Here is a 57276-nt window from a genome sequence, read left to right on the forward strand (position 1 = left end):
GGTGCCCGAAGGGGGTCGGGGCCGACCACCTACGATCAGGGGGTGACCGCCACGTCCTCCCCGTCCTCCTACACCGCCCGGCACCTGTCGGTGCTGGAGGGGCTGGAGGCGGTGCGCAAGCGCCCCGGCATGTACATCGGCACCACCGACAGCCGCGGCCTCATGCACTGCCTCTGGGAGATCATCGACAACTCCGTCGACGAGGCGCTCGGCGGGCACGGTGACCGCATCGAGGTCGTGCTGCACGCCGACCAGTCCGTCGAGGTGCGCGACAACGGCCGCGGCGTCCCGGTCGACACCGAACCGAAGACGGGCCTGACGGGGGTCGAGGTCGTCTTCACCAAGCTCCACGCGGGCGGCAAGTTCGGCGGCGGCTCGTACGCGGCCTCGGGCGGCCTGCACGGCGTCGGTGCCTCCGTGGTGAACGCGCTGTCGGCGCGGCTCGACGTCGAGGTCGAGCGGCACGGCCGCACGCACCGCATGACGTTCCACCGTGGCGAGCCCGGGACGTTCGACGACTCCGCGGGCCGCGGCCCCGACTCCCCGTTCGAGCCGTTCGTGTCCGGGTCCGAGCTCGCGGTGGTCGGCAAGGTCGCCCGCGCGAGGACCGGGACGCGCGTGCGCTACTGGGCCGACCGGCAGGTCTTCCCCGCGACCGCGGTCTTCGGGTACGACGAGCTCGTCACCCGCGCGCGGCAGACGGCGTTCCTCGTGCCGGGCCTGACGATCGTCGTGCGCGACGAGCGCGGTCTCGCCGGCACGCCCGGTGCGGACGGCCCGCACGAGGAGACGTTCCGGTTCGACGGCGGCGTCGTCGACTTCGTCGAGCACCTGGCACCCGACGCGGCCGAGACGCCGACGTGGCACCTGACCGGCGCGGGCGACTTCACCGAGACCGTCCCCGTGCTCGACGAGCGGGGCCACATGACGCCGCAGGAGGTGCGGCGCACCTGCGAGGTGGACGTGGCGCTGCGCTGGGGCACCGGCTACGACACGGAGCTGCGCAGCTTCGTCAACATCATCGCCACCCCCAAGGGTGGCACCCACCAGGCGGGCTTCGAGCAGGGCCTGCTGCGCACGGTGCGCAAGGCGGTCGAGGCCAACGCGCGGCGGCTGAAGGTGTCGGGCAAGGACGCCGAGGAGCGCATCGAGAAGGAGGACGTTCTCGCCGGCCTCACGGCCGTCGTGACGGTCCGCCTCGCCGAACCGCAGTTCGAGGGCCAGACGAAGGAGGTCCTCGGCACGGCACCGGTCCGCGCGATCGTCGCCCGGGTGCTCGACACCCAGCTCGGTGCGGTGCTCGGGGCGACCGACCGGGCGGGCAAGGAGCACGCCACCCGCCTGCTGGAGAAGGTCGTCGGGGAGATGCGCGCGCGGCTGTCGGCGCGCAAGCAGAAGGAGATCTCCCGCCGCAAGAACGCGCTGGAGAGCTCGTCGCTGCCCCCGAAGCTGGCCGACTGCCGCAGCGACGACGTCTCGCGCAGCGAGCTGTTCATCGTCGAGGGGGACAGCGCGCTCGGCACCGCGAAGCTGGCGCGCAGCTCGGAGTTCCAGGCCCTGCTGCCCATCCGCGGCAAGATCCTCAACGTCCAGAAGGCGTCCGTCACGGACATGCTGAAGAACGCCGAGTGCGCGGCGATCATCCAGGTCGTCGGCGCCGGCTCCGGCCGCACCTTCGACCTCGAGGCCGCGCGCTACGGGAAGATCGTGCTCATGACGGACGCCGACGTGGACGGCGCCCACATCCGCACGCTCCTGCTCACGCTGTTCTTCCGGTACATGCGGCCCCTCGTCGAGGCGGGACGGGTGTTCGCCGCCGTCCCCCCGCTGCACCGGATCGAGGTGGTCGGCTCGGGCGGCCGCAAGGGCGAGTACCTCTACACGTACTCGGAGGCCGAGCTGGCCGCGACGCTGAAGAAGCTCGACCGGGCCGGTCGGCGCTACAAGGACGACATCCAGCGCTACAAGGGGCTGGGGGAGATGGACGCGGACCAGCTCGCGGAGACGACGATGGACCCGCGGCACCGGACCCTGCGGCGCGTGACGGCCGAGGCCGCGCAGCGCGCGGAGGAGGTCTTCGAGCTGCTCATGGGCTCCGACGTGGCACCCCGCAAGGACTTCATCGTCGCGGGGGCGACGGCGCTGGACCGCAGCCGCATCGACGTCTGAGCGCAAAGGGCTGGCCCCCCGCGCGTGCCGCGCGCCAGGGTGGGGGCATGGCCGGCACGACGACCTCGACGACAACAACCGACCCGACGACCGCGACGACCCTGGCGCCCATCGCCGAGCGGGCCGCGCCGCCCGCCGCCCTGCCCGTGCCGGACGCCGCGCTGGGTCTCGCATGGCGCCCGCTGGCCCGGGCGGACGCGCCCGCGCTGCACGGCCTCGTCGAGGCGGTGGAGGTCGCCGACGGCGCGCCGGCGCGCACCGCTCCGGAGGAGGTCGAGGAGTACTTCGACGGGGAGTGGCGCGACCTGGACCGCGACACGCTCGGCGGGTTCGACCCCGACGGCGTGCTGCGGGCGTTCGCCGACGTCTCGACGGCACCCGGCGACCGCACGGTCGTGCGGGCGTTCCTGCGCGGCGGCGTGCACCCGGACGTGCGCGGGCGCGGGATCGGCCGCGCGGTGCTCGACTGGTCGGTCGGCCGGGGGCGCCAGCTCCTCGCGGCGTCCGGCAAGGAGCTGCCGGGCCGGATCGCCGCCTACGTCGACGACGACGCCCACGCCACGGTTGCGCTGCTGCGCCGGTCCGCCCTCGCGCCCGTGCGCTACTACACCGAGATGCGCCGGTCGCTCGCCGACCCCCTGCCGCCCGTGCGCCAGGTGCCCGGGGTGCGGCTCGAGCCGTTCTCGGCCGACCGGGACGAGCAGACGCGTCTGGCGCACAACGAGGCCTTCGCCGACCACTGGGGCAGCGAGCCGCGCACCGCGGAGCAGTGGTCGCAGGGCCGCAGCATGTTCGCGCCGGCCTGGAGCGTCCTGGCGGTGGACGAGGCGACCGACGAGGTCGTCGGCTACGCCCTGTCCGGCCGGTACGAGCAGGACTGGCCCGTGGCCGGCTACTCCTCGGGCTACACCGAGCTGCTGGGCGTGCGGCGCGCGTGGCGCGGGCGCGGTGTCGCCGTCGCGCTGCTCGGCGCCGTCATGGCCGCCTACCGCGCCGACGGCGTCGAGTACGCCGAGCTGGGCGTCGACACCGCCAACCCCTCGGGCGCGCACGGCCTGTACGCCTCCCTCGGGTACGAGGCGTTCCACAGCTCGACGATGTGGAGCATCGAGCTGTAGGCCGCCGCGGACCGGTCGTCAGCCGACGGCGTGCACCGGGGCCGCGAGCGGCGTGCCGGACCCGTCCCGGCGCACGTCGACGCCGGGCAGGTCGACGGCCTGCCCGCCCGCCGCGACGGCCAGCGCCGGCGCCGGCCCGACCCAGGCCAGCAGCAGCGCGTCCTCGCCGCGCAGGAACCGGTGCGAGCGCACGCCGCCCGTCGCCCGCCCCTTGGCGGGGAAGACCGCGAACGGCGTCACCTTCGCGCTGCCCGCCTGCGTCCCCGGCAGCGCGGACGACGAGCCCGCCACCGTCACGACCTGCGCCTCCGTGCCGGGCGGCACCGCGGCGAGCGCGACGACCCGCGCGCCGGCGGCCAGCGCGATGCCGGCCATCCCGCCGGCGGGACGCCCCTGCGGCCGCACCGCCGACGCCGCGAACCGCAGCAGCGACGCGTCCGAGGAGACGAGGACGAGCTCGTCGTCGTCGCGCGCCTCCACCGCGCCGACGACCTCGTCGCCGGGCTTGAGGCCGATGACCTCCCAGGCGTCGCGGTTGGCCGGCACGTCCGCGCTGGCGACGCGCTTGACCACGCCGCCGGCGGTCGCCAGCGTCAGCGTCGGCGCGTCCGCCCCGAGGGCGCACAGCCCGACGACGCGCTCGCCGCGCTCGAGGGGCACGACCTCGGCCAGCGGCACCCCGCCGGACAGGCTCGGTGCGCCGGCGGCCGGCGCCAGGGCCGGCAGGTCGAGCACCGGCACCCGGACCACGCGGCCCGCCGACGTCACGGCGCCGACGTGCCCGCGCGCGGTGGCGAGCACCCCGCCGGCGAGCACGTCGTGGCGGGCGCGGTGCGCCGGGTCGGGGCGCGGCGGTGCCTCGGCGTCCGGGGTGCGCGCGAGCAGCCCCGTGGCCGACAGCAGCGCCCAGCACGGCGTGTCGGCGATCTCCAGCGGCGCGGCCGGGGCCCGTCCGCGCCCCCGCGCGGCGGCTGCCGCCGTGGCGCCCACGGCCGACCCGCCGGCGTGCTCCAGCAGCACCGTGCGCCGCGGCGTCCCGTACGTCTGCGCGACCTCGGCCATCTCGTCGCTGACCAGCTCGCGCAGGAGCTGGTCGTCGCCCAGCACCTCCTCGAGCTCGGCGATCTCCGCCGCGAGGCGGTCCCGCTCGGCCTCGAGCTCGAGCACCGAGAAGCGCGTGAGGCGCCGCAGCCGCAGCTCGAGGATGTACTCCGCCTGCGGCTCGGACAGGTCGAAGACCTGGCGCAGCCGGGTGCGTGCCGTCTCCGCGTCCTCCGCGGAACGGATGACCTGGATGACCTCGTCGATGTCGAGGATGGCGACGAGCAGGCCCGCCACGAGGTGGGCCCGGTCCTTGCGCTGCGCGAGCCGGTGCTCCGAGCGCCGCCGCACCACGTCGATGCGGTGGTCCACCCACACCTGCAGCAGCTCGCGCAGGCCCAGCGTCCGCGGCTGCCCCTCGACGAGCACGACGCTGTTGACGCTGAACGCGTCCTCCAGCGGCGTGTACCGGTAGAGCTGCTCGAGGACGGCCTCGGGGTGGAACCCGGACTTCACCTCGATGACGAGGCGCACGCCGTGGGTGCGGTCCGTGTGGTCGTCGAAGGAGGCGATGCCCTGCAGCCGCTTGGACTGCACGCCCTCCTTGATCTTCTCGCGGACCTTCTCCGGCCCGACGAGGTACGGCAGCTCCGTGACGACGATGCCCTGCCGCCGCGCCGTGACGTTCTCGATGCGGGCCGTGGCGCGCGTGCGGAACTGCCCGCGGCCCGTGCGGTACGCCTCGCGCACCCCGTCGAGCCCGACGATCTTGCCGCCCGTCGGCAGGTCCGGCCCCGGCACGAAGCGCAGGAGGTCCTCGAGGGTGGCGGCCGGGTGCGCGATGAGGTGGCGGGCGGCGGCCACGACCTCGACGAGGTTGTGCGGGACCATGTTCGTCGCCATGCCGACCGCGATCCCGCTCGCGCCGTTGACCAGCAGGTTCGGGATCGCCGAGGGCAGCACCGCCGGCTGCTGCAGCCGGTTGTCGTAGTTCGGGACGAAGTCGACGGTGTCCTCGTCGAGGTCCCGCGTCATCGCCGTGGCCGCCGGGGCCATCCGGGCCTCGGTGTACCGCGGGGCGGCGGGCCCGTCGTCGAGCGAGCCGAAGTTGCCGTGCCCGTCGATGAGCGGCAGGCGCAGCGAGAACGGCTGGGCGAGGCGGACCATCGCGTCGTAGATCGCCGCGTCGCCGTGGGGGTGGAGCTTGCCCATGACGTCGCCGACGACGCGCGCGCTCTTGACGTAGGGCCGGTCCGGGCGCAGGCCCATCTCGGACATCTGGAACAGGATGCGCCGCTGCACGGGCTTGAGGCCGTCGCGGGCGTCGGGCAGGGCGCGGGTGTAGATGACCGAGTAGGCGTACTCGAGGAACGACGCCTCCATCTCGGCGGCGACGTCGATGTCGACGATCCGCTCGGCGACGTCCGGTGGGGGGACGTCGGGGGAGGACGGGCGTCGCGCCATGGGCGGTGCCTCTCGGGACGGGGACGGGACTGCCGACCATTGTCGCCGCCCGCGCACCCGGGGACGGCACGACGCGCTGCGGGGGCCGCCGGGCTGGGTGGGGCGCGAGGTGCTCGCTAGGGTGGCGCGCATGGCAGACGTCGCGGCGGACGGGGCCGGCGCCGCCGTGCCGCCCGCGGGTGCGCGCGCTCCCGGGCCCGGGGCGTACCCCGCCGCGTGGGAGGCGGACGTCGTGCTCTACGACGGCTCGACGACCCACGTGCGGCCGATCCGGCCCGACGACGCCGAGGCCCTGCAGGCCTTCCACCTCGGGCAGTCCGAGCGCTCGACGTACATGCGCTGGTTCGCGCCGATGGAGCGGCTCTCGGAGCGAGACCTCACCCACCTGGTGACCGTCGACCACGACGACCGCGTCGCGCTGGTCGCGGTCACGGGTGGCGACGGGCCGGGCGACGACGAGCGCATCACCGCGGTGGCCCGCTACGACCGCATCGACCCCGACGTGGCCGAGGTGGCCTTCAACGTCTCCGACGCCCACCAGGGCAAGGGCCTGGGCTCGGCGCTGCTCGAGCACCTGGCCGCGGCGGCCCGCGAGCGCGGCGTGCGGCGGTTCGTCGCCGAGGTGCTGCCGCAGAACGGGCGCATGATCGCGACCTTCCGCGAGGCCGGGTACGCCGTGCGGCAGCACACGGAGGACGGCGTCGTCTCCGTGGAGTTCGACATCGACCCCACCGAGCGCTCGCTCGAGGTCATGGCGGACCGCGAGCACCGCGCGGAGGCGCGGTCGGTCCGCGGCATGCTCGGCGCGCGGTCGGTCGTCGTCGTCGGGCCGGGCAGCGGTGCGACGGGCGTCACCGTCCGGCTGGCGCAGACCGTCACGGGCGCCCTGCGCGCGGGCGACCCGACGCTGCCGGTGCACACCGTCGGCGTGCCCGGCCGTCCGGGGGAGGCGGACCGTTGGGCCGCCCTGGCGGAGCTGCCGACGCCCGTGGACCTCGCGGTGCTGGCGGTGGAGGCGGCCGACGCCGAGGGGTTCGTCCGGGCGCTCGCGCGGCACGGCGTGCGGGCGTGCGTCCTGCTCTCGGCGGGCTTCGGCGAGACCGGCGCGCAGGGGCTCGACCTGCAGCGCCGGCTGCTGCGCGCCGCCCGGGGGACGGGCCTGCGCATCGTGGGGCCGGCGTCCTTCGGGCTCGTCGCGGTGCGGCCGGACGGCTCCGTCCTCGACGCCTCGCTCGTGCGCGAGACGCTGCCGCGGGGGCGCGTGGGCCTGTTCTGCCAGTCGGCGCAGGTGGCGGTCGGGCTGGCGGGCGCGGTGCGGCGGCGCGGCCTCGGCGTCGCGCAGTTCGTCTCGGCCGGGCACCGCGCCGACGTGTCCGGCAACGACCTCATGCAGTTCTGGACCGACGACGAGAGCACCGACGTCGTGGCGCTCGCGCTGGAGAGCATCGGCAACCCTCGCAAGTTCCAGCGCATCGCGCGGCGGCTGTCCGCGACGAAGCCCGTCGTCGTCGTCACGGCCGGGCGGTCGGGACAGGTGGTGCCGCCCGGGCACCAGGTGCGCTCGACGTACGCGCCGGCGCGCACGCTCGACGAGATGATGCGCCATGCCGGCGTCATCCGCGTCGAGAGCACCGGAGCGATGCTCGACCTCGTGCAGCTCCTCGCGCACCAGCGGCTGCCCGCCGGTCGGCGCTGTGCGGTCCTGGCGGGGTCCGCGACGGTCGCCGCCGTGGTCGTGGAGGCCGCCGCGGGCGCGGGTCTCGTCGTCCGCCAGGACCCCGTCGTCGTCCCGGAGGACGCCGGGCCGGACGCCGTGGCCGCCGCGGTCGAGCAGGTCTACGCGCAGGACGCCGACGTCGTCGTGGCGGTGCGCGTGCCGACGGTGTACGGCCCCGACCCGGTGCTGCACCGGGCCGTGGCCGAGGCGGCGGCGCGCACGGGCCGCCCCACCGCGGCGTGCTTCACCGGGCTGAGCGGCATCACCGCCGACCTCACGGCGCCCGGACCCGACGGGCGGCCCTGCACGGTCCCGGCGTTCGGCACCGCCGAGGACGCGGCGCTCGCGCTCGGGCGGGCGGCGCGCTACGCCCGCCGGCGGGCGGAGGACCGCGGCCGGCCCGTCGCGCCGCCCGGCGTCGACGTGCGCGCCGCCCGGCGGCTCGTGCGCGCGTGGTCCGCGTCGGACGGCGCCCCCGTGGCCCTCGACGCCGCGCGCACGGCCACCCTGCTGTCGGCGGTCGGGATCGGCGTCGTGCCCGCCGTCCCGGCGCGCGACGCGGAGGAGGCCGTGCGCGCGGCCCGTGCCATGGGCTACCCGGTCGCGCTGAAGACGACCGTGCCCGCGCTGCGCCACCGCGCCGACCTCGGCGGCGTGCGCCTCGACCTCGAGGACGACGACGAGGTGCGCGCCGCGGCGGCCGCGCTCGCCGCCGTGACCCAGGGGCAGCGGCCCGCGGTCGACGAGGCGCCGCTGGAGGTGCAGGCGATGGTGGAGCAGGGCGTCTCGTGCGTCCTGCGCTCGACGGAGGACCCGCTCTTCGGGCCCGTGCTGAGCTTCGGGGTGGCGGGGGACGCCACGGACCTGCTGGGGGACGTGGCGCTCGCGATGCCGCCCCTCACGGACGCCGACGTCGCCGCCTTCGTGCGCTCCCCGCGCGCCGCCGCGCGGCTCTACGGGTACCGCGGCAGCCCCGCCCTGGACGCCGCCGCGCTGGAGGACCTCGTCGCGCGCGTGAGCCTGCTCGCCGACGGGCTGCCGGAGCTGCGCTCGCTCGAGCTCAACCCCGTCGTCGTCACGCTGGACGGCGTCCGGGTGCTCGGCGCCCGCGCCGGCATCGGCCCCGCGGACCGCTCCGACGCCCCCGCGAGGGCGCTCGGCCGCTGACCCGGCCGTGCGATCATGAGCCGTGCCTGCCGTTCCCGCCCACCTGCGCCACGACCTGCACCGGGCGGGGTACTACCCCGACCTCGTCGCCGACGTCCTCGACGTCGCGCTGGCCGAGGAGCCCGTGCTCGCCCACCTCGTGCACCCCGAGACGACGTTCGACGCCGACGAGGTGCGCCGGCACGTCACCGTGCTGGCGCTGACGCCGACGCGGCTGGTCGTCGCCCACGTCGACGACCACCCGGCGGACTCCGAGCACCCGTCCGCAAGCGCCTCGGCGACGACGGAGGCCGTCCCCGTCACGAGCCTGCGGTCGGTCGCCGTCACGCACGTCGTCGACGCCCCGGCGGAGCACCGGCCCGGGCGCACGGCCACCGAGGTGACGCTCGCGGTGGGGTGGGGCGGCGTCTCCCGGGTCGACCTCGAGCCGGCCACGTGCGGCGACCCGGCGTGCGACGCGGACCACGGCCTCACCGGCACGCTCAGCCCCGACGACGTCGTCGTGCGCGTCAGCTCCGCGGCGGAGGGCGAGCACGCCGTGCGCGCCGCGCTCGACTTCGCCCGGCGCCTCTCGGCCGCCAGCGCCCGCGGCTGATGCCGGCGCGGCACGTCGCGACGTCACCCGTGGAGGAGGCCGCCGCCGCGGCCGGCTTCCTTCACCCCGGCGGCCCGCGCCGCCTGGGCCGCGTCCTGCCGGCGCTCGCCGACGTCCTGGGGGTCGCCGTGCACCCCGACGGCCCGGACGCGCGTGCGGCGCTCGGCCTGCCGACGGCCGAGCGCGTGTGCGTCGTCCTCGTCGACGGGCTCGGGCACCTCAACCTCGCCGAGCGGGCCGGGCACGCGCCGTTCCTCCGCTCGCTCCTGGCCGGCAGCGAGCCGCTGACGAGCCCCGTGCCGTCGACCACCGCCACCGCGATGGGCACGTTCGGCACGGGGGAGGGGCCGGGCCGGACCGCGATGCTCGGCTACACCGTGCGGGACCCCGCCACGGGGGCGCTCGGCAACCTCGTGTCCTGGACGGACCTGCCCGCGCCGCGCGCGTGGCAGCGCGTCCCCGGCCTCCTGGCCGCGCTGGCGGGGGCGGGCGTGGCGACGACGAGCATCGGTCCCGCGCGGTTCGCCGGCAGCGGCCTGACCGAGGCGGCGCTGGCCGGTGCCGCGTTCGTCGCCGCCGAGCCGCTGGGCGCCCGGGTGGACGCCGCCGTGCGCACGCTGCGCCGGCCGGGCCTGACCTACCTCTACTGGGGCGACGTCGACAAGGCCGGCCACCACCACGGCTTCGGGTCGGCCGCGTGGGGGGCCGCGCTCGAGGACGTCGACGCCGAGCTGCGGCGGCTGGCGCGCTCGCTGCCGGCGAGCACGCTGCTCGTCGTCACCGCCGACCACGGCATGGTCGACGTCGACCGCGCGCGGCGGTGGGACGTGGCGGCCGACCCCGTGCTCGGCCGGGACGTGGCGCTGGTGGCGGGGGAGCCGCGCGCCCTGCACCTGCACCTGGCACCGGGCGCGGACGCCCCGGCCGTGGCCGGCCGGTGGCGCGACGTGCTGGGGGAGCACGCGGTCGTCGGCACGCGGGAGGAGGTCGTGGCGGCCGGGTGGTTCGGCCCCGTCGACCCGCACGTCCTGCCCGTCGTGGGGGACGTCGTCGTGGCGATGACGGGGCGGGCGACCGTCGTGGACTCCGCGACGCAGAGCGCGGCGTCGCTCGAGCTGGTCGGGGTGCACGGGTCGCGCACGCCCGCGGAGATGCTCGTGCCGCTGCTCGTCGCCGGGGGTGCGTGAGGCGTGGCCGAGCTCGTCTTCTTCTCCGGCACGATGGACTGCGGCAAGTCGACGCTGGCGCTGCAGATGCACCACAACCACGCGGCGCGCGGCCGCCACGGCCTGCTGTTCACGCAGCACGACCGGGCCGGGACGGCCGTCATCTCCTCGCGGCTGGGCCTGGCCCGCCGCGCCGACGAGGTGACGGCGGCGACCGACTTCTGGGAGCTCGTGCTCGCCCGGCGCGGGGCGGGGCACGCGGTGGACTACCTCGTGTGCGACGAGGCGCAGTTCTACGCGCCCGAGCAGGTGGAGGCGCTCGCGCGGGTCGTGGACGAGCTCGAGGTGGACGTCTTCGCCTTCGGCATCACGACCGACTTCCGCGCCCGGCTCTTCCCGGGGTCGGCACGGTTCGTCGAGCTGGCCGACCGGGTCGAGGTGCTGCAGGTCCGGGCGCTGTGCTGGTGCGGCGCCCGCGCCACGCACAACGCACGCACCGTCGGCGGTCGCATGGTCGTCGAGGGGGCGCAGGTCGTCGTCGGCGACGTCGACCCCTCCGCGGAGGACGTCGCCTACGAGGTGCTGTGCCGACGCCACCACGTGCGCCGCATGACGGCCGCGACGGCCCGCGCGCACGCGCCGGCCCCCGCCGGCGGCTGATGGTCGCGCGGCCCGGGCCGCGCGATCCGGGGCGACTCCGGGCTACTCGGGACGCGCCCCGAAGACGATCTCGTCCCAGCTCGGCACCTTCGCGCGGCCGCGGCGCGCCGCCCGCGGCCGGTCCGCGGGCGACGAGCCTGCCGACCCCGTCGCCGCGAGCGGCTGCTCGGCGGACGCGGTCTGACCGCTCGTGGCCGGTGCCGCCGTGCCCGTCTCCGTGCCCGTCCCCGTGCCCGTCCCCGTGCCCGTCCCCGGCTCGGGCGAGCCCGGGGCCGGCGGGCGGGGCGCCTCGGCGTCCGTCGTGCTCGCGGTCTCGCGGACGACGGGCCCGACGGGAGTGCGCTGCCGACCGGTGAGGGCCAGGACGCGCGCCTCGGTCCGCGGGTCGGCGTCCACCGGGTGCGCCCCGGGGACCTGGGCCTCGAGGTGCCCGAAGTCGAAGGTCCGCTGCGGCCCGAAGCCCTCGAACTCCTCGTCGTCGTCGCCGGGCGGCTCGTCGTCGAGGGGCTGGCGCACGCCGCGCCGGGCGCGCAGGTCGTCGAGCAGCGCGGCCGTCGGGTCGTCGACCGGGCCCGCCGCGTCCGGCCCGCCGTCGCCGGCGGGGACCTCGTCGTGCGGCGTGCCGTCACCGGCGGGGATTCCCCCGGCGGGCAGGTCGAACACGACGTCGCGCACGGCGGCGAGGTGCCGGCGGCCCAGGAGGTCGGCGGGGATCTCGGTCTCCGACAGCCAGCGGGCCTCGTCCTCCTCGGCGGCCACCGTGCGGGCTGCGCCGTCGAAGGTCCAGCGGGCCTCCCGCCGGTCCTCCCCGACGACGAAGCGCGCCGCGACGGTCCACGGCCGCCCCACCTCGCGGAAGGCGTCCCACGACAGCGTGTCGGGGTCGACGCCGCGCGCGGCGAGCCGGTCGGTGACGAGGTCCCCGAGCACCGGGGCGTCGGCCTCGCGGCCGATGCGGGTGGCGCGCGCCTGGTCGGCGACGTACTCGCGCTCCGCCATGACGGGGCCCTCGTAGCGGCGGACGTGGTCCACGGAGGTGCCGGCAGCGGTCGCGACCTCCTGGGCCGTCGCCCCCGCCCGGATGCGGGCCTGGATCTCGCGCGGGCTCAGGCTCGCAGCACCGCCGGAGCGCAGCTGCTCCAGCTGCGGCCGGTCGCGCCGCACCGCGGCCCGCAGGGCGTCGTCGATGCGGAGCCGGTAGCGCGGGGCGCCCGGTCCGGCGCCGGGTCCGGCCAGGACGACGTGCTCGCCGTCCTCGTGCAGCCCGACGAGCTCGAGCTCAGCCATGGGTCCTCCCGTTCGTCTCCCCGCAGGGTGCCATCCCCAGGGGCGGGTGTCGGGGACCCGCGCCGGTGTGCCGTCGCCCGCCGGGCAGGACGGGGCAGAGGACGGAGGCAAGGACGGAGCAGAGGACGGGGCAGAGGACGGGGCGGAGGACGGGGCGGAGGACCCGGCAGGGGATAGTGGCGGGTGTGAGCACCCCGACGCCCCCTCCGACCGCCCCGGACCGCCTCCCCCAGCAGCACGACCTCGACGCCCTCCTGGCGGTCGCGGAGACCGTGGCGCGGGAGGCCGGCGCGCTCGTCCACGAGGGCCGCCCCGAGCGGGTCACGGTCGCGGCGACGAAGTCGTCCCCGCAGGACGTGGTGACCGCGATGGACGTCGCCTCGGAGACGCTGCTGCGCCGGCGGCTGGCCGAGCTGCGGCCGGACGACGGCGTTCTCGGGGAGGAGGGCACCGACCACGCCGGCACCAGCGGGGTCACGTGGGTCGTCGACCCCATCGACGGCACGGTGAACTACCTGTACGGCATCGACGACTACGCGGTGTCGGTCGCGGCGGTCGTCGGCGACCCGGACCCCGCGACGTGGACGGTCCTCGTCGGGTGCGTGCACGCGCCCGCCGTCGGCACCACGTACACCGCCGCCCGCGGCCGGGGCGCGTGGCGCGACGGCGTGCCCCTGCAGGTAAACGCGGACGTGCCGCTCGCCCTGTCGCTCGTCGGCACGGGGTTCGGCTACGAGGCGGAGCGACGGCGGGCGCAGGGGGCCGTGGTCGCGGCGCTGCTGCCGCAGGTGCGCGACGTGCGCCGCATCGGGTCGGCCGCGCTCGACCTGTGCCGGCTCGGCGCCGGAGGTCTCGACCTGTACTACGAGCGCGGCCTCAACCCCTGGGACCTGGCGGCTGGGCAGCTCGTCGCCCAGGAGGCGGGCGCCGTCGTCACGGGGCTGCACGGTCGCCCGCCGGGCCGCGACATGACCGTCGCGGGGCCGCCCGCGGGGCAGGCGGAGCTCGTCCGGCTGCTGGAGGGGCTGCGCGCCGACGAGGGCGCGTAGCCGGTCGCGGACGCCTGCGGGATAGGGCACAATCCCTGCCGCCGTCGCGGGAACAAACCCCGGCGGCCGGGCATTGGAGGGTCGCCGGCCGAGCGGGGACGCGCGGGGGGACCGGCGGGAGCGGGGCGCACGGCGCCGCCGCACCCGCGGGCGCCCGCCGCGTCACGCGTGGCCGGTGCACCGGCGCCCGGCGGCGGTGCGTGGACGAGAGGCCGACCCGCAGGGGCCGGCGGGAGACGGAGAACATCATGGCGACCGACTACGACGCACCGCGCAAGACCGAGGAGGACCTGTCCGAGGACTCCCTCCAGGAGCTCCAGGCGCGGCGCTCCGACAAGAGCTCGGGCCAGGTGGACGAGGACGAGACGGAGGCCGCCGAGGGCTTCGAGCTCCCCGGCGCGGACCTGTCCGGCGAGGAGCTGAGCGTCCGGGTGCTGCCGCGCCAGGCCGACGAGTTCACGTGCTCGTCCTGCTTCCTGGTGCACCACCGCAGCCAGCTGGCGGGGGAGAAGAACGGGCAGCCCATCTGCTCGGAGTGCGCGGCCTGACGCCGCTGCCGGCGCCGGTGGGCCCGCTCGGCGCCTAGCGGCGCGAGCCACCCGCGGCGCCGGCCCGCACCAGGGCGGCGGCGAGCGCCTCCGGCGAGCGCGTCGACACGAGCCAGTACGGGGTCGGGTCGGCGGGGTCGTCCAGGTCGGCGCGGACCACCGTGGGGATCCACCCGCGGAGGCAGACGTGGGCGCGGGCGTCGAGACCCGGACCGAGCGCGGTCCGGGTCTCCTGCACGTCCAGGGGCTGCACGGCGCCGAGCAGGTGGACGGGCACGGCCGCCCCGCCCGCGCGCAGGGTGCTCGTCGTGACCTCGACGACGGGGGCCGAGCGCACGAGGGCCACGCCCACGACCACGGCCGCGACGAGGCCCCCGGCGACCGCCAGCAGGGGGTCGACGGGGATGAGCACCGCGCCGAAGGTGACGACGAGGAGCAGCGCGAACAGCCAGCCGCCCCGCCCCACGGTCAGGCGCTCGCGGTGCAGCACGACCTCCGCCCCCTCGTCCCCACCGGGCCGTCGGGGCGGCTGCGCGGGACCTGGTCCGGGGGTGTCGTCGTGCACCGCCCCAGCATCTCAGACCGGCGCCGGTGCGGCGTGGGGGTGCGGGTCGACGCGATGCCCGCACGTCCCGGCGCGGCGGGTAGGGTCGCGGCCCGTGACCGAGCCCGTGACCGAGCGCGCCGACCAGCACCCGTCGTCGCCGGCCGGTGCCGCGCCGCTGGTGGTGGCGCTGCGTCGGCTGGACCCGGACCTGCCGGTCCCCGTGCACGCCCACCCGGGCGACGCCGGGGTCGACCTGCTGGCCCGCGAGGCCGTGGTCGTGCCGCCCCTCGGCCGGGCCACCGTGCCGACGGGCATCGCGATCGCGCTGCCCGAGGGGTGGGCGGCGTTCGTGCACCCGCGCTCCGGGCTCGCCGCCCGGCACGGCCTGACCGTGCTCAACGCCCCCGGGACGGTCGACGCGGGCTACCGCGGCGAGGTGGCGGTGGTCCTGCACAACACGGACGCGACGGAGCCCGTGCGGCTCGCGCGCGGCGACCGGGTCGCCCAGCTCGTCGTGCAGCGCGTCGAGCAGGTGCGGTTCGCCGAGGTCGACGAGCTGCCCGGCTCCGTGCGGGGCGCCGGCGGCTTCGGGTCGAGCGGCGGCTGGACGCCGCCGCCTGGGCCGGTCGGGGGAGCGTCCTGAGGTCCGCTCCCGGCGCGCCGCGCCGCGGGGTCACTGTCGGGGGAGCCGAGACGGCGGTGCGACGCACGGCCGGAGGGAGTGAGCGACGTGGGTCTGTTCCGACGTGCCAGGACCGCACCCGGGCCGGAGGCGGCCCCGGGTGAGGCGGGTCCGGCCCCGGACGACGTGACGGGTGACTGACCGACGACCGGACGGGCGACGACGCCGCGGGCGACGGTTCGACGGCGGGGACGTCCGCACCCGCGCGCGGGCCGTGGGACGTCGCGGAGGCGCCCGCGGGCGAGCGCGTCGACCTCGGTGCGCTGCGCGTGCCGGCCGTGCAGGGCATGGAGCTGCGCATGGAGGTCGACCAGCGCACGAAGACGGTGCAGGGCGTGCAGGTCGTCCTCGACGGCTCGTCGCTGCAGATGCAGGCCTTCGCCGCGCCGCGCACCGACGGCATCTGGGACGAGGTGCGCGCGGAGATCCGGACGCAGGTGACCGGCCAGGGCGGGTCCGTCGAGGAGCTGGACGGCCCCTTCGGCACGGAGCTGCTCGCCCGCCTGCCCGTCCGCACGCCGGACGGCCGCACGGCGCACCGACCCTTCCGCTTCCTCGGCACCGACGGCTCGCGCTGGTTCCTGCGCGGCCTGCTGTCCGGGCGCGCGGCGGTCGACCCCGAGGCGGCGCGGCGGCTCGAGGCGGTGTTCGCCGGCGTCGTCGTCGTGCGCGGCACCGAGGCGCGCCCGCCGCGGGAGCTCCTGCCGCTGCACCTGCCGGGCCGCCAGCCCGTCCCCCCGCCGCCGCCCGTCCCGGACGGCCGCCCCGACCTCGACCCGCTGACCCGCGGGCCCGAGATGACGGAGACCCGATGACCCTCAAGGAGAAGCTCGCGAAGGCCCTCGCCTCGCGGGCCGAGATCGAGGCCGACGAGGAGCGGGCCGAGTCCGTCGTCACCGGCGCCTGCACGCCGGTCCACGACCTGCCGGACCGCTGCCGCGCCACCGTCTCGGGCGTGGTGCGGGCCGTGACGCTGCGCCCGCGGGAGGGGGTGCCCGCCGTCGAGGCGGAGCTGTACGACGGCTCGGGCACGCTCGTGCTCGTCTGGCTCGGTCGTCGGGAGATCGCGGGCATCGAGCCCGGCCGCCGGCTGCGCGTCGAGGGCATGGCGTGCGAGAAGGGCGGCCGGCGCGTCATGTACAACCCCGGCTACGAGCTGCGCGCGCGGCCGGGCGAGTGAGCACGTCCGAGCCGCCGTCGCCCGTCGCGCCGGGGTCGGCGTCGTCGGACGGACCCGCGTCGGGACCTGCAGGGGCACCCGCGCGGCGCGGCCTGGGCGCCGTGGAGGCCGAGCACTTCGACGCCCTCGCCGCCGTCGGCGGGGTGCGCGGGGCGGTGGAGTCCGTCGCCCCGGGGTTGCTGTTCGTCGTCGTCTTCGTCGCCTCGGGGCAGCGGCTGGTGCCCGCCCTCGTCGCCTCCGCGGCCGCCGCGGTCGTCGCCGTGGTGGCGCGGCTCGTGCAGCGCACGCCGGTCACGCAGGCGCTCTCGGGCGTGCTGGGGGTCGCGGTGGGCGTCGTCTGGGCCTGGCGGACCGGCGACGCCGCCGACTACTTCGCCTACGGCCTGTGGGTGAACGTCGCCTACCTCGTGGGCACCCTGCTGAGCGTGCTCGTCCGGCTGCCGTTCGTGGGGCTCGTCCTCGGGCTCTTCCGGCCCGAGGGGCCCCTGACGGCGCAGGGCTCGTGGGCGGGCGCGCTGGCCTGGCGTCGGGACCCCGCGCAGGTGCGCCGCTACACGTGGGCGTCCTGGCCGTGGGTGGGCCTGTTCGCGGCGCGCCTCGCGGTGCAGGTGCCGCTCTACCTGGCCGGCGAGGTGGCGTGGCTGGGCACCGCCAAGCTCGTCATGGGGCTGCCGCTCACGGCGGTCGCCCTCTGGCTCAGCTGGGTCGTGCTCCGCGGGTCAGGAGCGTCTCGAGCGCCGCGCGGTCCGCGTCCCGCCCCGTGACGATGAGCAGCTCGTCGCCGACCTCGAGCGTGTCGTCGGGGCTCGGGGCGAGCGGCCGGGCGTCCCGCACGACGCAGGCCAGCACGGTGTCCTCCGGCCAGGCCACCTGACCCACGAGCGACCCGACGAGGGGCGACGACGGCGGCAGCGTCAGCTCGAGGATGTCGGCCTTCGACTGGTGGAACGTGAAGATGCTGACGAGGTCGCCGACGGCGACGGCCTCCTCGACCATCGACGTCATGATGCGCGGCGTCGACACGGCGACGTCCACGCCCCACGCCTCGTCGAACATCCACTCGTTCTTCGGGTTGTTCACGCGCGCCACCGTGCGCGGCACGCCGAACTCGGTCTTGGCCAGCAGCGAGATGACGAGGTTGGCCTTGTCGTCACCGGTCGCCGCGACCATGACGTCGCACTCGTCGGCGCGCACCTGCCGCAGCGTCGGCAGCTCGCACGCGTCGGCCAGCAGCCAGTCGGCGTCCGCCACCTGCGCCACCCGCATCGCGGTGGGCTGCCGGTCGACGAGCGTCACCTCGTGCCCGTGCCCGAGGAGCTCCCGGGCGATGGACCGGCCGACGGACCCGGCCCCCGCGATGACGACCCTCACGCCGTCACCACCGGTGCGACGGTGAGCACGCGCTCGACGGCGTCCGCGTCCGCGGTGCGCATGAGCACGTGCACCTGGTCGTTCTCCTGCAGGACGGTCCCCGCCGTGGGCAGCACGCCGGCACCGTAGCGGGTGACGTAGGCGACGCGTGCGCCGCTGGCCTCCTCCAGCGCGCGCAGCGGCTTGCCGACCCACGCCGCGTGCACGTCCACCTCCGCCAGGCGGACCTGCCCGGACGGGTCGCGGAACTCGTCCGTGGAGCCCAGCGGCAGCAGCCGACGCAGCACCTGCAGGGACGTCCAGCGCACGGTCGCGACCGTGGGGATGCCCAGCCGCTGGTAGATCTCCGCGCGGTGGGGGTCGTAGATGCGGGCGACGACGTTGTCGACGCCGTAGGTCTCCCGCACGACGCGCGCCGCGAGGATGTTGGAGTTGTCGCCGTCGGACACCGCCGCGAAGGCGTAGGCGTCCTCGATGCCCGCCTGGTGCAGCGTGTCCCGGTCGAAGCCGAGCCCCGTGACCTTGCGGCCGGAGAAGGTCTCGTCCAGGCGCCGGAACGCGTCCGGGTTCTGGTCGATGACCGCCACGCCGTGGCCGCGGCTCTCGAGCTCGTGCGCGAGCGAGGCGCCCACGCGACCACATCCCATGATGACGAAGTGCACGGTGCCGACCCTAGCGCCGGACCGGCGCCGCGCCTGCGTAGCATGGGCGCTCGTGCCCGACCTGACCGACGCCGCCAAGCGGCTCCTGCTGGGCCGCCCGGTCCGCAGCGACCGGATGGGGCACACCCTGCTCCCCAAGCGCATCGCGCTGCCGGTCTTCGCCTCCGACGCGCTGTCGTCGGTCGCGTACGCCCCCGACGAGATCCTCCTCACCCTGTCGCTGGCGGGCCTGGCGGCGACGACGATCTCGCCCTGGGTCGGCCTCGTCGTCGTCGTCGTCCTGGTGACGGTCATCGCCTCGTACCGGCAGAACGTGCACGCCTACCCCTCCGGGGGCGGCGACTACGAGGTGGCCACCGTCAACCTCGGCCCCCGCGCCGGCCTCACCGTCGCCAGCGCGCTGCTGGTCGACTACGCGCTGACCGTCGCGGTGTCCGTGTCGGCCGCCTCCCAGTACGCCGCCGCGGCCATCCCCGCGCTGCGCGGGGAGGAGGTCACGGTGGCGCTGTCGCTCATCGTCGTCCTCACCCTGCTCAACCTGCGGGGGGTGAAGGAGGCCGGCACGGCCTTCGCGGTCCCCGTCTACCTCTACATGGTCGTCATCGGCATCACGGCCCTCACCGGGCTCGTCCGGTGGGCGACGGGCTCGCTGCCCCTGGCGGAGTCGGCGGCCCTCGACGTGGCGCCGGTGCCCGGGTACGAGACGGGGCTGGCCGGCGCGGCCGGGCTGTTCCTCGTCCTGCGGGCCTTCGCGTCGGGGTCGACGGCCCTCACCGGTGTCGAGGCGATCAGCAACGGCGTCCCCGCCTTCCGCAAGCCCAAGTCCCGCAACGCGGCCACGACGCTGGCCCTGCTCGGCACGATCAGCTCCTTCCTCGTCCTGTCGATCCTCTTCCTGGCGCGCGAGACGAAGGTCCACTACGTGGAGGACCCGGGCGAGCAGCTCCTGCGCGACGGGGTGCCGGTGGGCGACGGGTACGTGCAGGACCCCGTCATCACGCAGCTGTCCCAGGCCGTGTTCTCGGGCTTCCCCGTCGCGGCGGTCCTCGTCGCCGTCGTCACGGGCCTCATCCTCGTGCTGGCCGCCAACACCGCCTTCAACGGGTTCCCGGTGCTCGGCTCGATCCTCGCCAAGGACGGGTTCCTCCCGCGCCAGCTGCACACCCGCGGCGACCGGCTGGCGCTGTCGAACGGCATCGTCACGCTGGCCGTCGGCGCGGGCGTGCTGGTGTTCGCCTTCCACGCCGACGTCACGCTGCTCATCCCGCTGTACACGGTGGGCGTGTTCGTGTCCTTCACGCTGTCCCAGCTCGGCATGCTGCGGCACTGGAACCGGCACCTGCGCACGGAGCCGGACCCCGTGGCACGCGCCCGGATGCGCCGCTCGCGGCTCGTCAACGGCATCGGCTTCTCCATGACGGCCGTCGTGCTCGTCGTGGTGCTCCTCACGAAGTTCGCGCTCGGCGCGTGGATCGCCATCCTGGCGATGCTCGTCATCTTCACGCTCATGAACGGGATCCGCCGGCACTACGACCGGGTCCGCCGGGAGCTCGACCTCGACAGCGGCAGCCCCGACGCGCGCGCCCTGCCCAGCCGCGTGCACGCGATCGTCCTCGTCTCGCGCGTGCACCGGCCGACCCTGCGCGCGCTGGCCTACGCACGGGCCTCGCGCCCGCAGGTCCTCGAGGCCGTGACGGTGGCGGTCGACCCCGAGGACGTCGCGCCGCTGCGCGCCGCGTGGGACGCCCTCGACCTGCCCGTGCCGCTCAAGGTGCTCGACTCGCCGTTCCGGGAGATCACCCGGCCGGTCCTCATGTACGTGCGGTCCGTGCGGCGGGAGAGCCCGCGCGACCTCGTCGTCGTCTACATCCCGGAGTACGTCGTGGGCCACTGGTGGGAGCACCTCCTGCACAACCAGAGCGCGCTGCGCCTCAAGGGGCGGCTGCTGTTCACGCCGGGCGTCGTCGTGGCGTCCGTCCCGTGGCAGCTCTCGTCGTCGGCGGGGCAGACCGGGCTCGAGGACGCGGTGCGGCAGACGCGGACCCGGGGTGTCTGAGCGCGGCGCGCGGCCCGGCCGGCCGCCGCGGGGACGCCGGCCCCGGCCCCGGCCGGCGGCGGACCCCGGACGCGCCGGGGAGGTCGTCGAGCTCGACGTCGGCGCGCCGGCGCACGGCGGGCACTGCGTCGCGCGCTTCGAGGGCCGCGTCGTCTTCGTCCGGCACACGCTGCCCGGTGAGCGCGTGCGGGCCCGCCTGACGGACGCCGGCGAGGGCGCCTCGTTCTGGCGCGCGGACGCCGTCGAGGTCCTGACCGCGTCGCCCGACCGGGTGCCGTCCGCCTGGCCCGAGGCGGGGGCCGGCGGGGTCGGCGGCGCGGAGCTCGCGCACGTGGCCCTGCCCGCGCAGCGGGCCTGGAAGGCGGCCGTGCTGTCCGAGCAGCTGCGGCGGATCGCGCACCTGGACCGCGACGTCCCCGTGCACGCGCTGCCCGAGGACGACGAGCGGGGCGGGCTGCACTACCGCACCCGGGTGGAGCTCGTGGCCGACGACGAGGGCCGCGCGGGGATGCGCGGCCCGCGCTCGCACGCCGTGCACCCGGTGACGTCGCTGCCGCTGGCGGTGGAGGCGATCGAGGCCCTGGACCTGCCCGGGCGGCGGTGGCCCGCGGGGGCGCGCATCGAGGCGGTGGCGCCGGCGTCCGGGGACGCGCCGGTGGTGCTCGTCGACGGGGTGCCCTGGGACCTGGGCCGCGGCCGGCCGGACCCGCGCCCGAACGCGCGGCGCACGGTGCACGAGGAGGTCCGCGTGCGCGGGACGACCTACCGGTACCGGGTGCAGGCCGCGGGCTTCTGGCAGGTGCACCGGCGCGCGCCCGAGGTGCTGACGGCGGCCGTGCTCGACGGGCTGGGGGACGTGACCGGGGCGACCGTGCTGGACCTCTACGCCGGGGCGGGGCTGTTCACGGCCGTGCTCGCGGACGCCGTGGGGGCCGCCGGCCGCGTGGTCGGCGTCGAGGGCGACGAGCGGGCCGTGCGCGACGCCCGTCGGACGCTGCACGACCGTCCCCAGGTGCTGCTGCGCACGGGCGAGGTCGGGGACGTGCTCACGCGGGCGGGTGCCGACGCGGACGCGGGTGCGCCCGCGGACGGGGCGGCCGACGGCGGGGCCGGGGCGCTGCCGGACGCCGTGGACGCGGTCGTGCTGGACCCCTCGCGCGCCGGCGCCGGACGGCGCGTGCTCGACGCGGTCGCCGCGCTCGCGCCGCGACGGGTCGTCCACGTGGCCTGCGACCCCGCGGCGCTGGCGCGCGACGTCGGGCTGCTCGTCGGGCACGGGTACCGGCTCGACGACGTGCAGGGGTACGACCTGTTCCCCATGACCCACCACGTCGAGGCCGTGGCGGTGCTGACCCGGGCGTGAGCGTCTAGCGTGGACGCGAGCCGGACCGTCCCGGGCCCGGCCGGAGGGAGACCACCGTGACGCAGGCACAGGGTGGGCAGGCCGAGCAGGCCGCGCAGGAGCCCACGACGACGGGGCGGTACGCCGAGCGGCAGCGCGCCGCAGCCGCCGAGCTGCACAAGACCGGCACGCCGGACTATGACCCGCGCAGCCACGAGCGTGCCGTCGAGGCCACGCGCAAGGCGCAGGACGCGGCGCGCCGCGGCGAGGTCGAGCCGGGGGACTGACGGCAGGACCGACGGCACGACCGTGGTCCGGGTCCGGCCCGGGCGCCCCGACGACGGGGTCGCCCGGGCCGGACGGTCCCGGCGTGTCCGAGACGAGGGGCGACCCCGACGCCCGTCGTCATGTATCTTGACGTCGAGATAATTGGGTCCCGCCGGACCCCTAGGCTGAGCCGGGGGCGCCGGCGACCCGCTGGACCGGCACGGGGACGTCCGCGAGACGTCCCGTCGTAGCGAAGGAGCACCACGTGAGCAGTGTCGACAGCTTCGGCTCGAAGGGAACCCTGACGGTGGGGGACGCCTCCTACGAGGTGTACCGGCTGTCGGCCGTGCCGGGCGTGGAGCGCCTGCCCTACAGCCTCAAGGTCCTCGCCGAGAACCTGCTGCGGACCGAGGACGGCGCCAACATCACCGCCGAGCACGTGCGCGCGCTCGCCGCATGGGACCCGGCGGCCGAGCCGGACACGGAGATCCAGTTCACGCCGGCCCGCGTCGTCATGCAGGACTTCACGGGCGTGCCCTGCGTCGTCGACCTCGCCACGATGCGTGAGGCGGTCGCGGACCTGGGCGGTGACCCGGCGCGGATCAACCCGCTGGCCCCGGCCGAGCTCGTCATCGACCACTCCGTGCAGATCGACGTCGCCGGGCGCGCCGACGCCTTCGAGCGCAACGTCGAGCTCGAGTACGAGCGCAACGTCGAGCGCTACCAGTTCCTGCGCTGGGGCCAGACGGCGTTCGACGACTTCAAGGTCGTGCCGCCGGGCACCGGCATCGTCCACCAGGTCAACATCGAGTACCTGGCCCGCACGGTGATGACGCGTGAGGTCGACACGCAGGACGGCACCGTCGTGCGCGCGTACCCGGACACCTGCGTCGGCACCGACTCGCACACGACGATGGTCAACGGCCTCGGCGTGCTGGGCTGGGGCGTCGGCGGCATCGAGGCCGAGGCCGCCATGCTGGGCCAGCCCGTCTCGATGCTCATCCCGCGCGTCGTCGGGTTCAAGCTCTCGGGCCAGATCCCCTCGGGCGTGACGGCGACGGACGTGGTGCTGACCATCACGCAGATGCTGCGCAAGCACGGGGTCGTCGGGAAGTTCGTCGAGTTCTACGGCGACGGCGTCGCGGCGGTGCCGCTGGCCAACCGCGCCACCATCGGCAACATGAGCCCGGAGTTCGGCTCGACCTGCGCGATCTTCCCCATCGACGACGTCACGCTGGACTACCTGCGCCTCACGGGGCGCGACGACGAGCGGGTCGCCCTCGTGGAGGCCTACGCCAAGGAGCAGGGCCTCTGGCACGACCCGTCGGCGGCCGGCTACGTCGAGCCGGTGTTCTCGGAGTACCTCGAGCTGGACCTGTCGACGGTCGTGCCGTCGATCGCCGGCCCGAAGCGCCCCCAGGACCGCATCGAGCTGTCGGCGGCGCGCGAGGCGTTCGCGTCCGCGATCCTCGACTACGTCGGCGACGACGAGGCCGCGCCGTTCCGCGGGCTCGACGAGTCCGTCGAGGAGACCTTCCCGGCCTCCGACCCGATCGCCGCCGGCGCGCACGCCGACGCCTCCGCCGCCCCGGTCGAGGCCGGCCACGGCGACGTCGACCGCCGCCCGCACAAGCGCGTCCCGGTGACGCTGGCCGACGGCACGACGACCGAGCTGGACCACGGCGCCGTCGTCATCGCCTCCATCACCTCGTGCACCAACACGTCGAACCCCTCGGTCATGCTGGCCGCGGGCCTGCTGGCCAAGAACGCGGTCGACAAGGGCCTCGTCGCCCAGCCGTGGGTGAAGACGTCGATGGCGCCGGGCTCGAAGGTCGTCACGGACTACTACGAGCGGGCCGGGCTGTGGCCCTACCTCGAGAAGCTCGGCTTCCACCTCGTCGGCTACGGCTGCGCCACCTGCATCGGCAACTCGGGCCCGCTGCCCGAGGAGGTCTCGGCGGTCGTCAACGAGCAGGACCTCGCCGTGGTGTCCGTGCTGTCGGGCAACCGCAACTTCGAGGGGCGCATCAACCCCGACGTGAAGATGAACTACCTCGCCTCCCCGCCGCTGGTCATCGCCTACGCGCTGGCGGGGACGATGGACTTCGACTTCGAGGCCCAGCCCCTGGGCACGACGACGGACGGCGAGCCCGTCTTCCTGCGCGACATCTGGCCGTCCGCGGCGGAGGTGCAGGCGACGATCGACCAGGCCATCCGCCGCGACATGTTCACGAACGACTACGCGGACGTCTTCGCGGGTGACGAGCGCTGGCAGGGCCTGCCCACGCCCGAGGGCGCGACCTTCGCGTGGGACGCGGAGTCCACGTACGTCCGCAAGCCCCCGTACTTCGACGGCATGACCGCCACGCCGGCGCCCGTCACCGACATCACGGGCGCCCGCGTCCTGGCCAAGCTCGGGGACTCGGTGACCACCGACCACATCAGCCCGGCCGGCAGCATCAAGCCCGACAGCCCCGCGGGGCAGTACCTGTCCGAGCACGGCGTGCCGCGCAAGGACTTCAACTCCTACGGCTCGCGCCGCGGCAACCACGAGGTGATGATCCGCGGCACCTTCGCCAACATCCGGCTGCGCAACCAGCTCGTGCCGGGCGTGGAGGGCGGGTACACGAAGAACCTCCTCACGGGTGAGCAGACGTCGATCTACGACGCCTCGGTCGCCTACCAGGCGGCGGGCGTGCCCCTCGTCGTGCTCGGCGGCAAGGAGTACGGCTCGGGCTCCTCGCGGGACTGGGCGGCCAAGGGCACCAGCCTGCTGGGGGTCAAGGCCGTCGTCGCGGAGAGCTTCGAGCGCATCCACCGCTCCAACCTCATCGGGATGGGCGTGCTGCCGCTGCAGTTCCCCGCCGGGGAGTCGGCCGCCTCGCTCGGCCTGGACGGGACGGAGACGTTCGACATCGCCGGCGTCACCGCGCTCAACGAGGGCACGACGCCGCGCACGCTGCCCGTGACCGCGACGAAGGAGGACGGCTCGGTCGTCACCTTCGACGCCGTCCTGCGCATCGACACCCCCGGCGAGGCGGACTACTACCGCAACGGCGGCATCCTGCAGTACGTGCTCCGCTCGCTCGTGGCCGCCTGACGCCTGCGACGCCTGACGACGGCGGTCGGTCCCCGCGGGGCCGGCCGCCGTTGCCGTCCCGCCGCCGGAGCCGTCGCTCCGCCGCGCGCGCGAGGGCCGCGTGCGGCGCAGGATGGACGGATGCCCACCACCAGCGCCGGGATCCTGCTGCACCGCCGGCGCTCCGGCGTGCTCGAGGTGCTCGTCGCGCACATGGGCGGGCCGATGTGGCGCCGCCGGCAGGAGCGCGCCTGGACCGCGCCCAAGGGGGAGATCGAGCCGGGGGAGGACGCCGAGACGGCGGCGCGGCGGGAGTTCACCGAGGAGCTCGGCCTGCCCGTGCCGGACGTGCCCCTGCACGACCTCGGGGCGTTCCGCTACCGCTCGGGCAAGGTGGTCGTGCTCCTCACCGGCGAGGCCGACCTCGACGTCACGACGATCGTCCCGGGCAGGACGACCATCGAGTGGCCGCCGCGGTCCGGACGGCGTCTCGAGGTGCCGGAGGTCGACGAGGCGCGGTGGGTGGACGCGGGCACCGCGCGGCGGCTGCTCGTCGCCGGGCAGGCGCCCGCCGTCGACGCGCTGGAGGCGGCCGTCGGGGCCTGACTCCGCCCCGTGCCGGGCCCTGTGCGGGCTCGGCGTCGCCCGGCCCCCGCGTCAGTCCTCGCGCGCCAGCTCCCCGACGGCCGCGTCGCCGTCCCGCGCGAGGTCGGGGTGCTGGTCCGGATGGGCGGCGAGCACGGGGGCCAGCGCCGCCGCCCACGCCCGCGCGCGTCGCCACGTGGCGGCCGCGTCGGCCGGCGGGACCCCCGCCGTCGCGCCCACCGCGTCCGTGCGGGCGCGGAACGCCACCCGGCCGGGGGCGTCGAAGGTCAACCAGGCGGTGGCGAGGTCGGAGGCCGGGTCCCCGGCGGTGACGTCGCCGAAGTCGAGCAGCCCCGCCAGCCGCCCGCCGTCGACCAGCAGGTTCGCCGGGTGCAGGTCGCCGTGGAGCCACACCGGAGGACCGGTCCACGGGTCGGCGGCCAGGCCGTCGTCCCAGGCGGCGACGAGGACGCGGCGCCGGCGGGCCGGCAGCGCGTCGAGGCGCGCGCGCACGGACTCGTCCCGGTCGGCCAGAGGGACCCCGCGGTAGGGGTTGGGCGGCGCGTCGGCCGGGGCGGGGACGTGCAGCGCCGCCAGCGCGTCCGCCAGCGCCTCCGCCCAGGACGCGCGCCCGGCCCGCGGGGTCGCCGCCGCGGCGGTGCCGGGCAGCCACGGCACGACGCTCCAGGGCCAGGGGAAGCCGGCGCCCGGCGCGCCGACGCGGACGGGCACGGGAGCGGGGACGGGCAGCCGCGTCGCGAGCCGCGGCAGCCACCGCTGCTCGTGCACGACGAGGGGGGCGGACGCGGCCCGGACGGGCAGCCGGACGACGAGGTCGTCGCCCAGACGCCACAGCGCGTTGTCCCAGCCCGTGCCGAGGGGGCGCAGCGGGAGACCGGCGAGGTCGGGGTGCTGCTGCTCGAGCAGCCGCCGCACGAGCGGCGCGTCGACGACGACCTCGTGCAGCGGGTGCGGTGGAGGCGGGTAGGGCGCGGTCACGGGTGCACGACCCGGTCGGGCGACCAGGGCAGGGTCCAGCCCAGGGCGTCGAACATGCCGTCGAGGACCAGGGCGGTGAAGCCCCAGACGAGCACGTCGCCGACCGTGAAGGCGGGACCGGTCCACACGCCGCCCGGCGTCCGGTGGCGCGTCACCGCGCGGTGCGCCGGGTCGAGGAGGTCCGCCACGGGCACGCGGAAGACGTCGACGGTCTCCGCGTGGTCGACCGCGGCGACGTCCGAGGGCCGGGTCCACCAGGCGGGCACCGGCGTCACCACGTGCCGGCTGATCGGCACCGGCAGCGGCGCGAGCTCGCCGAGGACGTCCACCCCCGAAGGGTCCAGGCCCACCTCCTCGGCGGCCTCGCGCAGGGCGGCGGCGCCGGCGGAGGCGTCCCCGGGCTCGAGGCGGCCGCCGGGGAAGGCGACCTGGCCGGCGTGGTGGCCGAGGGTCGCGGCGCGGCGCTGCAGGAGCACGTCGAGGTCGCCTGCGACGGGCGCCGGGGCGTCGCGGTCCGCGGGCACGCCGTCCAGCACGCCGAACAGGACGAGGACGGCGGCCGGCCGCGCGTCGGGCCCGGCCCCGCCCCGGGCGGCGGCGGGCCGCCACTCCAGACCGTCGCGGCACAGCGCCTCGAGGTCGGCCCGTGCCCCGGCGGGGGTGCCGCCGCCGGACCCGGGGGACAGGCCCGCCGCACCCCCCGGCACGTTCAGCCCTGCGCCCGTGCGCGCGTCCGGACCGCGTCAGCCCAGGCGCCCAGCCCGGCGACGGCGGCCGGGACGAGGTCCGGCAGGTGCCGAGCGCCGTCACCCCGCACGCCGTCGCGGACCTCGTCGTCGAGCAGGCCACCCATGTCGGGGACGCCCAGCCAGAGGTCGAGCATCGACGGCTCGACCTCGAGGTGGAACTGCAGCCCCACGGCGCTGCCGGCGCGGAACGCCTGGACCGGGGTGGCCGGGGTGGACGCCAGCAGGGTCGCGCCCGGCGGCAGGTCGACCGCGTCGTCGTGCCAGTGCAGGACGATCGGGCGCGGGCCGAGCGGCGCGAGCACCGGGTCGTCGGCGACCACGTCCACGGGGGCGAAGCCGATCTCCGTCCCGTGCCGGCGGTGCAGGCGCGCGCCGAGGGCCAGCGCGAGGACCTGCATGCCGAGGCACACGCCGAGCACGGGCACGTCCGCCTCGACCGCCGCGGCGACGAGGCGCCGCTCGGCGGCCAGCCCCGGGTGGTTGCGCTCGTCGTCGGCGTCCACGGCCCCGCCCATCACGACGAGGCCGCCGAGGTCCGCCACGGACGGCAGGCGCGGCTCGGCGACGTCGAGCACGGTCCGCACGCCGTAGGGGATGCCGTCGAGGGCACGGCTGATCATGCCCGGGCCCTCGTGCGGGGCGTGCGTGAGGACGAGGACGGGTCGCACCACGGCCGTCACCACCCGTCGGGGAGGGGCCGGCCCTCGTCGTACCCGGCGGCGGACTGCACGCCCACGACCGCCCGCGCGTGGAGCTCCTCGAGCGAGCTCGCGCCGACGTAGGTGGCCGCCGAGCGCACGCCGGACGTGATGTGGTCGACGAGGTCCTCGACCCCGGGGCGCCGCGGGTCCAGGTACATGCGCGAGGAGGAGATGCCCTCCTCGTACAGCGCCTTGCGCGCCCGCTCGAACGCCGAGCCGCCGCGCGTGCGCGCCGCGACGGCCCGCGCGGAGGCCATCCCGAACGACTCCTTGTAGAGGCGGCCGGTGCCGTCCTCGTGCAGGTCGCCGGGGGACTCGTAGGTCCCCGCGAACCAGGAGCCCACCATGACCTGCGAGGCGCCGGCGGCCAGCGCGAGCGCGACGTCGCGCGGGTGGCGGACGCCGCCGTCGGCCCACACGTGGGCGCCGAGCTCGCGGGCGCGGGCGGCGCACTCCAGCACGGCGGAGAACTGCGGCCGGCCGACCGCGGTCATCATGCGCGTGGTGCACATGGCGCCGGGCCCGACGCCGACCTTGACGATGTCCGCCCCCGCGGCGACGAGGTCCTCCACGCCGGCGGCCGTGACGACGTTGCCGGCCACGACGGGCACGTGCGGGGACAGCGAGCGCACGGCCGCCAGCGCCTCGAGCGTCTTGCGCTGGTGCCCGTGGGCGGTGTCGACGACGAGCGTGTCGACGCCCGCCTCGAGCAGCCCGGCGGCCTTGGCGCGCACGTCGCCGTTGATGCCGACCGCCGCGGCCACGCGCAGGCGTCCGCGGTCGTCGACGGCCGGGGCGTAGATGGACGAGCGCAAGGCGCCCGTGCGCGTCAGGACCCCGACCAGCAGGCCGTCGCGCACGACGGGGGAGAACCGCCGGCGGGACGCGTGCAGCCGCTCGAACGCCGCCTCGAGGCCGTGCACGCCGCCCGTCTCGACGACGTCGAGGTCGACCGTCGTCGGGTCCGCGGTCATGACCTCCGCGACCTGGGTGAACCGGTCCACGTCGCCGCAGTCGGCCTCGGTGACGACGCCGACGGGCCGCCCGTCCGCCACCACGACCGCGGCGCCGTGCGCGCGCTTGCCGATGAGCGTCAGCGCGGTGTGCACGGTGTCGGTCGGGTGCACGACGACCGCGGTCTCGACGACGGTGTGCCGGCTCTTCACGGACGCGACCACCTCGGCGACGACGTCCGTCGGGACGTCCTGCGGCAGGACGGCCATGCCGCCGCGCCGCGCGACGGTCTCCGCCATGCGGCGGCCGGCGACGGCGGTCATGTTCGCGACGACCAGCGGGATCGTCGTCCCCGTGCCGTCTCCCGTGGCGAGGTCGACGTCGAAGCGGGAGGTGATGTCCGACCGCGACGGGACGAGGAAGACGTCGCCGTAGGTCAGGTCGGAGGTGGGCTCGTGCCCGGGCAGGAAGCGCATGAGGGGATCCCCTTTCCGAGGCATGGTACGGGAGCGTGCGCGGGGGCGGACGGGCGTCCCAGGGCGGTCCGGCGGGGCGGACGCTACGGTCCGAGCGTGCTCGCCGCGCTCACCGGGGTGGGGCTGTCCGCCGCCGCCGGTCTCAACGCCTGGATCCCCGTGCTCGTCGTCGCGCTGCTCGCGCGCTTCACGGACCTGCTCGTGCTGCCCGCCGGGTGGGCGTGGCTCGAGAGCGGGTGGGCCATCGGGGCGACGGCGGTCCTGCTGCTCGTCGACGTCGTCGTCGACAAGGTGCCGGCCGTCGACTCGGTCAACGACGTGCTGCAGACGTTCGTGCGTCCCGCGACCGCCGGCCTGACGGTGGCGGCGACGACCGCCGCGGCGGACCTCGAGCGCTCGACGTGGGTGACGCAGCGGCCGTGGGTGCCGGTGCTCGCCGGCGTGGTCCTCGCCGGGGTCGTGCACCTGGGCAAGGCGACCCTGCGCCCGGTGGCGAACGCCGGCACCGGCGGCCTCGCGGCGCCCGTGCTCTCCACGGCCGAGGACGGGCTGGCCTTCACGCTGAGCGTCGCGGCGGTCCTGCTGCCGGTGCTGGTCCTGCTGCTGCTCGTGCTGGGCGTGTGGGGCTTCGTCGTGCTGCGCCGCCGCCGGGGTCGACGCCCGGCGGCGGCGGGGCTCACTCCTTCACGGCCCCCGCGCTGGCGTTCATGATCCGGCGCTGGAAGACGAAGAAGAGCACGGCGACGGGGATCGTCATGATGGCGGCCGCCCCGAGCTTCAGCGGGTAGAGGTTCCCCTGCCCGAGGCCGCCGGACGCGAGCTGCGCGACGCCCTTTGTGAGGTTGACGAGCTGCGGGTCCTGCGAGGCCACGATGAAGTGCGACAGCTCGTTCCACGACCCCTGGAACGAGAGGATGACGATGGTGACCAGCGCCGGCGTCGCCATCGGCAGGACGACCGACCACCACAGCCGGAGGGTGGACGCGCCGTCGATGCGCGCGGCCTCCTCGACGCTCGGCGGGATCGACTCGAAGAAGTTCTTCATGATGAAGATCCCCGCCGCGTCCGCGACGAGCGGGACGATGAGGCCGGCGAACGAGTTGTAGATCCCGAGCTGGTTGATGACCAGGAACTTGGGGATGAGCAGCACGACGTTCGGCACGGCCATGACGGCGACGAGACCCGCGAAGACCAGCCCGCGCCCGCGGAACCGCAGCCGGGCCAGCGCGTACCCCGCCAGGGAGTCGACGAGCACCCGCCCGGCGGTGACGGCCACGGCGACGACGACGGAGTTGCGGAACCACAGCGGGAAGTCCGACCGGGTGAACAGCTGCTGGTAGGCGGCGGTCGTCCAGGTCTGCGGCACGAGGGACAGGCCGCTGCCCGAGGCGTCGGCGTCCGTCTTGAACGACGTCGCCACCTGGATGAGGAACGGGTACACGTACACCACGGCCAGCACGACGACCGCGACGTAGACGAGGACCGCGCCGGGCCGCACCGGTCGCCGGCGGCGGCTGCCGGTGTGCGCGGCGGTGGGGGCGGGGCCGGCGCCGGTCGCGCGGGGGGTGACGGCAGCCGTGCTCATCGTCCGACCTCCGGGTCCAGGGTGACGGCGGCCTCGCCGGCACGCGGCGGCACGACGCAGCGGGCGGTGGGACCGGTGCCGCGCCCGACGGCCCCACCCGGCGGCACGGGGCGGTCCGGGGGCCCGTCGGGGTAGAAGCGCCGGCGGCGCGGGACGTCCCGCTCCCGCAGGACGACGCGCTGCACGAGCGTGAGCAGGACGATGATGGCGAAGAGGATGAACGCGATCGCCGCGCCGCGGGGGAAGTCGTTGTTGGCGAAGGCGGCGTTGTAGGACAGGTACGCGGGGGTGAGCGTCGTCTTGGCGGGGCCGCCCTGCGTGCCGGTGTAGATCTGGTCGAACACCTGCCAGGTCCCGATGAGGCCGAGCGTCACGACGGTGAACACCGTCGGACGCAGCATCGGCAGGGTCACCAGCCGGAACCGCTGCCACGCCGTGGTGCCGTCCATCATCGCGGCCTCCTCCACGTCGCCGGAGATCTGCTGCAGCGCCGCGAGGAAGAGCAGCATGAACGTCCCCGACGTGGTGAAGATGGCCATGAGGATGAAGGCGCTCATCGCGATGCTCGGCCCGGACAGCCAGTCCCACCACGTCACGCCCAGCAGCGACGACCCGGTGAGGGCTGCCGGCCCGGAGTCCACGCCGAGCGCGCCGAGCACCACGTGCAGCACCCCGCGCGGGTCCTGGAACCAGTTCGGCCCGTTGACGCCGAACCAGGACAGCAGGCCGTTGACGGCCCCGGACGCGGAGAAGAGGAAGAGCCAGAGCACGGTGATGGCCACCGAGCTCGTCACGCTGGGGAAGTAGAAGGCGGTGCGGAACAGGCCGCGCCCGCGCAGGTACCTGCGGTTGACCAGCACCGCGAGCCCCAGCGACAGCGTCGTCTGCAGCGGCACGACGAGCAGCACGTAGTAGAGGTTGTTGCGCAGGGAGGTGCCGAAGTCCTTCGTCGCCAGGCCCGAGCCCGCCAGGAGCTCGGAGTAGTTCTGCCCGCCGACGAAGCCGACGCCCGACGCGAACGGGCTGCCGCGCCCGGTCCAGTCGGAGACGCTCACCCACGCCGCCATGAGCACGGGCACGACGAGGAACAGGCCGAGCAGGACGAGCATGGGGGAGATGAACAGCCAGCCGGCGGCGGCCTCCGCCCCGCGGGCGCCCGAGCCGCGGCGGCGGCGGGGTATGCGCTCTGCGGATCCGGGGCGCGGTGCGGTGCCGGCGGCCCGTGCCTGCGACGTCGTCGTCACGACGGCCCTCCTGGTCTGGGGGTCGGTGCGGGTGGGGGGTGGGACGGCGGGGGCGGGCGGCCCGGCGGTGGTGACCGCCGGGCCACCCGGGACGGCCCTGGGTCAGGACGCGTTCTCGTCGAGCACGGCCTGCAGGTTCTGCTGCACCGAGCCGAGGATCCCGGCCGGGTCGCCGTCCTCCAGGCCCTCGAGCTGGGCGTTGAAGTCCGTGATGACGTCCGAGGCGCCCTGGGCGTTGACGACGTTCTGCGCGAAGTCGGCGGAGTCGATGAACGCGGTGTAGTCCGGGTACAGCTCGCGCCAGCCGTCGGCGGCGGACTGCACGGCCGGCATGACGCCGAAGGCCTCGGAGAACGCGAGCTGCTGGTCGGCGGCCGTGAGGTGGTCGACGAGGTCGATCGCCGCCTCCTGGTTCGCCGAGTCCGCGGCGATGCCCCAGCAGTTGGTGAACTGCAGGGTGCCCTGGCCCCCGGGGCCGGCCGGGAGCGGCACGGCCGTCCACGCCACGTCGGGGTAGTCGTTGGCCATCGCGCCGCTGATCCAGTTGCCCTCGATCGTCATCGCGGCCTTGTCGGTGCCGAACGCCTCGCCACCCCAGCCCGTGCCGAGGTCGGCGGCGTAGGCGGCGCTCCCCGACTGCAGCAGCCCCTGCACGTAGGTCAGGCCCTCGACGTTCTCGGGGCTGTCGACCTCCGCCGTGGTGCCGTCGTCGGAGACCATCTGCCCGCCGGCCTGCGCGAGGAACGCGCCGACCCGGGCGTACTCGCCGGAGAAGCCGAGGCCGACCCGGCCGTCCGTCGTCAGCCTCTGGGCGACCGAGGTCAGGCCGTCCCAGTCCGTCGGGATGTCCGCGTCGGTGAGGCCGGCGGCCGCCCAGTCGTCGGTGTCGATGATGAGCGCGAGCGTCGAGAAGTCCTTCGGCGCGCAGTAGAGCTGGTCCTCGTACGTGAACTGCTCCACGAGCGAGGGGTAGAAGTCGTCCACCGCCGAGAGCTGGTCGCCGTAGGGGAGCAGGGAGCCGTTGGCGGCGTAGCCCTGGAAGGCGTCGGCGCTGACGTAGAAGACGTCGGCGGGGCTGCCGGAGGCGAAGCCCTGGCTGAGCTCCTGCGCGAGGTCGGAGGCGACGGTGACCTCGGCCTCGACACCGGACTCCTCCGACCAGGCGGCCACGGCGGCGTCGACCGCGTCGGTCTCGGCGTCGCCGGAGGAGCCGATGAGGACCTGCAGCGACCCGTCGCCGGAGGACGTGCCGCCCCCGGCGCCGGCGCTCGAGCCGCCGTCGGCGGTGTCCTCGAATCCGGAGCCGCCGGAGCACGCGGCGAGCAGCAGGGCCGCCCCGGCGCCGGCGGCGAGCAGGGGGAGGGCGCGACGGGCACGGGTACGGGGGGTGGGGGACATGGTGCGTCAGCTCCTTCGGTGAGCGCGGCGGGACGGGGGTCCCGGTGCTGTGCGGTCGGGGTGGGTGGTCGGTCAGGTGGTCGGGCCGCTCGTCGCGCGCACGACGAGGCGCGGGGTGAGCAGGACGTGCGGGTCCGGGACCGGCGGGTGGCCGCCGTCCAGCCGGTGCAGGAGCAGGTCGAGCGTCCGGCCGGCGGCCTCCTGCAGGGGCTGCGCGACGCTGGACAGGCCCAGCGCGGCGGCGACCGGCGTGTCGTCGAACCCGACGACCGCGCCGCGGCTCTCGTCGCCCAGGGCGGCGGCGACGCCGATGGCGAGGGAGTCGCTGGCGCAGACGAACGCGGTCGGAGCGCCGTCGGGGCGGGCGAGGAGCTCGGTCGCGGCGGCGCGGCCGGTCGCGATGCCGTCGTCCACGCCCGCCGTGAGCTCGGCGAGCGCGGCCTGCGGCACGCCGGCCGCCGCCAGCGCCTCCGCCCAGCCCCGCCGCCGGTCGGCGCCCGTGTCCGAGCCCTCGGGCCAGCCGACCCAGCCGATGCGCCGGTGCCCGAGCGCCAGCAGGTGCTCGACGGCCGCCCGCGTCCCCGCGGCGCCGTCGACGTCGACCCAGGGGTGGTCGGCCGGCGCGGACCCGTCCGGCGGGTCCCACGGCCGCCCGAACGTCACGAACGGCACGCCCCGGCGCGCGAGCCAGCCCGTGCGCGGGTCCCCGTGGTGCGTCGCGGTGAGGACGAAGGCGTCGATGTCGGCCGTGTCGAGCAGGTCGTCGTACTGGCCGATCTCCGCGGCGTCGTCGGGCGCGGTGAAGAGCATGACGCGGTACCCGCGCTCCTGCGCACCCTCGGTCAGCCCGTGCAGGAACCGGTCGGACACGGCGCCGTTGATGCCGTCGTGCTGCGGCTCCATGCGCAGGCCCAGCACGCGCGAGCGCCGGGTGCGCAGCGCGCGGCCGGCGGCCGACGGGCGGTAGCCGAGCTCGGCGATCGCCGCCTGCACCCGGGCGGCCGTCTCCGACCGGACGACGTGCGGCGCGTTGAGCACGTTGGACACCGTCTGCCGGGAGACGGCGGCACGGCGTGCCACGTCCTCCAGCGTCGGGCGCCCCTGGGTGTGCATCGCTGCTCCTGCCGATCTGTCTTTGATCGATCAAACCGATGCCCCTACCGTGTGCCGGGAGTCACGCTCTGTCAAGCCGGACGCCGCCCTCGCCCGCCGCACCCTCCTGAGAGGCCTCTCGATGACGACCCTGCAGCCCCTCCTGCACGACCTGCTCGCCGCCGTGGCCGCCCCGACCCAGGCGTGGTCCGCGCCCGATGGGCAGCTGCGCGCAGCCGGCGCCCAGGGCATCTACCAGGCCGACACCCGCCTCGTACGGTCGGCGCTCCTCACGGTGGGCGGCGCCGAGCCCGAGACGGTCGCCGCCGGTCCGGACGGCCCGGGGGCGGTGCGGGTCACGGCGCTGGTCCGGGCAGTCGACGGGCCGGGCGCCGACCCCACGACCCGGCTGGACCGCCGCCGCGTCGCCGCACCCGGTCGCGTGCAAGAGACCCTCGTGCTGACCTGCGCCACCGCGGAGCCCGTGACCGCGCGCGTCGCGCTCACGGTCCGCCCCGACGCCTCGCCGATGGAGGTGGTCAAGACCGGTCGGCCGCCGGTCGCCGCCCGCCTGCTGGCCGACGACGCGACCGACGGCACGCCTGACGCCGGGGACGGGCCCGCAGACGGTCCCGGCACCCGCTGGGAGGCCGACGGCGGCCGGACGGCGGCGCTGCTCGCCCCGGGTGCCGAGGTCACGACGACGCAGGACGCGGACGGCCCCGTGGTGGAGGTCGTCTGGGACGTCGTCGTCACGCCCGGCACCCCGACAACCCTCACCTGGTCCGTCGACGTCGACGACCCTGGCGCCGTCGTCGGGCCGCCCGTCCGGCCCGCGCCGGAGTGGTCCGTCCCGAGGGTCCAGGCCGACGACCGCCGCCTGCCCGCGCTGCTCGCGCAGTCCCTCGACGACCTCGCCACGCTGCGCATGACCGCCGCCCACGCGCCGGACGACGTGTTCCTCGCCGCCGGGGCGCCCTGGTTCTTCACGCTGTTCGGCCGCGACTCGCTGTGGGCCGCGCGCATGCTCCTCCCGCTGGGCACCGAGCTCGCCGCGGGCACCCTCCGGACGCTGGCCGCTCTGCAGGGCACCCGCACCGACCCGGCGACGGCCGAGCAGCCGGGCAAGATCCTCCACGAGGTCCGGGCCGGGGAGCTCGCGCTGCCCGACGAGGGCATGGTCCTGCCGCCCGTCTACTACGGGACCGTCGACGCGACACCGCTGTGGGTGTGCGTGCTGCACGACGCCTGGCGGTGGGGGATGCCCGCCGAGCAGGTCGAGGCGCTCCTGCCCGCCGCCGAGCGCGCGCTCGCGTGGATGTCCGACCACGGCGACGCCGACGGCGACGGCTTCCTCGAGTACGTCGACGAGACCGGCCACGGGCTGGCCAACCAGGGCTGGAAGGACTCCGGCGACTCCGTGCAGTGGCGCGACGGCACGCTGGCGACCGGTCCCATCGCGCTCGTCGAGGTGCAGGGGTACGCGCACGAGGCGGCGCTCGCGGGCGCCGCGCTGCTCGACGCCTTCGGCCGCCCCGGGGGCGACCGGTGGCGCGCCTGGGCGGCACGTCTGGCGGAGCGGTTCCGTGCGTCCTTCTGGACCTCCGACGACGAGGGCCCCTACCCGGGGATCGCGCTCGACGCCGACAAGCGCGTGGTCGACTCCGTCACCAGCAACCTCGGTCACCTCCTCGGCACGGGTCTGCTGTCCGCGGAGGAGGAGGCCGTCGTCGCCGCGCGCCTCGCGGGTGCGGACCTCGGCTCCGGCCGCGGCCTGCGGACCCTGTCCGCGCGGTCCGGCGGCTTCTGGCCGCTGCGGTACCACGGCGGGGCCGTGTGGCCGCACGACACGGCGATCGCGGTGGCGGGGCTCGCCCGGGCCGGGCACGGCGACGTGGCCGCCTCGCTGGCCGCCGGCCTGCTGGCCGTCGGGGAGGACGTGGGGTGGCGGCTGCCCGAGCTGTGGTCCGGCGACGCGCCCGACGAGTCGCCGCGGACCGTGCCCTACCCGGCGGCGTGCCGCCCGCAGGCCTGGTCGGCGGCGTCGGCGGTCGTCGTGCTGTCGAGCGCGCTCGGGCTGCGGCCCGACGTGCCGGGCGGGACCCTCACGGTGGCGCCCGTCCGGCCGTCGCCGTTCGGCGCCCTGGGGGTCGAGGGGCTGCGGCTGGCCGGGCACCCGCTCGACGTCCGGGTGACGGCGTCGGGTGAAGCCCGGGTCACCACGTCCGCGGCGGTGCAGGTCAGGGGCGCGGACAGCATCGAGGCGCCGCGTCGCTGAGAGCGTCGGGGGGCCCCGGCCACGGCCCGGGCGCTACCGTTGTCGCTTTCACGGGTGCCGACGCCCGACGAGGACGACGGGCGCCGGCCGGTCGAGGAGAGGGCCGACATGCGACTGCTGGACCGGATCACGTCCCCCGCGGACGTGCGACGCCTCTCGGGGCGGCAGGCCACCGCGCTGGCCGCCGAGATCCGCGACTTCCTCGTCGCCCAGGTGTCCCGGACCGGTGGCCACCTCGGCCCCAACCTCGGCGTCGTCGAGCTGACGATCGCCATCCACCGCGTCTTCCGGTCGCCGGAGGACACGGTCGTCTTCGACACGGGCCACCAGGCCTACGTGCACAAGCTGCTGACGGGCCGCACCGACTTCTCGGCGCTGCGCCGTCGCGGCGGGCTGTCGGGCTACCCCAGCCGTGCGGAGTCCGAGCACGACGTGGTGGAGAACTCGCACGCGTCGACCTCGCTGTCGTGGGCCGACGGGATCGCGAAGGCCAACGTGCTGCAGGGCCGCGCCGACCGCAGCGTCGTGGCGGTCATCGGCGACGGGGCGCTCACCGGCGGCATGGCCTGGGAGGCGCTCAACAACATCGCCGCCGGCCACGACCGCCGGCTCGTCATCGTCGTCAACGACAACGGGCGCTCCTACGCGCCGACGATCGGCGGCCTCGCCGAGCACCTGTCCCTCCTGCGCGCGACGCAGGGGTACGAGCACGTCCTCGACTGGGGCAAGCGGACGCTGCGCCGCTCGGGCCCGCCCGGCCGGTTCGCCTACGACGCGCTGCACGGGCTCAAGAAGGGCATCAAGGACGTCGTCGCGCCGCAGGGCCTGTTCGAGGACCTCGGGCTGAAGTACGTCGGGCCGGTCGACGGGCACGACGTGACCGCCGTGGAGCGCGCGCTGCGCCGCGCCCGCGACTTCGGCGGGCCGGTCATCGTGCACGTGCTGACGGAGAAGGGCCGCGGGTACAGCCCGGCCGAGCAGGACGTCGCCGACCGCTTCCACGCCGTCGGGCAGATCCACCCGGAGACCGGGCTGCCCGTCGCGCCGAGCCGGTTCGGCTGGACGAGCGTCTTCGCCGACGAGATCGTCCGGATCGGGCGCCGCCGGTCCGACGTCGTGGCCATCACCGCGGCGATGCTGCAGCCCGTGGGGCTGGCGCCGTTCGCGGAGGAGTTCCCGGACCGGGTGTTCGACGTCGGCATCGCCGAGCAGCACGCCGCCACCTCCGCGGCCGGCATGGCCTTCGCCGGGCTGCACCCCGTCGTGGCCGTCTACGCGACCTTCCTCAACCGCGCCTACGACCAGGTGCTCCTCGACGTGGCGCTGCACCGCGCGGGCGTCACCTTCGTGCTGGACCGCGCCGGCCTCACGGGCGACGACGGCGCCTCCCACAACGGCATGTGGGACATGGCGCTGCTCGCCTCGGTGCCGGGCCTGCGCCTGGCGGCGCCGCGCGACGAGGAGACGCTGCGCTCGGCGCTGCGCGAGGCCGTCGACGTCGACGACGCGCCGACCGTCGTGCGCTACCCGAAGGGTGCGCTGGGCGACCCGCTGCCGGCGCTCGAGTCCCTCGACGGCGTCGACGTGCTGGCCCGGCACGAGGGCCCGGACGACGCGCCGGCGGTGCTCGTCGTCGGCCTGGGGTCCATGGCCCGCACGGCGCTCGCCGCCGCCGAGGCGCTGGCCGCCCACGGCCTGCGCGTGACGGTCGCGGACCCCCGCTGGGTCCTGCCGGTGCCCGCCGCGCTGACGAAGCTCGTCGGGGAGCACGACCACGTCGTGACGATCGAGGACGGGCTCGTCGACGGGGGAGCGGGGTCGGTGGTCGCCCAGCGCGCCCGCGAGGCCGGCCTGCCGACGCCCGTGCAGAACCTCGGCGTGCCGCGCGCGTTCCTCGACCACGCCACGCGCGACCAGCTGCTCGACGAGCTGCGCCTGCGCCCCGAGGACGTCACCCGCGACGTCCTGGCCGCCCTCGGCCGCACCCGCTGACACGGAGGCGTGCCCTAGGCGTTCCCGTCGTCGAGCCCTTCGAACAGGTCGGCGAGCAGCGGCTCGCCCTCGTGTCGCGGGGGCCACACCACGGTGTGCCACTCGGGGCGCAAACCTCGGGTGAAGGTCGCCTGGTCGACCTCGGTCGGCACGAGGACCAGCCGCTGACTGCGGTGCTCGAGCAGGACGGCGACGACGACGTGTGCCACGGGGTCGATGCGCACGTGCACCCCGATGCACCGGTCGGGGACCGCCCGCAGGTGGTAGACGTTCTCCGGCTGCCAGGGCGGGAACCCGTGCGCGACCCGCCAGGCCTGCATCCGGTCGAACCAGCTCTGCGGGATCGCACCGTGCAGCAGGCGTCGCAGCCCACGGCCGCCATCACACCGCACCTGGAGAAAGGCGGCGTCCGCCGCGGCGCCGATGCGGACGTGGTCGGGGTGCCCCGTCGCGCCGTCAGGGCCGAACGTGACGACCACGTCCGGCCGCTCACCATGCCGTGATGCTGGCAGCCCTCCAGGTGCCGGCACGAGGTGATTTCCGCCGGTCGGCGTCGTTCGGCGGGACGGGGGGACCGAGGTCCCAGGACATCCCATGACCCGGTCCGTAGCGTCGGTCGTACCGACTCCCACGGAGGAACCGATGTCCACCACCGCAGCACCCGCCGGCGCACCCCTCGCCGCCGAGGCCGACCGGCTGCCCGACGCCTGGGCCGGGTTCGTCCCGGGCCCGTGGGCCGACCACGTCGACGTCCGCGACTTCATCCAGCGCAACTACACGCCCTACACGGGCGACGCCTCCTTCCTCGCCGGCCCGACGGAGCGCACGACGGGCATCTGGGCCCGCCTGTCCGCGATGTTCCCCGCTGAGCGCGAGAAGGGCGTGCACGACGTCGACGCGACGAAGCCCTCGACGATCACCTCGCACGCCCCCGGCTACATCGACCGCGAGAACGAGCTCGTCGTCGGCCTGCAGACCGACGCGCCGCTCAAGCGCGCCATCATGCCCAACGGCGGGTACCGGATGGTGCAGACGTCGCTGGAGACCTACGGCTACGAGGTTGACCCGGTCGTCACGGAGATCTTCACGAAGTACCGCAAGACCCACAACGACGGCGTCTTCGACGTCTACCCGCCCGCCGTCCGCGCGGCCCGCTCGTCGCACATCATCACGGGCCTGCCCGACGCCTACGGCCGCGGCCGCATCATCGGCGACTACCGCCGGGTCGCGCTCTACGGGGTCGACGCGCTGATCGCCGCGAAGAAGGCCGAGAAGGCCGAGCTCGACATGGAGCGCTCGGTCGCCGACGTCATCCGCGACCGGGAGGAGCTGGCCGAGCAGGTCCGCGCCCTCGGCGAGCTCAAGGCCATGGCAGCCTCCTACGGCTACGACATCTCGAAGCCGGCGACGACGGCCCGCGAGGCCGTGCAGTGGCTGTACTTCGCCTACCTCGCGGCGACGAAGGAGCAGAACGGCGCGGCGATGTCGCTGGGCCGCACCTCGACCTTCCTCGACGTCTACCTCGAACGGGACCTCGTCGCCGGCCGCCTCACGGAGTCGCAGGCGCAAGAGCTCGTCGACGACTTCGTCATCAAGCTGCGGATCATCCGCTTCCTGCGCACGCCCGAGTACGACAACCTGTTCTCCGGGGACCCGACGTGGGTCACCGAGACGCTCGCCGGCGTCGGTGAGGACGGGCGGCCCCTGGTCACCCGGACGTCCTTCCGGTACCTGCAGACGCTCTACAACCTGGGGCCGGCCCCCGAGCCGAACCTCACGGTGTTCTGGAGCGAGCGGCTGCCGCGGGGCTTCAAGGACTTCTGCGCGCAGGTCTCGATCGACACCTCGGCCATCCAGTACGAGAACGACGAGATCATCCGCCCGGCCTGGGGCGACGACGCCGCCATCGCGTGCTGCGTGTCCCCGATGCGGGTGGGCAAGCAGATGCAGTTCTTCGGGGCGCGCGTGAACCTCGCCAAGTGCCTGCTGTACGCGATCAACGGCGGGCGCGACGAGGTGTCGGGCAAGCAGATCGCGCCCGTCACCGCCCCGGTCGAGGGCGACGTCCTCGACTTCGACGACGTCATGGCGAAGTTCGACGCCGAGATGGACTGGCTCGCGCAGACCTACGTCGACGCGCTCAACTGCGTGCACTACATGCACGACAAGTACGCCTACGAGCGCATCGAGATGGCGCTGCACGACCGGCAGGTGCTGCGGACGCTGGCCTGCGGGATCGCGGGGCTCTCGGTGGTGACCGACGCGCTCTCGGCGATCAAGCACGCGACGGTCCGGCCCGTGCGCGACGAGACGGGCCTGGTCGTGGACTACACGATCGAGGGCGACTTCCCGACGTACGGCAACGACGACGACCGCGCGGACGACATCGCCGTGGCGCTGGTCAGGACGTTCATGGAGAAGATCCGCCGGTTCCCGACCTACCGGGACGCGCTGCACACGCAGTCCGTGCTGACCATCACGTCGAACGTCGTCTACGGCAAGGCCACGGGGAACACCCCCGACGGCCGCCGCGCCGGCCAGCCGTTCGCCCCGGGCGCCAACCCCATGAACGGCCGCGACACGCACGGGATGCTCGCCTCGGGCCTGTCGGTGGCCAAGCTGCCGTACTCCGAGGCGATGGACGGCATCTCGCTGACGTCCTCGGTCCTGCCCTCGGGCCTCGGCCGGACGAAGGACGAGCAGGTCGCCAACCTCGTCGGCCTCCTCGACGCCTACACCGTGTCCTCCGGCTACCACATGAACGTCAACGTGCTGAACCGGGAGACGCTGCAGGACGCCATGGAGCACCCGGAGAACTACCCGCAGCTGACCGTGCGGGTGTCCGGGTACGCGGTCAATTTCGTCCGCCTGACCCGCGAGCAGCAGCTCGACGTCCTGTCCCGCACCTTCCACGGCGGGGTGTGACATGACGACCCTCGACGAGCGGCAGGACGCGTCCCACGACGGGGGCGCCCCCGTCGTGCGGCTCGACCTGCCGCTCGTCGGCGGGTCGCACGAGCGGACCCACGGGCACGGCACCCAGGGGCTGACGTCCGCCGACGAGGTGGACCACGCAGCCCGCATGACCGCCGTGCGCTCCGGGGCGCTGGGGTCCGTGCACTCCTGGGAGCTCGTGACGGCCGTCGACGGGCCCGGCACGCGGATGACGATCTTCCTGGCCGGCTGCCCGTTGCGGTGCCTGTACTGCCACAACCCGGACACGATGGAGATGCGGCGCGGCACCGACGTGGAGGTCGACGACCTCCTGCGGCGGTTGTCCCGCTACCGCGGCATCTTCCGGGCCACCGGCGGCGGCCTGACGATCTCGGGGGGCGAGCCCCTCATGCAGCCGGCGTTCGTGGCGCGGCTGCTGCGCGGCGCGAAGGCGATGGGCATCCACACGACGATGGACACGTCGGGCTACCTCGGGGCGCACGCCACCGATGCGGTGCTCGACGACCTCGACCTCGTGCTCCTGGACATCAAGTCCGGTGACGAGGAGACCTACCAGCGGGTGACGGGCCGGCAGCTCGCGCCGACGCTGGCCTTCGGGCAGCGGCTCGCCGAGCGGGGCGTGGCCGTGTGGGTCCGGTTCGTGCTGGTCCCGGGGCTGACCGATGACGAGGCGAACGTCGAGCGCGTGGCCGCGCACGCCGCGGACATCGGCACGGTGGAGCGCGTCGAGGTGCTGCCCTTCCACCAGATGGGCCGCGACAAGTGGGACGCGCTCGGCATGCGTTACGAGCTGGAGGGCACCCCGCCCCCGTCCCCCGAGCTCGTCGAGCGCGTGCGCGGGCAGTTCCGCGCGCACGGGCTGACGACCTTCTAGACCGGTCACCGGGACCGGACGACGTCGTGGGGGCGACGTCCGGCCCGGTGACCATCCCCGTCCCGTCCTCAGCCGCCCTCAGGCCGGAGCGGGCCGCGGCACGTCCGCACGTCCCGGCGGCTGCAGGCGCCGGCCGAGCATCTCGGTCGACCAGCCCGCCCGGTCCAGCCAGGGCGTGATGCCGCCGAGGTGCACGGGCCAGCCCGCGCCGAGCAGCATCGCGACGTCGACCTGCGTGGGGTCCGCGACGACGCCCTCGTCGAGCAGGCGGCCCACCTCGCGGGCCAGCGCCCGGCCCACCGCCGCCCGCACGCCCGCCGCGTCGAGGGGTGCGAGCGGCACAGAGCCGTCCCGTGCCGCGTCGAACGTCGCCTGGACGTCCGGCGACAGGGGCGCGGGCCAGCCGGGCGCCGGCGGCCGCCCGACGAGCCGCACGCCACCCGCCACGACCGCCTCGAGGCCGGGGGAGCGCGGGAACGCGTCGCCGAGGTCGGCGCGCAGCGAGGTCAGCACGTGCAGCCCCACCGCGGGCCCCACGAGGTCGAGCAGCGCGAACGGCCGCATGGGCAGCCCCAGCGGGTCGAGCGCCGTGTTCGCCACCTCCACGGGCGTGCCGCGCTCGACCGCGTCGAGGACGACGCCGAGCAGGAGGATGAGCAGCCGGTTCACGACGAACCCGGGCCGGTCCCCGACGAGCACCGCGCTCTTGCCGGCGCCCGTCGCCACGGCCACCGCGGTCGCGAGCGCCGCGGGCGAGGTGGCCCCGCCGCGGACGACCTCGACGAGGGGCATCGCGGCGACGGGGTTGAAGAAGTGCAGCCCCACGACGCGCTCCGGGTGTGCGAGGTCCGCGGCCATCGCGGTGACCGACAGCGCGGAGGTGTTCGTCGCCAGGACGCAGTCCGGACCGACGACCGGCTCGAGCTCGGCCAGCACGCGCCGCTTGAGGTCGAGCACCTCCGTGACCGCCTCGACGACGAGGTCGCAGCCGGCGAGGTCGCCCACGTCCGTCGTGCCCGTGACCCTCTGCGCCACCGTGGCGGCGTCCGCGGGACGCAGTCGTCCCCCGCGCACGGCTCGGTCGAGGGTCGCGCGCACGGCGGCCAGGCCGGCGGCGACGCGCTCGTCGTCGAGGTCCCGCAGGACGACGGGCACGCCGAGCCGCGTGGCCAGCAGGGCGGCGATCTGCGCGGCCATCAGCCCGGCGCCGACGAGCCCGACGCGGGTCACCGGGCGGGCGAGGGCCGGGTCGGGGGCACCGGCGGTCCGGCGGGCGCCGCGCACCAGCGCGGTGGCGTAGACGCTCGCGCGCATCTCGTCGGTCATGACGAGGTCCGCCAGCGCCTCGTCCTCCGCCGCCCACGCCTCCGCGGGGGTGGCGGTGCGCGCGGCGGCCAGCAGCTCCAGCGCGCGGCCCGGCGCCGGGCGCGAGCCGTGCACGGTCGCGTCCAGGCGTTCGCGCGCCGCCGCGACGGCCGCGTCCCAGATCTCGGCGTCGTCGAGGGCACGGCGCTCGACCTGCACCTCGCCGCGCACCAGCCGTCCGACCCAGGCGAGGGCCTCGTCGGGGAAGCCCTCGGCAGGCAGCACGGCGTCGACGAGCCCGAGCGCCAGGGCCTCGTCGGCCCGCAGGACCCGGTTGGCCGCCGGCCGGTCGAGCACGACGTCGAGCGCTCCCGCGATGCCCACGAGGCGGGGGAGGCGGTACGCGCCGCCCCATCCCGGGACGAGCCCGAGGGCGGTCTCCGGCAGGCCGAGGGCGCCCGCCCCGGACGAGACGACCCGGGCGTCGCAGGCCAGCGCCAGCTCGAGGCCGCCGCCCAGCGCGGCGCCGTTGACGAGCGCCACGGTCGGCACCGGCAGCGCCGCCAGCGCGTCGTACGCCGCGTGGCCGGCACGGGCCAGGGCCAGCGCGTCCGCCCGGTCGCGCACCGTCGTGACCTGCGACAGGTCCGCCCCCGCGAGGAAGGTCCGGCCCGAGCCCGTCACGGCGACCGCATCGACACCGCCCCGCGCCACCGCGGCCGCGGCCGCCTCCACCGCCTCCTGCAGCGCGGCGAGCCCCTGCAGCCCGAGCGTCGCCGGCCGCTCCGGTCCCCCGCCCGACGGGTCGGCCCACGGCACCAGCGTCAGCAGCAGCGCGGTCCCGCCGTAGGGCAGGGCGATCCGCTGCGTGCGCACGGTCGTGGCGCGCTCGGTGCTCATGGGTCCGGGCCTCCCGGGACGTCGTCGTCCGACCGCGTGTGCCGCCGGTCCGCGGACCGGTGCTCCGGCCGCCCGGCGCACGTTACCGGGGCCGACCGACACCGCGGTGCGGGCACCGCCGACCCCCGTCCTGCGGGCAGGGCCGACCCTGTACGCGGACCGGGCATTCCGTTAGTTTTCGCCCGTACCCGAACCCGGTCCGTGCGTCCTGGCGCGCCCGGAGGACCGGCCGACGAAAGGCGTCGCTCCGTGACCCCTCGTGCCCCGCGCACCACGCGCACCGCAGCGGCCGCCCTGGCCGCCGGTCTCGCCCTCGGAGGTGCGGCGCTCGCGACGGCGGCACCGGCCGCCGCGGCGGACGTGCGCAGCATCACGCTCCTGACGTTCAACGACTTCCACGGCCGCATCCAGGCCGACCCGGAGGACCCCCAGGCGGACACGGTGGCCTTCGCGCGGACCGTCGAGGCCCTCCGGGCGGCGGCCGACCTCGACAGCGGCGTGGCCGACAGCTCGCTGCTGCTGTCCACCGGCGACTCCGTCGGGGCGTCGCTCTTCGCCTCGGCGGTCGAGCGGGACCAGCCGACGATCGACGTGCTCGACGCGCTCGGGCTGCAGGCGTCCGCGGTCGGCAACCACGAGTTCGACGGCGGCTTCGCGGACCTGCGCGACCGGATCGCCACGAGCGCGTCCTGGGAGTACCTCGGCGCGAACGTCTACACGGAGGGCACCACGGAGCCCGTCCTGCCCGAGTACGCGACGTTCGAGGTGAACGGCGTGACGGTCGGCGTCATCGGCGCCGTGACGCAGGAGACGCCGAGCCTCGTCTCGCCCGCGGGGGTCGAGGGCCTCGTCTTCGGCGACCCGGTCGAGGCGGTCAACCGGGTGGCGGCGCAGCTGCGCAACGGCGACGAGGCGGACGGCGAGGCCGACGTGCTCGTCGCCGCGTACCACGAGGGTGCCCCCGCCGGGCAGGACGACGCACAGCCCGACAAGGGGCTCGCGGCCGCGATGGCGGCCAGCGAGGTCTTCACGAGCATCGTCGAGGAGACGAGCGCCGAGGTGGCCGTCATCCTCAACGGTCACACCCACCAGGAGTACGCCTTCGAGGCCCCGGTGCCCGGCGCACCCGCCGGCATCACCCGACCGGTCGTCCAGACCGGCCAGTACGGGCAGAACATCGGCGCCGTGCAGCTGCAGGTCGACGCGGAGACGGGGGCCGTCGGCCTCTTCGTCGCCGGTCTGGTGCCGGTGGGCAGCCTGCCCCTGGCGACGGACACGCCGGCCGTCACCGAGGTGCAGGCGATCGTCGACGCGGCGCTCGCGAACGCCGAGGAGGTGGGCTCGCAGCCCGTCGGCAGCATCACCGCGGACATCACCACGGCGTTCAAGGAGGGCTCCTACGGTCCCGGCGGCTACACCGGCGGCACGCGCGACGACCGCGCGAAGGAGTCCGCGCTCGGGCACCTCGTCGCCGACAGCCTGCTCGACGTGCTGTCCGACCCGGCCCGCGGCGGCGCGGACCTCGCGCTCGTCAACCCGGGTGGCCTGCGCTCGGAGCTGCTCGTCGCCCCGTCGGGCGACGAGGGCGCCGGCGTGGTGACCTACGCCGAGGCCAACGCCGTCCTGCCGTTCGTCAACAACCTGGGCACGGTGGACCTGACCGGCGACCAGCTGCGCCAGGTGCTCGAGCAGCAGTGGCAGACGAACGAGGACGGGACGATCCCCTCGCGTCCCTACCTGCAGCTCAGCGTCTCGGCGAACATGTCGTACACCTTCGACGCCGCCCTGCCGCAGGGGCAGCGGATCACGTCCATCACGGTCGACGGCGTGCCCGTGGACCCGGGCGCGACGTACCGCGTCGGCTCCTTCTCCTTCCTCCTGCAGGGCGGCGACAACTTCCGCGCCTTCGGGGAGGGCACGAACCCGACCGACTCCGGCCTCATCGACCGGGACGCGTGGATCGGGTACCTCCAGGCCAACCCCGACCTCGCGCCGGACTTCGCCGCGCGGGCCGTGTCCGTGACGCCGTCGACGACGACCCCGGTCGTCGGGGACACCGTGCAGGTCGCGCTCGCCGGCCTGGACCTCACGAGCCTCGGCGCGCCGGCCAGCACGACGGTGACGGCGACGCTCACGCCGGCCGCCGGCGGGACGCCCGTCGACCTGGGCTCCTTCCCGGTCAGCGGTGGGGCCGCCACGGTCACCGTGCCGGTGCCCGCCTCGGCTGCCCCGGGCGCCTGGGTGCTGACGGTCACCGCACCCGACTCCGGCACGACGACGCAGCTCACCCTCACGGTGGCCGCCGCGCCGGCGCCCGACCCGACGCCCACCCCGACGCCGACGCCCACCCCGGTGCCGGACCCGTCGCCGACCGCGACCGCCACGCCCACCCCGACCGCCTCGCCGAGCCCCGGCACCGGCGGCGGCAGCCGCACGGGCGGTGGCACGAGCCGCAGCGGCGGGCGGACGGGCGCGCTCGCGTCCACCGGCGCGAGCGACGGGCTCGTCGACGCCGGCTGGGCCGCGGCCGGTGCGCTGCTCGTCGGCACCGCGCTCGTCGTGGTCGTCCGGCGGCGCCGCGCGACCCTGACGCAGGACTGACCTGACCACGACGCCCCGGTCCCCCTGGAGGGGGCCGGGGCGTCGTCATCCCCGCGGTCGGCGTGGCGCAGGTCGGCGGGGGCGCCGCCGTGGGCGGGCGTCCGTCGAGGCAGCGGGCGTCAGGCCGCGGCGGAGAACGCCGTGGCGAGGCGCTCGGCGAGCAGCTCGCGCTGCCAGGGGCGGGCGCCGCCGTCGGCGAGGAACGCGTCGACGGCCGCGGTGGTGGCCGGCAGGGGCGGCGTCCAGCAGAGGCGGCGCAGCAGGTCGGGCTGCAGCAGGTTCTCGACCGGCACGGACCAGTGCGCCGACAGCTCGGCGACGACGTCGCGGGCGGCCACGAGCCGGGCCGCGGCGGCGGGGTCGCGGTCCGCCCAGGCGCGCGGGGGCGGCGGCGCGTCGCTGCGCGGCCCCCGCACCGACGGCAGGGCGGAGTCCGGCAGCGCCAGCGCCTCGTCGACCGCGGCCTGCCACGTCTCCGCCCGGCGGCGGGTGCCCTTGCCGGCGAAGGCGGGCAGCGCGACGAGCTGGGTGACGTCCCGCGGCAGGGCCTGCGCCGCGGCGACGATCGCGGCGTCGGGCAGCACGCGCCCGGGGGAGATGTCCCGGCGGCGCGCCTCGAGGTCGCGCCGCTGCCACAGGGACCGCACGACGGCCAGCCGCCGGGCGTCCCGCAGCGCGTGCATGCCGGACGTCCGGCGCCAGGGGTCGACGCGCGGGGGCGGCGGCGGGGCCGTCCGCACCGCCTCGAACTCCTGCGCCGCCCACTCCGCCTTGCCCTGCTCGGCGAGCCGCTCGGCCAGCACCTCGCGCACCTCGACGAGGACCTCGACGTCGAGGGCCGCGTAGCGCAGCCACTCCAGCGGCAGGGGCCGCGTCGACCAGTCCGCGGCCGAGTGCTCCTTGGCCAGCCCGAGGCCGAGCGTGTCCGCCACGACGGCGGCCAGGCCCACCCGGTCCATGCCGAGCAGGCGCGCGGCCAGCTCCGTGTCGAAGATCCGCGAGGGGCGCATGCCGTTGTCGGCGAGGCTCGGCAGGTCCTGCGAGGCGGCGTGGAACACCCACTCGACGCCGACGAGGGCGTCGGACACGGTGGACAGGTCCGGCAGCGCCATGGCGTCGAGCAGGACCGTGCCCACGCCCTCCCGGCGCAGCTGCACGAGGTACGTCCGCTGCCCGTACCGGTAGCCGGACGCGCGCTCGGCGTCGACCGCCACGGGACCGGTGCCGGCCTCGAGCGCGGCGACGACCTCGGCGAGGCCCTCGGGCGTGCCGACGACGTCCGGGACGCCTCCGGCGGGTTCCGTCAGGGGCACGACCGCCGGCTCGGGGACCGCGTCCTCGCCGGTCGGCGCGTCGGCCGGGGCGGTGGCGGGCGGGTCCTCGTCGGGCAGGGCGGGCACAGCCCAACCCTAGGGGACGGGCGGCGGACGCCCCGGCAGGCGGGCGGAGGAGCCCGACGGGTTCCGGCCGGCTGCCCCGCGGCTGCCCGACGGCTGCCAGGGCGGTGCCCTCCGTGGACTCAGCGCAGGACGCCGGCCCGGAAGGCGATGGCGACCAGCTCGGCGCGGTCGCCCGTGCCCAGCTTGCGCGAGATGCGGGCGAGATGGCTCTTGACCGTGAGGGCCGACAGGCCCAGGTCCTCGCCGATGCGCTTGTTCGAGCGGCCCTCGGCGACGAGCTCGAGGACGCCGACCTCGCGCGAGGTCAGCTCGGCGGCGGCGCGCAGGGAGGTCGGCGCGGTCGTCGCCCGGGTCAGGGTCGAGGAGGTCGTGCCGACCACCGCGCCGCGGATGCCCGCGGACAGCAGCACGGACAGCTCGCGGCGGGCGGCCTGACGGGCCAGGACCAGCACGCGGTGCGCGCCGCGGCGCTGCAGGGTCTGCACGAGCGGGACGGCGTCCCCGTCCGCCACCTCCGGGACCACCAGGCACAGCTGGTGGCCCGGCTGGGCGGCGCGGGGGACGGCCGTGACAGGGGCCCGCAGGGGCGGGCGCCTGGGCGTCACCAGGTCGCGTCGGAGGGGTTCGATGCTCACAGCACTCTCATCGGCAGGGTGCTAGCACCCATGAGGGCGCGGGGACCTGCGTTGTCGCGATGAGCGGGTGAAGCGTTGGTGCCGTGGGGCGGGACATGCTAGGGCGTGCGTGCCGACGGGGTCACGGCCTCGGCGGCGTCAGGTCTCGGTCTCGTCAGGACCGCGGGTGCAGGGCGACGACGCCCTCGGGCAGGGGCTCGAGGCCCGCGACCGTGCGCAGCAGCGTCGTCCAGGCGCGCAGGTGCGGGCCCAGGTCCTCGTCGGAGGCGGTCCAGGACGCGCGGAGCTCGAGCTCCGTCTGCTCCTCGCGCACCTGCAGGGCGCCGAAGCTCTGGGACAGCACGCGCGTCACGGTGCCGCCGGCCGCCCGGGCGTCGAGACCGGCCGAGCCGAGCGCGTCGGCGAACCAGCTCCACGCGACCTCCCCGAACAGGGGGTCGGTGCCCGCCTCGGGCTCGACCTGCGCGCGCACGAGGGTGACGAGCCGGAAGCAGCCGTCCCACGCGTCCTGCCCGGCCGGGTCGTAGAGGACGACGAAGCGCCCGGACGCCAGCTCGTCGGCCGCCACGGACCGCCGGGCGCTGCGCACCTCGGCCGTGAGCGCGGCCGTGAAGGGGGCCAACCGGGCCGGGCCCTGCGCCTCCTCGAGGACGACCTCCGGCGGCACGGCCACCGCGCGCAGCGACCGCAGGGCCCGCACGAACGCGGCGGGGACCTCGTCGGGCGGGGTGGTCACAGCGCGAGCGTAAGGGCCTCGGGCCTCGTCGGTCGGCGGCGCGCCGGGCGCGACCCCGGGGGCGGAAGGACGCGACGGCTAGGCTCCTGGGCCGGTGCGGCACCGCCGGGGGCGGTGCCGCCGGGCGCGGCGGGACCACCGCCGACGGCCCTCGTCGTCGCCCGCCCCGGGCGCAAGGAGGCACGCATGGGCGCCACGGGCGCGAGCGCGGACGGTCGGCCGACGGCCACGTCCCGCACGGGACGGACGGGCCGGCTGCAGCCGGTGATCCTGGGCGCCGACATCGGCGTGTACGCCCTGGCGCGCTCGTTGCACGAGGCGTACGGCGTCCGGTCGGTCGTCGTGGCGGGGGCCGCGCTGGGGCCCGTGGCGCACTCGCGGATCATCGACCACGAGATCGTCGAGGACGGCCACGACCCGCAGCAGCTCGTCGACCGGCTGCTGCAGGTGGCGCGGCAGCACCCCGACGAGCGCCTGCTGCTGCTGGCGAACTCCGACTGGCTCGTGCGCGTCGTCGTGCAGCACCGCGACGAGCTCGAGCCGCACTACGTCGTGCCGTTCCTGTCCGCCGAGCTGCTGGCGCGGATCAGCGACAAGGCGACCTTCGCGGAGATCTGCACCGGGCTCGGCATCGACGTGCCCCGGACGCTCGTGCAGGACTTCGCCGGCGCGGGGGAGCCGGGGTGGGCGCCGGTGCCCGTGCCGCCCGAGATCACCTACCCGCTCATCGCGAAGGCGGCCTCGAGCGCGGACTACCAGGACGTGGAGTTCGCCGGCAAGAAGAAGGTCTTCGAGGTCTCCGACCCGGCCGAGCTGACGTGGTTGTGGGGTGCGCTGCGGGATGCCGGGTTCCGGGGGCGGTTCGTCGTGCAGGAGCTCATCGGCGGCGACGACACGCAGATGCGCTCGGTGACCGCCTACGTGGACACGGCCGGCGCGATCACGCTGCTGTGCTCAGCGCACGTGCTGCTCGAGGAGCACACCCCCTCCGGGCTGGGCAACCCGGCGGCCATGGTGGTGACCCGCCAGGACGAGCTGCTCGCCGGGGCGCGGCGGTTCCTCGAAGCGACGGGGTACCGCGGGTTCGCCAACTTCGACGTCAAGGTCGACCCGCGCGACGGGCGCCTGTGCTTCTTCGAGGTCAACCCGCGCATCGGGCGCAACAACTACTACGTGACCGCGGCGGGGGCGAACCCCACCCGGTTCGTCGTGGAGGACGCCGTCGAGGGGCGGGCCGTCGAGCCCGTCGTCGTCGACCGCGAGGTCCTGTACTCCGTCGTGCCGCACCGGCTGCTGCTGCGCTACGTCCGCGACGCGGTGCTCGCCGCGCGCGTCCGGGGGCTGGTGCGCGCGCGGGCCACCGCGCACCCGCTGTGGTACCCGGCGGACCTGTCGCCGCGGCGCCGTGCCTACGTGCTGCTCGCCCTGGTCAACCAGGTGCGCAAGTTCCGCCGCTGGTACCCGGCGCCCACCGACACGGGGTTCTGACCCGACCCTGCTCCTGCCGCGCGCCCGGCCGTCGGTCGGGCAGGGTGGACGGCATGACGCGACCTCAGCCCCCGGCCGACTTCGCCCCGCCCCGCCTGGCCGACCTGCGCCGGTGGGGCGCGCTCGTCGGGCTGGTCGGGGCGGTGGTGTTCGTGTGGTCGTACGGACCGGGGCTGGCCGGTCCGCTGCCCGTGCTGGCGCGGGTGCTCGTGGTGGTGCTGGTGGTCGCAGCGGTGGTGCTCCTGCTGGTGGTGCCGCGCTGGCTGGGCCGGTTCCACGTGCCCACGCCGCTGGCGATGAGCGTGTACGTGGGGTGCGTGGCGGCCGAGCTCGTGCTCATCCGGCTCGGCTCGGCGTGGCTCGACGGGCGCGGCGACGCCTCCGCGCGGCCGGCGCTCATCGCCGCCGTCGTCGGGCTGCACTTCCTGCCGTTCGCCTGGGCCTTCCGGGAACGGATGTTCACGGTGCTCGGAGCCGCCCTGGTGCTGCTCGGCGGGGGTGGCCTCGTCGCGGAGCTGTCGGGGGTCGGGCATGCGGCTGCCCTCGCAGCGGTGGCGTCCGGGCTCGTGATGGCGGCCCTCGTCGCCGCCTACGCCGCCGGCGCCTTCGCGTCCCCGCGCCCGGTCTCCTCCGACGCCACCTCCGGCGCCACCTCGAGCGGCACGCCGTAGGCTCCCGGCATGGCTCCCCGCCGCACGCCCCTCGACGAGCTGCGCGAGACGGTGGGCCGCCTCGGCGAGAGGCTGCCGCGGTCCGGGGTGCCGCGGGTCGACGGCCTCGTGTTCGGCCGGCCCGGGCCGGCCCGGCCGCTGGAGGTCGTCCAGGCCGAGCTCGACGCGCTCGTCGGGCTGGCGTCGGTGAAGGAGCAGGTGCGCGCCCTCGTCGCCCTGCTGCAGGTGCAGGCGCGCCGCAAGGAGCACGGCCTGCCCGAGGTGGCGACCTCCCAGCACCTGGTGTTCCTCGGCAACCCCGGCACGGGCAAGACCACCGTCGCCCGGCTGCTGGCCGAGATGTACCGGGCGGTCGGCCTGCTGCAGCGCGGCCACCTGGTCGAGGTGGACCGGGCCGCGCTCGTCGGGCAGTTCGTCGGGGCGACGGCCATCAAGACCGACGCCGTCATCCGGCGCGCGCTGGACGGCGTGCTCTTCATCGACGAGGCGTACGCGCTGTCGCCCGAGGGCGACGGCCGGGCCGACTTCGGGCCCGAGGCCATCGAGGTGCTCCTCAAGCGCATGGAGGACCACCGCCACCGGCTGGTCGTCATCGTGGCCGGCTATCCGCGGCTCATGGAGGCCTTCCTGCTGTCCAACCCGGGGCTGCGGTCCCGTTTCGCACGCGAGATCGTCTTCCCCGACTACTCGACGGACGAGCTCCTGGCGATCTTCGGGGCCGTGCTCGACCGGAACGCGTACGTCCTGGAGCCCGGCGCCCTGGACACGCTCCGCGGGATCCTCGCCGGCCTGCACCACGGCGAGGAGTCCGGCAACGCGCGCTTCGTCCGGACGCTCTTCGAGCAGGCGCTCAACCGCCAGGCGCTGCGGCTGACGGCTGCCGCCGGTGCGGGTGGCGTCGAGGCGCTCGACCGGTCGGAGGTCACGACGCTCACCACCGACGACCTCGTCGGCGCCGCCCGTGCACTCGGGGAGGAGCCCGGCAGCGCCGGCGGCCGCACCGACGTCGTGCTGGAGCCCTTCCGCTGGTGGCGCCGGCAGGGCTGACGACGAGCGCCGCCGCCGCGGCGCCGGCCGGCGCGGCGCCGGCCGGCGCGGCGCGGCTGCGCGCGCGGAGGCGGCCGTGGTCGACGGCGTGCGGCCGTCGGGTGCTGGACGTGGGGGCGACGCGCTGACCCGCGCCCGGTCTCAGGACGAGGTGCGGACGGCGTAGCGCAGCGCGACGACGTCGGTGGTGAAGCGGCGCTCGTCGAGGAGGGCGAGGTCCACGCGGACCCCGCGGGGCAGGGCCGGCTTGCCGCCGCCGACCACCACCGGACTCACGAGCAGCACGACCTCGTCGACGAGGCCGTGCCGGAAGGCCTCGACCGCGACCGTCGCCCCGCCGATGCTGAGGTCCTCCACGGACGACTGCTTCAGCCGGCGCACCTCGTCGGGGTCGAAGGCCCGGACCAGCCGGGTGCGGGCGGTGGTGACCGTCTCCAACGTCGTGGAGTAGACGACCTTGTCGCCCGCGCGCCAGATGTCGGCGTAGTCCCGGACGACCGCGGGCTCGTCGGCGAGCCAGTCGTCGTCCTCCCAGACGCGCATCGTCTCGTACATGCGCCGCCCGTACAGCGACGTGCCGATGCCCCGCTCGTGCTCGTTCCAGAACGCGTGCACGTCCTCGTCGGGCTCGGACCAGTCGAAGGCACCGGTCTCGTCCTCGAGGAACCCGTCCAGCGAGACGTTCGCTGCGTAGACCAGCCTGCCCATGCGCACCTCCGGGACGTCGGCCCCTCAGCGTGCCGCCGGCGACGACGTCCGGGCAAGGTCTTCCCTCCGCGCCCCGGGGCCCCTGGTGCGGCGGCACCCCGTCCCGCGGTCGCCGCCGACGGAGCACACTGCCTCCATGACGTCCCCGTCGTCGTCGGAGCAGGACCTCCTGCGGCCCATGGTCGCGGAGGACGTGGACGACGTGCTCGACGTCCAGGAGCCGGGCGCCGTCCGGGGGCTCGCGGACGTGTTCCCGCAGGACCTGTACCCCTTCCCGCGGGACCACATCGGGCGGCGCTGGCGGCAGGACCTGCTCGCGCCCGACGTCGACTGCCTCGTGGTCGTCCTCGAGGAGCGGGTCGTCGGCTTCGCGGCCCTGCGCCACGACGAGCTCCTGCACCTCGGCATCGCCGTCGAGCACTGGGGGACGGGCCTCGCGCAGCGCGCGCACGACGCCGTGCTCGCCCGGCTGCGCGACCGTGGCGTGACGCGCGCGTGGCTCACCGTGTACACCGGCAACCGCCGGGCCCGGCGGTTCTACGAGCGGCTCGGCTGGTCCCCGACGGGTGCGACCACGCACGGGCCCACACCGCCGTTCGCGGAGCTCCTCCGGTACGAGCGCGCCCTCGACGCGTGACCGCCGCGACCGGCGGTGCGGACCGGCGTCAGCCCAGCTCGCTCGTCCCGGCGTAGAGGTGCAGGACGGGGACCTCGAGGACGTCCCGGGCCCGGGAGGCCCAGTCGCGGTGGAACGTGTCCTCGAGCGCGTGCGGGTAGGTCACCACCGCCACCTCGCGCACGCCGCCGTCGGCCACCGCGGCGCGCAGCGCGGGTAGCGGGTCGTCCTCGACGACCGCGCCGCTGACGGGGACGCCCGCGACCTCGAAGCGGGCGACGGTCTCGTCGAGCTTCTCCTGGGCGGAACGACGGGCCGCGGCCTCCGACGGGGTGCGGCCGCGCACGGCGTCGAGCGCCTCGCGCAGCTCGCCGAGGCTCAGCGCGTCGACGAGCGAGACGAGGACGTTGCGCTCGGTGTCCGCCGGCACCAGCACCCGGTACGCGAGCGGCTCGGTGTGCAGGGCGACGAGGTGCGCGACGTCGGCGGCGGTGAGCGCGTCCTCGGCGAGGACGACGACCGTCTCGGTCGGAGCGGTGGCGCCCGCGGCGGGCAGGACGTCGGGGCTGGTGGTGGCGGCGGGCTCGGTCACCCCTCGACCCTACCGAGGGCGTAGCGGGCCAGCAGCACGCCGTCGGCGTGCAGCAGGTGCACCAGCCGCCCCGGCACGACGGGGTCCAGGAACGGCACACCCGCGAGCATCCGCGGCGCGTCCCCCCCGACGAGCTGCGGGCTCAGCGTCAGCGACAGCTCGTCGACGAGCCCGAGCGTGACCATCCGCGCCAGCAGGCTCGGACCGCCCTCGAGGGCGATCCGCGGCAGGCCCGCCGCCGCCAGCGCGGCCACCGCGCCGCGCAGGTCGACGTCGTCGTCGCCGTGCACGAGCAGGCGTTCCGCGCCGACCTCCGTCCGCAGCGCGTCGAGGCGTGGGCAGCCGGCGTGGGTGACGACGTAGGGCCGCGCGTCCCCGGCCAGCAGGGCGTCGGACAGCTGCCCGGACCGGGTGACCACCGCCAGCGGGAGCCCCGGCGCGAACCCGTCCGCCCCCCGCGCGGCGACGAGAGCCTCCGGCAGGTCGAGCGCGCCCGGGTACCCCTCGTCGCGTGCCGTGCCGACCCCGACGAGCACGACGTCGCTCAGCGCCCGGAGCGTCGTGAACACCCGGTGGTCCGCGGCGTCGTTGATGGAGCCGGTGCGCCCGTCCGGGCCGGCGGCCGCCCCGTCGAGGGTGCCGATCATGACCGCCCGCACCCACGGGCCCTCCGGATGCGCCCCGGTGCCGGGGCCGGGCGGCCGGGTCCACAGCGCGCGCAGCGCCGCCTCGGTGGGGTCGGGCCCCAGGCGCGTGCCGGCCAGGTCGGCGGGGAGCAGCACGTCGAGGGCGGGGGGCTCGCTCACGTGCGTGAGCGTAGGCCGGGTGCCGCCGTTAGGCTCCCCGCCGTGACCGCCCGCCTCGTCGACCGCCGTCCCGCCGTGCCGCCGGACCGGCTGCTGGCGGAGATGGTCCCGCCGCGGCACTTCGTCGGGGAGTCCTTCGACACCTACCGGCCCGACCCGGCGTACGCATCCCAGGCGGCGGCCCTCGACCGGCTGCGGACGCTGGCCGACCAGGTCCGCGCCGGCGGCTCCGGCGGCGGGCGGTCCTGGTTCCGGCGGTCCCAGCCGGAACCCGTCGCGGTGTACCTCGACGGCGGCTTCGGCGTCGGCAAGACGCACCTGCTCACGTCGCTCGCGCACGCGGTCGGGGTCGACGTCACCGCCTACGGCACCTTCGTCGAGTACACGAACCTCGTCGGTGCCCTGGGGTTCGCGGCGACCGTGGAGACCCTGGCCCGGCGGCGGCTCGTCTGCATCGACGAGTTCGAGCTCGACGACCCCGGCGACACGGTGCTCATGTCGCGGCTCCTGCGGGAGCTCGCCGACCGCGGCGTCGCGCTGGCGGCGACGTCCAACACGCTGCCGGAGTCGCTGGGGGAGGGGCGCTTCGCGGCGGAGGACTTCCTGCGGGAGATCCAGGCGCTGGCCGCCCGCTTCGAGGTCCTGCGCATCGACGGGCAGGACTACCGGCAGCGGCGCACCGTGACGCAGGCACCGGAGGTGGCCCCCGAGGTCGTCGCGCG

49 protein-coding genes (1 of these 49 running past the window's edge) are annotated in these 57276 nt (G+C 76.0%); 28 read left to right on the forward strand and 21 right to left on the reverse strand.

All coding sequences use genetic code 11. The annotated features are described in order from the left end of the window. Positions 1–42 precede the first annotated feature (42 nt). Both BM048_RS03055 and BM048_RS03060 read left to right on the forward strand, forming a co-directional pair. Complete coding sequence (locus tag BM048_RS03055; RefSeq protein ID WP_090030732.1) at positions 43–2169, forward strand: DNA gyrase/topoisomerase IV subunit B; 2127 nt, start codon at positions 43–45, stop codon at positions 2167–2169. 47 nt (positions 2170–2216) lie between these two features. Beyond that, positions 2217–3287 (forward strand): GNAT family N-acetyltransferase, encoded by a 1071-nt coding sequence (locus BM048_RS03060; protein WP_090030734.1) that lies wholly within the window; start codon positions 2217–2219, stop codon positions 3285–3287. Between the two features lie 18 nt (positions 3288–3305). Here BM048_RS03060 and BM048_RS03065 read toward each other — a convergent pair whose 3' ends face one another. Next, positions 3306–5792, reverse strand: coding sequence for a DNA gyrase/topoisomerase IV subunit A (locus tag BM048_RS03065; RefSeq protein WP_090030736.1), 2487 nt, complete (start codon positions 5790–5792; stop codon positions 3306–3308). Between the two features lie 130 nt (positions 5793–5922). On the opposite strand from BM048_RS03065, the gene BM048_RS03070 reads away from it, so the two are divergent. The 4 genes from BM048_RS03070 to BM048_RS03085 are packed head-to-tail and all read left to right on the forward strand — an operon-like array spanning position 5923 to position 11097. After that, positions 5923–8676, forward strand: coding sequence for a GNAT family N-acetyltransferase (locus tag BM048_RS03070; protein ID WP_090030738.1), 2754 nt, complete (start codon positions 5923–5925; stop codon positions 8674–8676). Positions 8677–8698: 22 nt separating this feature from the next. Beyond that, on the forward strand, positions 8699–9271 hold the full coding sequence (locus BM048_RS03075; RefSeq protein WP_090030741.1) for a DUF5998 family protein: 573 nt from the start codon (positions 8699–8701) through the stop codon (positions 9269–9271). Further along, entirely contained in the window at positions 9271–10458 is a 1188-nt protein-coding gene (locus BM048_RS03080; RefSeq protein ID WP_090030743.1) for an alkaline phosphatase family protein, read from the forward strand. The genes BM048_RS03075 and BM048_RS03080 overlap by 1 nt, the downstream gene beginning before the upstream one ends. 3 nt (positions 10459–10461) lie before the next feature. Further along, entirely contained in the window at positions 10462–11097 is a 636-nt protein-coding gene (locus BM048_RS03085; RefSeq protein WP_090030745.1) for a thymidine kinase, read from the forward strand. Between the two features lie 42 nt (positions 11098–11139). Here BM048_RS03085 and sepH read toward each other — a convergent pair whose 3' ends face one another. Further along, complete coding sequence (sepH, locus tag BM048_RS03090) at positions 11140–12384, reverse strand: septation protein SepH (RefSeq protein ID WP_090030747.1); 1245 nt, start codon at positions 12382–12384, stop codon at positions 11140–11142. Positions 12385–12569: 185 nt separating this feature from the next. Here sepH and BM048_RS03100 point away from each other — a divergent pair, with 185 nt between their 5' ends. Then, entirely contained in the window at positions 12570–13433 is an 864-nt protein-coding gene (locus BM048_RS03100) for an inositol monophosphatase family protein (RefSeq protein ID WP_090030956.1), read from the forward strand. A gap of 248 nt (positions 13434–13681) precedes the next feature. After that, positions 13682–13981: a DUF4193 domain-containing protein gene (locus tag BM048_RS03105; protein WP_090030752.1), complete on the forward strand. Its 300-nt coding sequence runs from the start codon at positions 13682–13684 to the stop codon at positions 13979–13981. A 34-nt stretch (positions 13982–14015) separates the two neighbouring features. On the opposite strand, the gene BM048_RS03110 is transcribed toward BM048_RS03105, so the two are convergent. Beyond that, positions 14016–14546: a DUF3093 domain-containing protein gene (locus tag BM048_RS03110; protein ID WP_090030754.1), complete on the reverse strand. Its 531-nt coding sequence runs from the start codon at positions 14544–14546 to the stop codon at positions 14016–14018. A gap of 94 nt (positions 14547–14640) precedes the next feature. Between BM048_RS03110 and dut the strand changes: the two genes are divergently transcribed. From dut to BM048_RS03130, 4 genes are all read left to right on the forward strand, one after another. Then, complete coding sequence (gene dut / locus BM048_RS03115; protein WP_203708945.1) at positions 14641–15171, forward strand: dUTP diphosphatase; 531 nt, start codon at positions 14641–14643, stop codon at positions 15169–15171. 308 nt (positions 15172–15479) lie between these two features. Beyond that, positions 15480–16025, forward strand: a complete 546-nt coding sequence (locus tag BM048_RS03120) for a DUF3710 domain-containing protein (RefSeq protein ID WP_239078946.1) — start codon at positions 15480–15482, stop codon at positions 16023–16025. Continuing rightward, on the forward strand, positions 16022–16390 hold the full coding sequence (locus BM048_RS03125; RefSeq protein ID WP_090030758.1) for an OB-fold nucleic acid binding domain-containing protein: 369 nt from the start codon (positions 16022–16024) through the stop codon (positions 16388–16390). The genes BM048_RS03120 and BM048_RS03125 overlap by 4 nt, the downstream gene beginning before the upstream one ends. Before the next feature lie 101 nt (positions 16391–16491). Continuing rightward, on the forward strand, positions 16492–17154 hold the full coding sequence (locus BM048_RS03130; RefSeq protein ID WP_308439534.1) for a DUF3159 domain-containing protein: 663 nt from the start codon (positions 16492–16494) through the stop codon (positions 17152–17154). Here the strand turns inward: BM048_RS03130 and BM048_RS03135 are convergent. After that, positions 17087–17761: a potassium channel family protein gene (locus BM048_RS03135; RefSeq protein WP_090030761.1), complete on the reverse strand. Its 675-nt coding sequence runs from the start codon at positions 17759–17761 to the stop codon at positions 17087–17089. The two genes, BM048_RS03130 and BM048_RS03135, sit on opposite strands and share 68 nt — an antisense overlap. Beyond that, a complete protein-coding gene (locus BM048_RS03140) occupies positions 17758–18408 on the reverse strand; it encodes a potassium channel family protein (RefSeq protein ID WP_090030958.1) in 651 nt (216 codons plus the stop codon). Before BM048_RS03140 ends, BM048_RS03135 begins: the two co-directional genes overlap by 4 nt. 67 nt (positions 18409–18475) lie before the next feature. Between BM048_RS03140 and BM048_RS03145 the strand changes: the two genes are divergently transcribed. The 5 genes from BM048_RS03145 (at position 18476) to BM048_RS03165 (ending at position 25773) form a co-directional block, all read left to right on the forward strand. Continuing rightward, the gene (locus BM048_RS03145) at positions 18476–20479 is read left to right on the forward strand and encodes an APC family permease (RefSeq protein WP_090030763.1); all 2004 of its coding nucleotides are present in this window, start codon (positions 18476–18478) and stop codon (positions 20477–20479) included. Then, positions 20472–21842 (forward strand): class I SAM-dependent RNA methyltransferase, encoded by a 1371-nt coding sequence (locus BM048_RS03150; protein ID WP_090030765.1) that lies wholly within the window; start codon positions 20472–20474, stop codon positions 21840–21842. The genes BM048_RS03145 and BM048_RS03150 overlap by 8 nt, the downstream gene beginning before the upstream one ends. A 56-nt stretch (positions 21843–21898) precedes the next feature. Then, the gene (locus BM048_RS03155; protein WP_090030766.1) at positions 21899–22108 is read left to right on the forward strand and encodes a hypothetical protein; all 210 of its coding nucleotides are present in this window, start codon (positions 21899–21901) and stop codon (positions 22106–22108) included. Positions 22109–22353: 245 nt separating this feature from the next. Beyond that, the gene (locus BM048_RS03160; RefSeq protein WP_090030768.1) at positions 22354–25188 is read left to right on the forward strand and encodes an aconitate hydratase; all 2835 of its coding nucleotides are present in this window, start codon (positions 22354–22356) and stop codon (positions 25186–25188) included. A 120-nt stretch (positions 25189–25308) separates the two neighbouring features. Beyond that, positions 25309–25773 carry an NUDIX hydrolase gene (locus BM048_RS03165; RefSeq protein WP_090030770.1) on the forward strand — a complete coding sequence of 155 codons (465 nt, stop codon included), beginning with the start codon at positions 25309–25311 and terminating at the stop codon, positions 25771–25773. A 51-nt stretch (positions 25774–25824) separates the two neighbouring features. On the opposite strand, the gene BM048_RS03170 is transcribed toward BM048_RS03165, so the two are convergent. Genes BM048_RS03170 through BM048_RS03185 form a run of 4 tightly spaced genes read right to left on the reverse strand, consistent with a single transcriptional unit; the run spans position 25825 to position 29631 of the window. Beyond that, positions 25825–26751, reverse strand: a complete 927-nt coding sequence (locus BM048_RS03170) for an aminoglycoside phosphotransferase family protein (RefSeq protein WP_090030772.1) — start codon at positions 26749–26751, stop codon at positions 25825–25827. Beyond that, on the reverse strand, positions 26748–27458 hold the full coding sequence (locus BM048_RS03175) for an NUDIX hydrolase (protein ID WP_373308456.1): 711 nt from the start codon (positions 27456–27458) through the stop codon (positions 26748–26750). Before BM048_RS03175 ends, BM048_RS03170 begins: the two co-directional genes overlap by 4 nt. A gap of 2 nt (positions 27459–27460) precedes the next feature. Beyond that, positions 27461–28171: a type 1 glutamine amidotransferase gene (locus BM048_RS03180; protein ID WP_239078947.1), complete on the reverse strand. Its 711-nt coding sequence runs from the start codon at positions 28169–28171 to the stop codon at positions 27461–27463. 5 nt (positions 28172–28176) lie between these two features. After that, positions 28177–29631: a GuaB1 family IMP dehydrogenase-related protein gene (locus tag BM048_RS03185; protein ID WP_090030774.1), complete on the reverse strand. Its 1455-nt coding sequence runs from the start codon at positions 29629–29631 to the stop codon at positions 28177–28179. A gap of 96 nt (positions 29632–29727) precedes the next feature. On the opposite strand from BM048_RS03185, the gene BM048_RS03190 reads away from it, so the two are divergent. Further along, positions 29728–30342, forward strand: a complete 615-nt coding sequence (locus BM048_RS03190; protein WP_090030776.1) for a DUF4126 domain-containing protein — start codon at positions 29728–29730, stop codon at positions 30340–30342. Here the strand turns inward: BM048_RS03190 and BM048_RS03195 are convergent. The 4 genes from BM048_RS03195 to BM048_RS03210 all read right to left on the reverse strand — a co-directional run bounded on the left by BM048_RS03195 (position 30308) and on the right by BM048_RS03210 (position 34971). Further along, positions 30308–31216, reverse strand: coding sequence for a carbohydrate ABC transporter permease (locus BM048_RS03195; RefSeq protein ID WP_090030778.1), 909 nt, complete (start codon positions 31214–31216; stop codon positions 30308–30310). The genes BM048_RS03190 and BM048_RS03195 overlap by 35 nt on opposite strands. Beyond that, the gene (locus BM048_RS03200; RefSeq protein WP_373308457.1) at positions 31213–32460 is read right to left on the reverse strand and encodes a carbohydrate ABC transporter permease; all 1248 of its coding nucleotides are present in this window, start codon (positions 32458–32460) and stop codon (positions 31213–31215) included. Before BM048_RS03200 ends, BM048_RS03195 begins: the two co-directional genes overlap by 4 nt. Positions 32461–32562: 102 nt before the next feature. After that, a complete protein-coding gene (locus BM048_RS03205) occupies positions 32563–33858 on the reverse strand; it encodes an extracellular solute-binding protein (protein WP_090030780.1) in 1296 nt (431 codons plus the stop codon). Positions 33859–33930: 72 nt separating this feature from the next. Beyond that, positions 33931–34971 (reverse strand): LacI family DNA-binding transcriptional regulator, encoded by a 1041-nt coding sequence (locus tag BM048_RS03210; protein WP_090030782.1) that lies wholly within the window; start codon positions 34969–34971, stop codon positions 33931–33933. A gap of 121 nt (positions 34972–35092) precedes the next feature. Between BM048_RS03210 and BM048_RS03215 the strand changes: the two genes are divergently transcribed. Both BM048_RS03215 and dxs read left to right on the forward strand, forming a co-directional pair. Continuing rightward, on the forward strand, positions 35093–37228 hold the full coding sequence (locus BM048_RS03215; RefSeq protein ID WP_090030783.1) for a glycogen debranching N-terminal domain-containing protein: 2136 nt from the start codon (positions 35093–35095) through the stop codon (positions 37226–37228). Positions 37229–37336: 108 nt separating this feature from the next. After that, complete coding sequence (dxs, locus tag BM048_RS03220; RefSeq protein WP_090030962.1) at positions 37337–39220, forward strand: 1-deoxy-D-xylulose-5-phosphate synthase; 1884 nt, start codon at positions 37337–37339, stop codon at positions 39218–39220. A 14-nt stretch (positions 39221–39234) separates the two neighbouring features. Here dxs and BM048_RS03225 read toward each other — a convergent pair whose 3' ends face one another. Then, positions 39235–39699 (reverse strand): hypothetical protein, encoded by a 465-nt coding sequence (locus BM048_RS03225; protein WP_090030785.1) that lies wholly within the window; start codon positions 39697–39699, stop codon positions 39235–39237. A 163-nt stretch (positions 39700–39862) separates the two neighbouring features. On the opposite strand from BM048_RS03225, the gene pflB reads away from it, so the two are divergent. Together pflB and pflA are read left to right on the forward strand one after the other, a co-directional pair. Further along, a complete protein-coding gene (gene pflB, locus BM048_RS03230; RefSeq protein WP_090030787.1) occupies positions 39863–42145 on the forward strand; it encodes a formate C-acetyltransferase in 2283 nt (760 codons plus the stop codon). 1 nt (position 42146) lies between these two features. Then, on the forward strand, positions 42147–43049 hold the full coding sequence (pflA, locus tag BM048_RS03235) for a pyruvate formate-lyase-activating protein (RefSeq protein ID WP_090030788.1): 903 nt from the start codon (positions 42147–42149) through the stop codon (positions 43047–43049). Positions 43050–43127: 78 nt separating this feature from the next. On the opposite strand, the gene BM048_RS03240 is transcribed toward pflA, so the two are convergent. After that, the gene (locus BM048_RS03240; RefSeq protein WP_090030790.1) at positions 43128–45254 is read right to left on the reverse strand and encodes a 3-hydroxyacyl-CoA dehydrogenase NAD-binding domain-containing protein; all 2127 of its coding nucleotides are present in this window, start codon (positions 45252–45254) and stop codon (positions 43128–43130) included. Between the two features lie 249 nt (positions 45255–45503). Between BM048_RS03240 and BM048_RS03245 the strand changes: the two genes are divergently transcribed. Continuing rightward, entirely contained in the window at positions 45504–47855 is a 2352-nt protein-coding gene (locus BM048_RS03245) for a bifunctional metallophosphatase/5'-nucleotidase (protein ID WP_175499222.1), read from the forward strand. A gap of 119 nt (positions 47856–47974) precedes the next feature. Here BM048_RS03245 and BM048_RS03250 read toward each other — a convergent pair whose 3' ends face one another. The 3 genes from BM048_RS03250 to BM048_RS03260 all read right to left on the reverse strand — a co-directional run bounded on the left by BM048_RS03250 (position 47975) and on the right by BM048_RS03260 (position 50626). Next, positions 47975–49246, reverse strand: coding sequence for an HRDC domain-containing protein (locus BM048_RS03250; protein ID WP_203708948.1), 1272 nt, complete (start codon positions 49244–49246; stop codon positions 47975–47977). 128 nt (positions 49247–49374) lie between these two features. Then, positions 49375–49890 (reverse strand): helix-turn-helix transcriptional regulator, encoded by a 516-nt coding sequence (locus BM048_RS03255; RefSeq protein WP_244890632.1) that lies wholly within the window; start codon positions 49888–49890, stop codon positions 49375–49377. A 154-nt stretch (positions 49891–50044) separates the two neighbouring features. Continuing rightward, entirely contained in the window at positions 50045–50626 is a 582-nt protein-coding gene (locus BM048_RS03260; protein WP_090030794.1) for a DUF3000 domain-containing protein, read from the reverse strand. A 186-nt stretch (positions 50627–50812) separates the two neighbouring features. Here BM048_RS03260 and BM048_RS03265 point away from each other — a divergent pair, with 186 nt between their 5' ends. The 3 genes from BM048_RS03265 to BM048_RS03275 are packed head-to-tail and all read left to right on the forward strand — an operon-like array spanning position 50813 to position 53832. Then, positions 50813–52114: a carboxylate--amine ligase gene (locus tag BM048_RS03265; protein ID WP_239078948.1), complete on the forward strand. Its 1302-nt coding sequence runs from the start codon at positions 50813–50815 to the stop codon at positions 52112–52114. A 53-nt stretch (positions 52115–52167) separates the two neighbouring features. After that, positions 52168–52785 (forward strand): hypothetical protein, encoded by a 618-nt coding sequence (locus tag BM048_RS03270; RefSeq protein ID WP_090030796.1) that lies wholly within the window; start codon positions 52168–52170, stop codon positions 52783–52785. 9 nt (positions 52786–52794) lie between these two features. Continuing rightward, positions 52795–53832: an AAA family ATPase gene (locus BM048_RS03275; RefSeq protein ID WP_090030798.1), complete on the forward strand. Its 1038-nt coding sequence runs from the start codon at positions 52795–52797 to the stop codon at positions 53830–53832. Between the two features lie 141 nt (positions 53833–53973). On the opposite strand, the gene BM048_RS03280 is transcribed toward BM048_RS03275, so the two are convergent. Next, positions 53974–54540: a dihydrofolate reductase family protein gene (locus tag BM048_RS03280; protein ID WP_090030966.1), complete on the reverse strand. Its 567-nt coding sequence runs from the start codon at positions 54538–54540 to the stop codon at positions 53974–53976. 136 nt (positions 54541–54676) lie between these two features. On the opposite strand from BM048_RS03280, the gene BM048_RS03285 reads away from it, so the two are divergent. Then, positions 54677–55177 (forward strand): GNAT family N-acetyltransferase, encoded by a 501-nt coding sequence (locus BM048_RS03285; protein ID WP_239078949.1) that lies wholly within the window; start codon positions 54677–54679, stop codon positions 55175–55177. Positions 55178–55205: 28 nt separating this feature from the next. Here the strand turns inward: BM048_RS03285 and BM048_RS03290 are convergent, their stop codons facing one another. Beyond that, a complete protein-coding gene (locus BM048_RS03290; protein ID WP_308439535.1) occupies positions 55206–55748 on the reverse strand; it encodes a hypothetical protein in 543 nt (180 codons plus the stop codon). Then, positions 55745–56554, reverse strand: coding sequence for a dihydrofolate reductase family protein (locus tag BM048_RS03295; RefSeq protein WP_090030969.1), 810 nt, complete (start codon positions 56552–56554; stop codon positions 55745–55747). The genes BM048_RS03290 and BM048_RS03295 overlap by 4 nt, the downstream gene beginning before the upstream one ends. 102 nt (positions 56555–56656) lie before the next feature. Here BM048_RS03295 and zapE point away from each other — a divergent pair, with 102 nt between their 5' ends. Next, positions 56657–57276, forward strand: partial view of a cell division protein ZapE gene (gene zapE, locus BM048_RS03300; RefSeq protein WP_090030970.1) — the 5' portion only. It continues 358 nt past the right edge of the window; 620 of the gene's 978 nt are visible here — the first part of the coding sequence; it begins with the start codon at positions 56657–56659; the stop codon falls past the right edge of the window.

It is taken from the genome of Cellulomonas marina (genome assembly GCF_900111925.1).
GTDB lineage: Bacteria > Actinomycetota > Actinomycetes > Actinomycetales > Cellulomonadaceae > Cellulomonas > Cellulomonas marina.

Excerpts from the sequence above, each read along its gene's own strand:
- BM048_RS03060 (WP_090030734.1), top strand. The coding sequence starts at position 2,217 with ATGGCCGGCACGACGACCTCGACGACAACAACCGACCCGACGACCGCG.
- BM048_RS03065 (WP_090030736.1), bottom strand. The coding sequence starts at position 5,792 with ATGGCGCGACGCCCGTCCTCCCCCGACGTCCCCCCACCGGACGTCGCC.
- BM048_RS03070 (WP_090030738.1), top strand. The coding sequence starts at position 5,923 with ATGGCAGACGTCGCGGCGGACGGGGCCGGCGCCGCCGTGCCGCCCGCG.
- BM048_RS03080 (WP_090030743.1), top strand. The coding sequence starts at position 9,271 with ATGCCGGCGCGGCACGTCGCGACGTCACCCGTGGAGGAGGCCGCCGCC.
- sepH (WP_090030747.1), bottom strand. The coding sequence starts at position 12,384 with ATGGCTGAGCTCGAGCTCGTCGGGCTGCACGAGGACGGCGAGCACGTC.
- BM048_RS03105 (WP_090030752.1), top strand. The coding sequence starts at position 13,682 with ATGGCGACCGACTACGACGCACCGCGCAAGACCGAGGAGGACCTGTCC.
- BM048_RS03125 (WP_090030758.1), top strand. The coding sequence starts at position 16,022 with ATGACCCTCAAGGAGAAGCTCGCGAAGGCCCTCGCCTCGCGGGCCGAG.
- BM048_RS03140 (WP_090030958.1), bottom strand. The coding sequence starts at position 18,408 with ATGGGATGTGGTCGCGTGGGCGCCTCGCTCGCGCACGAGCTCGAGAGC.
- BM048_RS03165 (WP_090030770.1), top strand. The coding sequence starts at position 25,309 with ATGCCCACCACCAGCGCCGGGATCCTGCTGCACCGCCGGCGCTCCGGC.
- BM048_RS03185 (WP_090030774.1), bottom strand. The coding sequence starts at position 29,631 with ATGCGCTTCCTGCCCGGGCACGAGCCCACCTCCGACCTGACCTACGGC.
- BM048_RS03195 (WP_090030778.1), bottom strand. The coding sequence starts at position 31,216 with ATGAGCACGGCTGCCGTCACCCCCCGCGCGACCGGCGCCGGCCCCGCC.
- BM048_RS03205 (WP_090030780.1), bottom strand. The coding sequence starts at position 33,858 with ATGTCCCCCACCCCCCGTACCCGTGCCCGTCGCGCCCTCCCCCTGCTC.
- BM048_RS03210 (WP_090030782.1), bottom strand. The coding sequence starts at position 34,971 with ATGCACACCCAGGGGCGCCCGACGCTGGAGGACGTGGCACGCCGTGCC.
- BM048_RS03215 (WP_090030783.1), top strand. The coding sequence starts at position 35,093 with ATGACGACCCTGCAGCCCCTCCTGCACGACCTGCTCGCCGCCGTGGCC.
- dxs (WP_090030962.1), top strand. The coding sequence starts at position 37,337 with ATGCGACTGCTGGACCGGATCACGTCCCCCGCGGACGTGCGACGCCTC.
- pflB (WP_090030787.1), top strand. The coding sequence starts at position 39,863 with ATGTCCACCACCGCAGCACCCGCCGGCGCACCCCTCGCCGCCGAGGCC.
- pflA (WP_090030788.1), top strand. The coding sequence starts at position 42,147 with ATGACGACCCTCGACGAGCGGCAGGACGCGTCCCACGACGGGGGCGCC.
- BM048_RS03240 (WP_090030790.1), bottom strand. The coding sequence starts at position 45,254 with ATGAGCACCGAGCGCGCCACGACCGTGCGCACGCAGCGGATCGCCCTG.
- BM048_RS03265 (WP_239078948.1), top strand. The coding sequence starts at position 50,813 with ATGGGCGCCACGGGCGCGAGCGCGGACGGTCGGCCGACGGCCACGTCC.
- BM048_RS03270 (WP_090030796.1), top strand. The coding sequence starts at position 52,168 with ATGACGCGACCTCAGCCCCCGGCCGACTTCGCCCCGCCCCGCCTGGCC.
- BM048_RS03275 (WP_090030798.1), top strand. The coding sequence starts at position 52,795 with ATGGCTCCCCGCCGCACGCCCCTCGACGAGCTGCGCGAGACGGTGGGC.
- BM048_RS03280 (WP_090030966.1), bottom strand. The coding sequence starts at position 54,540 with ATGGGCAGGCTGGTCTACGCAGCGAACGTCTCGCTGGACGGGTTCCTC.
- BM048_RS03285 (WP_239078949.1), top strand. The coding sequence starts at position 54,677 with ATGACGTCCCCGTCGTCGTCGGAGCAGGACCTCCTGCGGCCCATGGTC.